Genomic DNA, 57,671 nt, shown 5'->3' on the forward strand with positions numbered 1-57,671 from the left:
GATCTTAAGATTCGATCCCAGCGCAAACTGGTTTCAAAAATGGTGGGTCGTGTGGGATTCGAACCTACGACCAATTGGTTAAAAGCCAACTGCTCTACCAACTGAGCTAACGACCCAAATATGGTCGGGGTAAGGGGATTCGAACTCCTGACATCCTGCTCCCAAAGCAGGCGCGCTACCGGACTGCGCTATACCCCGGTTTGAAATTGGCTCCGTGACCAGGACTCGAACCTGGGACCCAATGATTAACAGTCATTTGCTCTACCGACTGAGCTATCACGGAACTACATATTTCAATTTACAACGGTGAAGCTTTGTTGCATCTCGCCACCCGTTCGCATCGCTGCGTTCGTGTGTCTGAGGCGCGCTATTCTACAACCTAGAACACCTCTGTCAACCCCTAAATTGCTTTCAAGTTAATGATTTGCAACTTATTTCAGATTCCAACCCAGTGGATTGAAACGCTGCCGGTGACTGACTGCGGGGCGCACTTTACAAGCCTTTTCCTTTGAGTTCAACAGCCTGGCGAAAAAAGGCCTCGCATTGCGAGGCCTTCCCGGTTTCATTGCCGCTAAGGCTTAGCCGAAAACGATTTCGTCGTTCTCGACCTTGCCGGTGGCGGTGTCGCCAGGCATGAAATGACCCGACAGGATCAACTGCGCCAGCGGGTTTTCGATCCAGCGCTGGATCGCCCGTTTCAGAGGACGTGCGCCATACACCGGGTCGTAACCGACCGCGATCAGCTTGTCCATCGCTTCCGGGCTCAGCTCCAGCTTCAGCTCGCGCTCGGCCAGACGACTGCGCAGACGACCCAACTGGATCTCGGTAATCCCGGCGATCTGATCCCGCGCCAGCGGCTCGAAGATCACCACCTCGTCGACCCGGTTGATGAACTCCGGACGGAAGTGCGACGTCAGCGCGTCCATCACCGCAGCGCGCTGCGCCTCACGATCACCGACCAGTTCCTGGATCTGCATCGATCCCAGGTTGGACGTCATCACGATCACCGTGTTGCGGAAGTCCACCGTACGCCCGTGACTGTCGGTCAGCCGGCCATCCTCAAGCACTTGCAGCAGGATGTTGAACACATCCGGGTGCGCCTTCTCGACTTCGTCCATCAGGATCACGGAGTACGGCTTGCGACGCACCGCTTCGGTCAGATAACCGCCCTCTTCATAACCGACGTAGCCTGGTGGCGCGCCGATCAGACGAGCCACGGAATGTTTCTCCATGAACTCGGACATGTCGATCCGTACCATCGCCTCTTCGGTATCGAAGAGGAACTCGGCCAAGGCCTTGCACAGCTCGGTTTTACCGACACCGGTCGGGCCGAGGAACATGAACGAGCCGCTCGGACGATTCGGGTCGGACAACCCGGCGCGAGAACGCCGCACGGCGTTGGCCACGGCCACGACCGCTTCTTCCTGACCGATCACCCGCTTGTGCAACAGGCTTTCCATCTTCATCAGCTTGTCGCGCTCGCCTTCAAGCATTTTCGACACCGGGATACCGGTCCACTTCGACACGACTTCGGCAATCTCTTCCTCGGTCACCTTGCTGCGCAGCAACTGGTTTTCGCTCTTGCCGTGCTGGTCGACCATCTGCAGGCTGCGCTCCAGATCCGGGATCACCCCGTACTGCAACTCGGCCATGCGATTCAGGTCGCCTTTGCGGCGCGCAGCTTCCAGCTCCTGACGCGATTGCTCGATCTTCTGCTGAATCTGCGCAGAACCCTGCACCTCGGCTTTTTCCGAGTTCCAGATTTCTTCCAGATCGGAATACTCACGCTCGTGACGCTCGATTTCTTCCTGGAGTTTTTCCAGGCGTTTCTTCGCCGCGTCGTCGCTTTCTTTCTTCAGCGCCTGGGATTCCACCTTCAACTGAATCAGGCGCCGCTCCAGACGATCGAGCACTTCCGGCTTGGAGTCGATTTCCATGCGGATACGGCTGGCGGCCTCGTCGATCAAGTCGATGGCCTTGTCCGGCAACTGCCGATCCGTGATGTAGCGATGGCTGAGTTTCGCCGCGGCAATGATCGCGCCGTCGGTGATCGCCACCTTGTGGTGAACCTCGTAACGCTCTTTAAGGCCACGCAGGATTGCGATGGTATCTTCCTCGCTCGGCTCGTCCACCAGGACTTTCTGGAAACGCCGCTCGAGCGCCGCGTCCTTCTCTATATATTGGCGATACTCGTTAAGCGTGGTCGCGCCGACGCAGTGCAACTCGCCGCGAGCCAGCGCAGGCTTGAGCATGTTGCCGGCGTCCATCGAGCCTTCGCCCTTGCCGGCGCCGACCATGGTGTGCAGTTCGTCGATGAACAGAATGATCTGCCCTTCCTGCTTCGACAGTTCGTTGAGCAGGCCTTTGAGGCGCTCTTCGAACTCGCCGCGATACTTGGCGCCGGCAATCAACGCACCCATGTCCAGCGACAGCAGGCGCTTGCCTTTAAGGCCGTCCGGCACTTCGCCGTTGATGATGCGCTGCGCCAGCCCTTCGGCGATCGCGGTTTTACCCACGCCAGGCTCACCGATCAGCACCGGGTTGTTTTTGGTGCGACGCTGCAGAACCTGAATGGTGCGACGGATTTCGTCGTCACGGCCGATTACCGGATCAAGCTTGCCGTCTTCGGCGCGCTTGGTCAGATCGACGGTGTACTTGTCCAGCGCCTGCCGCGACTCTTCGTGGTTGGCGTCATTTACCGCTTCGCCACCACGCAGGTTGTTGATCGCGTTTTCCAGGGCTTTTTGCTCACGCCTTGGCCGAGCAGCAACTTGCCGAGCTTGCTGTTCTCGTCCATCGCGGCGAGCAGCACCAGTTCGCTGGAGATGAACTGGTCGCCCTTCTGCTGAGCCAGACGGTCGGCCTGATTGAGCAGGCGCGCCAGATCCTGCGACATGTTGACGTCGCCGGTCGGGTTCTGGATTTTCGGTAGTTGATCGAGCTCTTTGGTCAGCTCTTTACGCAAGCTGTTGACGTCGAAGCCTACTTGCATCAGCAGCGGCTTGATCGAGCCGCCCTGCTGTTCAAGCATGGCCTGCATCAAGTGCGCCGGCTCGATGGCCGGATGATCGTGGCCAACCGCCAACGACTGGGCGTCGGACAGGGCCAACTGTAATTTGCTGGTTAAACGGTCTATACGCATGGGTCACCTTCCTTTTGAGCAGGCCGGACCTAAGAAACCGTCCTGAATAAAGAAACCTGCCAGATACCGCTATAGATGCGGTCGATTCTGCAAGATTCAAGCGTCGGAGAGTTGATACAGGTCAGGCAAGTCTAGCGGGTGATCCAAACGAGAGAGGCGAAGCGCCCAGTGCGCGACGCACGGCGATAGGAGAAGAAGCGCGGATCGGTCACGGTGCAGAAACCGCCACCATAAACAGCGGTAACACCGCATTCAGCCAGACGCAGGCGCGCCAGTTGATAGATGTCGGCCATGAACTTGCCGGCATTGCTGCTCGGCACGAAGGCTGTCGCCGCTTCCGGCAACTGCTTGACGAAGACTTCGCGTACTTCCGCGCCGACTTCAAAGGCTTGCGGGCCAATCGCCGGACCGAGCCAGACCAGCACGTCTGCAGGTGCAGCATTGAGGCTGTCGAGCGTGGCTTCAAGCACACCCGCCGCCAGACCACGCCAACCGGCATGGGCCGCCGCTACACGGGTGCCCGCACGATTGCAGAACAACGCCGGCAAGCAATCCGCCGTCATCGCCGCGCAGGCGATACCCGGCGTTGCGGTCCAACTGGCATCTGCAGTCGCAACGACGCCCGGATCAGCATGCGCAACGGTGACCCCATGCACTTGCTGCAACCAGGCAGGCTGTATGGAAAAGTGATCGGTCAAACGACGACGGTTTTCGGCCACCGCTTGCGGGCAATCATCGACGTGATCGCCCAGATTCAGGCTGTCGAACGGCGCCTCGCTGACACCACCCTCACGGGTGGTGACGCAGGCCCTGACGCTGGCCGGCGCAGGCCAGTCCGGCGTCAGCCAGTTCATCCGACGAAGGCCTCGCGATCCTGCTTGAGCAGGGTCAGCAGCCAGACGAAATCTTCCGGCAGCGGCGATTCCCAGCTCATGCGCTCACCGCTCGTCGGGTGATCGAGTTCGAGGAAGCGCGCGTGCAGGGCCTGACGCGGGAAGTGCTTGAGCGACTCGACCATGGTCGGATTGGCCGCTGGCGGAATGCGGAAACGCCCGCCATACGCCGGATCGCCGACCAACGGGAAGTTGATGTGCGCCATGTGCACGCGGATCTGGTGGGTCCGACCGGTTTCCAATTTCACCCGCACGTGGGTGTGCGAACGGAAGCGTTCGAGCACGCGGTAGTGGCTGACGGCAGGCTTGCCGCCTTCCATCACCGCCATGCGCTGGCGTTGCTGACCGTGACGACCGATCGGTGCGTTGATCTTGCCACCGGCGGTGACCACGCCGATCACGATGCACTCATAGATGCGGCTAACGCTGCGGCTCTGCAACTGCGCGACCAGTTTGGTCTGCGCCTGAATGGTCTTGGCCACCACCATCAAACCAGTGGTGTCCTTGTCCAGACGATGCACGATACCGGCGCGCGGGACATTGATGATGTCCGGCACATGGTGCAACAAAGCGTTGAGCAGAGTGCCATCGGCGTGACCGGCAGCCGGGTGCACCACCAGGCCCGCAGGCTTGTTGATCACCAGGATGTCGTCGTCTTCATAGACGATGTCGAGCTCGATGTCCTGGGCGATCCACTCGCCCTGGGCTTCCTGCTCGGCAGTCAGCTCAAGGACGGCACCGCCATGCACAATGTCGCGCGGACGGATCACCGCCCCGTCCACAGTCAGGCGGCCTTCTTTGATCCAGGCGGAAAGGCGCGAGCGTGAGTGCTCAGCGAAGAGTTGGGCGGCGACTTGATCGAGGCGTTGGCCGCCCAATTCGGACGGCACCTCTGCGCGAAGTTCTATTTTATCGGACATGCTCGGACTGGGCGTCGGCACAGCCTTTGGTTTCGGCTGCGCGCTTGTGGTTAAATACGGCGTCTTTTGCCCCGAGGCTTTTCAACGGGGCGCTCATCATAACAGGACGGCCCCGCCCAAGACAGCGGCCGTCATAGGGACGCAAGCCGCCATGCAAGTGAAACACCTGCTGCTGATCGCCATCCTCGCATTGACCGCTGCTTGCTCATCGAAGGAAGTCGTAGACGAAAACCTCAGCGAAGCCGAGCTGTATCAGCAGGCTCAGACTGATCTGGACAACAACAGCTACACCAGCGCCACAGCCAAGCTGAAGGCTCTGGAGTCGCGTTATCCGTTCGGTCGCTACGCCGATCAGGCTCAGCTGGAGTTGATCTACGCCAACTACAAGAACGCCGAGCCGGAAGCTGCCAAGTCTGCCGCCGAGCGTTTCATTCGTTTGCATCCGCAGCATCCGAACGTGGATTACGCGTACTACCTCAAGGGTCTGACCTCGTTCGACCAGGACGTCGGCCTGCTGGCGCGCTTCCTGCCGCTGGACATGACCAAGCGTGACCCGGGCGCCGCCCGTGACTCGTACAACGAGTTCGCGCAGCTGACCAGCCGCTACCCGAACAGCCGCTACGCGCCGGACGCCAAGCAGCGCATGATCTACCTGCGCAACCTGCTGGCGGCCTACGAAATCCACGTCGCTGACTACTACCTGACCCGTCAGGCTTACGTAGCCGCTGCCAACCGTGGCAAGTACGTGGTCGAGAACTTTCAGGAAACCCCATCGGTCGGCGACGGCCTGGCGGTGATGACCGAGGCTTACCAGCGTCTGCATCTCGACGATCTGGCGGCCACCAGCCTGGAAACCCTCAAGCTCAACTACCCGGATCACCCGAGCCTACAGGACGGCCAGTTCGTGCCACGCGTGGCCGAGGCCGACAACCGTTCGTTCCTGAGCAAGGCGACTCTGGGCCTGATCGAATCGCGTCCACCGCTGCCGCCGGGCGAAACCCGCGCCAACCAGGACGTGCAGAAGCAGTTCCAGGACGCGAAAGACGCGATCCCGAACGAGCTCAAGCCTAAGGACGAAAACGGCGACGTGATCGAAGAGCCAGAGCCCGAGTCCAGCGACACCGACCGCTCGTGGTTCAGCTACATGACCTTCGGCGTGTTCGACTGATCACACCGGCGGTACGAAAAAGGAGATCTGCGGATCTCCCTTTTTATTGCCGCGCTTTAATTGGCTGTGCGCTGCTCGGGTCCTTGGCTAAACTGCCGGATCATCAGTCGAAAAGCCGCTCATCATGCTTCGTTTATTGTTCTGGATTGCCCTGATCTTCGCCGCCATCTGGCTCTGGCGCAAATTCAAGGCCCCCGCCTCGTCCACCCGCTCGCCGCGCGAACAGGACGCGCCGCCGATGGTGCGCTGCGCCCACTGCGGCGTGCATTTGCCACGCGACCGCGCGCTGGGCAACCAACAGCAGTGGTATTGCAGCCAGGCTCATCTTGAGCAAGGCCCGGGCGCCAGTGGTCGCTGAGACCGACCAAAAACAGGCTCAGCGTCTGCTGCGCCTTTATCATCTGTACCGTTTGAGTGTTGGCATCACCCTGGTGCTGCTGATCTCCAGCAACATGGACAATCGCCTGCTGACGTCGGCCAACGACGAATTGCTGCGCGGCGGCAGCTGGCTGTACCTGATCATCAACATGCTGCTGGTGGTGTTCCTCGAAAACACCCGGCGCCCGGCGCAACTGTTCACTTTAGCGTTGGTCGATGTGCTGCTGTTGTGCGGCCTGTTCTACGCGGCCGGCGGCGTGGCCAGTGCGCTGGGCAACTTGCTGGTCGTCTCGGTGGCGATCAGCAACACACTGCTGCGAAGGCGCATCGGCCTGGTGATTGCCGCGATCGCGGCAATCGGCATTGTCGGCCTGAGCTTTCTGCTGGGTCTCAGCCAGCCCCTCAGCGCCAACGCCTACCTGCAAGCCGGCACCCTCGGCGCACTGTGCTTTGCCGCCTCGTTGCTGGTGCAGGGGCTGATCCGCCGACTGGAAGTCAGTGAGACCCTGGCCGAACGGCGCGCCAGCGAAGTGGTCAGCCTGGAGGCGCTCAACGCGTTGATCCTGCAACGCATGCGCACCGGTATTCTGGTGCTCGATGAACAACGCCGAGTGCAACTGGCCAATCACAGTGCACAAAGCCTGCTCGCCCATAGCCACCTGCAAGGACATCTGATCGACGAGTATTCGCCCGCGCTAGTCGATCGCCTGCAGCTGTGGCGCAACAACCCGACCTTGCGCCCGCAGAGCCTGAAAATCCCCGGCAATGGGCTTGAGCTGCAACCCAGCTTCATCGCCCTTGAGCAGAGTCCGAACCAGCAGACGCTGGTGTTTCTCGAAGACCTGGCGCAAATCACCCAACAGGCGCAGCAACTCAAGCTCGCTGCGCTCGGGCGTTTGACCGCCGGCATCTCCCATGAAATTCGCAATCCGCTGGGCGCCATCAGTCACGCCGCGCAGTTGCTGGCCGAGTCCGAGGAACTCGATAGCGCCGATCGGCGTCTGACGCAGATTATTCAAGACCACTCCCAGCGCATGAACCGAGTCATCGAAAACGTCCTGCAACTGTCCCGGCGCCAGCAAAGCGCACCGCAACGCCTGGACCTCAAGCCGTGGCTGGAAAACTTCGTCGGCGAAACCCGCGAGCAGGCCAACGAGCGCCAGCACATTCATCTGCGGATCAATTCCGGCGATTTCACCACGCTGATGGACCCCAACCAGCTGCGGCAGATTCTCGACAATCTGATACGCAACGCCTGGCGTCACAGTGCCCAATTGCACGAGCAGGCCGACGTCTGGCTGGCACTGTTCGTCGACCCCGACAGCCAGTTGTCAGTCCTCGAAGTCCAGGACAACGGCCCCGGCGTGTCGGCCGACGAACAGGCACATCTCTTTGAGCCGTTCTTCACCACCAGCAGCCAAGGCACCGGTCTTGGCCTTTATCTGTCCCGTGAGCTGTGCGAAAGCAACCAGGCACGCCTAGACTTCAAAACACGCCAAGGCGGCGGCTGCTTTCGCATCACCTTTGCTCACGGACGGAAACAAAGTTGAATACAAGCCCACGGCAAAAATTCTTATCGTCGACGACGAACCGGATATCCGCGAGCTCCTGGAAATCACCCTGGGACGGATGAAACTCGAGACCTTCAGCGCACGCAATATGGGCGAGGCGCGGGCGCTGTTACAGCGCGAGCACTTTGATCTGTGCCTGACCGACATGCGCCTGCCCGACGGCACCGGGCTGGAACTGGTGCAGCACATCCAGCAACGCGATCCGCACCTTCCGGTGGCGATGATCACCGCGTATGGCAGCCTCGAAACCGCAATCAATGCGCTGAAAGCCGGCGCGTTCGATTTCCTCACCAAACCGGTGGAGCTGCCGCGATTGCGTGAATTGGTCAGTTCGGCGCTGCGCATGCCGACAGCGAGCGGGCTCAGCACCGCGATCGAGCGAAGGCTGCTGGGTGACTCGCCGCCGATGGCCAATCTGCGCAAGCAGATCGACAAGCTCGCACGCAGCCAGGCGCCGGTGTACATCAGCGGCGAATCCGGCAGCGGCAAAGAACTGGTCGCCCGTTTGATCCACGAACAAGGTCCGCGCGCCAGCCAGCCGTTTGTGCCGGTGAACTGCGGGGCGATTCCGTCAGAGCTGATGGAAAGCGAGTTTTTCGGCCACCGCAAAGGCAGTTTCACTGGAGCCGTCGAAGACAAGCCCGGGCTGTTTCAAGCGGCACACGGCGGCACGTTGTTTCTCGATGAGGTCGCCGACCTGCCACTGTCGATGCAGGTCAAGCTGCTGCGGGCGATTCAGGAAAAAGCCGTGCGTAGCGTCGGCGGCCAGCAGGAAACAGTGGTCGACGTACGTATCCTTTGTGCCACGCACAAAGACCTTGAAGCAGAAGTTTCGGCCGAACGCTTCCGCCAGGATCTGTATTACCGGCTCAACGTCATCGAACTGCGCGTGCCGTCCCTGCGCGAACGCCGCGACGACATCGAGGCGCTTGCCATGCACGTGCTCAAACGCTTGGCCAAAGACACCGGACAACCCGAAGCGCGCCTGCATCCGCAGGCGCTGGAGGCGCTGAAGAACTATCGCTTTCCCGGCAACGTGCGCGAACTGGAGAACGTCCTCGAGCGCGCGCACACCTTGTGTGAAAACCGCACGATCGAAGCGCAGGATCTGCGCTTGAGCGAAGGCAATTGCTCGGCGGATGGCGCATTGGCCGATCTGACGCAGATCGACAATCTCGAGGATTATCTGGAGAGCGTCGAGCGCAAACTGATTTTGCAGGCGCTGGAGGAAACCCGCTGGAACCGCACGGCGGCGGCGCAGCGGTTGAGTCTGTCGTTTCGGTCGATGCGCTATCGGCTCAAGAAGTTGGGCCTGGATTAAAGGCCCTTCGCGAGCAGGCTCGCTCCACATTTGGAATGAGTATTCCTGTGGGAGCGAGCCTGCTCGCAAAGGCGGTCTACCAGCCTCTGACTAAATCCGGCCCTCAGGCGCATACGACGCCGGATCAATAATCGGCGACCGCCCCAGCATCACGTCAGCAAACAACTGACACGACGCCGGCGCCAGCACCAGCCCGTTGCGGTAATGCCCGCAGTTCAGCCACAACCCCTCGAACCCCGGCACCCGGCCAATAGAGGAATGCCTTCCGGCGACCCCGGCCGAAGTCCGGCCCAGTGCCCGACCACTTCAGCATCCGCCAGCGCCGGCAACAATTCGATCGCCGAGGCCTTGAGGCTTTCCAGCGCTACATCGGTCGGGGTCTTGTCGTAACCTTCGTGCTCCAGCGTGCTGCCGATCAGAATGTGACCGTCGCGACGCGGGATCGCATAACGCCCCTTGGCCAGCACCATGCTCGGCAGGAAATCAGCCGCGCACTTGTAGAGAATCATCTGGCCTTTGACCGGCTCGACCGGCAGCGTCAGGTTCAGCGTCTTCAGTAGATCACCACTCCACGCTCCCGCCGTCAGGACAATCTGGTCGCCGTTGATCACGCCTGTCGGAGTCCGCACGCCGACCACGCGCTCGCCCTCGCGCACGAAGCCTCCAACTTCGCATTGCTCATGAATCGTGACATTGGGCAGCGCCAGCAACGCGGCTTTCAGCGATTTGACCAGCCGTGGATTGCGCACATTGGCGACATCGGCCATGTAGATCGCCCGGCTGAAACCGCTGCCGAGCACCGGCACCGCGTCATGCGCCGCCGAGATATCCACAGCCCGCAGCGGCCGGTTTTCCCGCTCGGCCCAGGCCAGTGCGTCGGCTTCATCGTCCAGGTCCAGCCAGTACAGGCCGGTGGTGTGCACTTCAGGATCGACGCCAGTACTGGCAAACAAACGCTCGCCGAGCTGTGGATAAAAATCCTGCGACCAATGCGCCAGTGCGGTGACCGCCGGGCTGTAGCGCCACGGGTACAACGGCGACACGATACCGCCGCCAGCCCAGGACGACTCCTGGCCGACATTCGAGCGATCCAGCAGCACCACGCTGCGCACTTCGGAGGCGAGATTGTAGGCGGTGAGCAGGCCAATCACTCCGCCACCGACAATCACCACTTGCTGTTGCCTGGTCATGTTTGATCCAACCGTAAAAAGACAGTGGGCGCAAAAGGCGCCCGAAAAGAATGCGTCAGCGGCCCCAGCAATCCTTGGCGGTCACTCCGGTGGTCGCGTTGTTCATGCTTCGCACGCCGGTGTTGGTCAGGGTGAAATCCCCGCACTTGTCGGTGGCCATGGCCGTACCGGTTTTACGAATCGCCGTCAGCACAAAGGTCTGGTCGGTCAGCGTTGGGGTGATGGTGTAGAAATCATTGCCCGCGCTCAGTCCGGTGACGCCGGTGTAGACATTGTTGCGGGTGTAGAAGCGTTCAAGAGTCTGCGCCTGCTCCGAGAGTAGCGAGACCACTTCGGCGCGACGGCCCTTCTTCACGTATTCGTTGTAGCTGGGGATGCTGATGGTGAGGATGATCCCGATAATCGCGATGACGATCATGATCTCGATCAGGGTAAAACCTCGGCTGGATCTGCGCATGCCTCAAATTCTCGCTTACTGGATTTGTCGCCACATGATACGACGGCTGCCGCCGCCACCTTTTTCCACAATGACCGTGACCGCGCCGCTGGTGTCAGTCGTGCCCTTGCGCTCGCCGTTAGCGGAGATGAAGTTCAGGGTCGGAATGCCGCCGGTAAAAATCACGCCGCTGGATATCGTATCGTTGCTGTCGACCAAACGGTCACCGTTGGTGTCGATCACGGCGTAGTTGAGCATCTTACCGTTGAACGCATCGAGTTCGACCAGTCGGCCCGTACCAAAGCTCGAACACGGGTCGGTGGTATCGACGCTGGCAGTGGTAAAAACAACTCGCCCCAACACGATACTGGCCTGATTGATCACGCGCTCGCCGGTCAGCACGTTGTTATACACGAGCGGCAGGTACCAGCCTTTTTCTCCCGGATACGTCGTTTCATTCTGGCTAGTGGTCAGGAACTGCCCGGAGCTGCCGGAGAACGAACCGGTGATCGTTTGCGACTGCAAACTGCTGACGGTGATTTGCCCGGCACCACCCTCTGCATCCCAGATCGAGTAGAACGCCTGCAGATCCTTGTTGGTCTTGTCGGCGGTCTCGTTGAACTTGCCGGTGCCAAAAAACACCTGTTTGCCGCCCTGTGGGTTATCCGCCAGCAGCGGTTGCGCGGTGATCGGCTGCGTTGCCCCGCCCGGCGCGGTGAACAATGGCTTGCCGGCAAACGCCACGCCCCAGCTTTCCGGCGCCGTCGCGCTCAAATCGAATTTCCACATGCGTCCTTTCAGGTCTCCCCGTACGCCGCCTGTACCACGTTCGAAGAGTTGACCCTGAGTTCGACCGATGACAGACCGTTGCTGGTTTCCGTGCTATCGATGACGATTTTCCTGATCAGCGAACCATCCATTGCATCCAGTACATACAAAGCCGCAACCCCGAATTGCTGCCGTAACCATTGGCGATGAATGTCGCCCAGCGACCATTGGCCAAGCGTGCCACTTCCGGACGCGCGTAGGCGTAACCCAGATCATTGAACGCGTTCGACGTGTTGGCGGTGACCGGCGCACTGATTTCCCACAGTGCTCTGATCACGTTACCCGCCGAGGCATCGAACAGTTGCAGCCCATAGAAGGTTTTGCCACCGGCCCCCGTCCCGCCAATGGCCAGAGTTTTCCAGGCAGTGCCGGCCTGCGCATCGAACACACCGACCTGACCGTCCACCAGGAATTTGTGGCTGACGCCGTTGACGTAGTTCGTATCCGCGATCAGCCGCAAGGAAGGCAGCACGCTGGAAGGCATGTAGGCATAACGGCGCGTGCCGTTCGCCGAATTGATCACATTGACGAAGCCGTCGTTGGCGTTCACCACCAGACTGGTATTCATGTTCGCAGCCTTGGTCGTCAGGTAGTTGGTGTAACTGCTATCGCCCGACAGATCCGACGCAGTCTTGTCTGCAGGCGAGGCAAGCACCAGCGGCGAATTGATGATGTCACCGAGCAACACACTGCGCACTTTGAGCCCGGCCTTGTTGGTGCCTTTGCTCCACTCCACCAGATCATTACCGTTGATCCCGGTAGGCAGGCCCTGATTCAGAGTGGTCTGCTGGGCCGGGGAAAAGTTGCCGAATGCCAGGGTTATCGGCGCATTGCTCACGGTGTTCCATGACTGGAAAGTCGGCGCGGTGGCGGCGGGCACGATGGTGGTGTCGGTCGACCATTGCGCCGCCGAGGTATTTACCGTGCCGGTCGAGGTAAAGCCAAACGACCTGATCGTGCCGCGCCAATCCTTGGGATCGTAAGTGGTCTGGTAGAAACTGCTGCCGCTGGTCAACGTACTGCTGCTGGCAACACCGGCACCACCGGAGCCGGCCTTGGAAGTGATATCGCTCAGTGCCGACGATAACGCCGCATTAAGCCCGGAGCTGTCGGTCGCCTGGTAATACCTGCCCTGCCCGTAACTGGCAGCGTCGGACAACATATCGTTATCCGCCGCGAAACCCACGGTGTAGGTGTTCATGTTCTGCCGGGGAAAATCCACCGCGTTCCAGCTCTTGCCGGCGGCATCGGTGCCGGTCGAGCGCATGTCGATGTCGAAGGCGAATTTGGCAATGTCATCCAGATAAAGGGTGTCGCCTTCTCCATCACCGTTGAGATTGTCACCGTCATTATTGACGCCATCCCAGTTCGGCAAGCGGCTGCCCCCAGCGGGTCGTTGGTCGGGAAGGTACGGTCATAGGTCGGCAAGCCATCGGTAATCACCACGCCGTAGTTTTTCTGGCAGCGGTATTGAATCGGACTGGTATAGGTCGCCGGTGTGCCGTTGTAGTAAGGCGCCAAGCCACGCATGTAGCGCGTGACTTCGTAATAGCTCTCGGCCAATGGCGTGTTGGCCACGGCGTTCAATCCGTTGATCGATGAAATCAGCGCGTTGTAGTTGGTATCTGCCTGGGCCTGGGTCACGCTGCCGGAGACCGGCGACAGATCGGTGATCGAGCGGGCGATGAAGCCGCCGTTGCCGGGGTTGCTGCTGGTGGCCGGATTGAATGTCGACAGGCCCATGCGCAAGGTGCGGTTGCTGCTCACCAACGCAGTGGAAACGTTGCGCGCCACGTTCATCCGGTAATCGTTGGGGATCGCCCCAGTTGTGAAATCACGGGTGCCGTTGCTGTTGGCGAGGCTGACGATGTAGGAAATGTAATCGGCGGAATACCGAGTGTTCTCGTTGCCTACGGGGTCGGGGAGCTTGAGGCACAACGGCGCCACGCTGTTGTTGTAGAACGCGTAGGCGCCTCCCGAGCAGCCGGAGGTTGGCAGGCTCGATAGAAACACCGTGTCGCCAGTAATCTGCGGCGCATTGAGTGCAGAGCACAAGCCGAGGAAGGCATTGCACTGCCGGGCCGGTGTACGGTTGACGGTCGGGTCGAATCCGGCGGCGTAAATGATGCTGTTCATGCTTCCTGAATCGTCGATCAGCAGCATCACGTTTGGCGCCACCGCAGCCGCGCTCAACAATGGCGAATCGGACGGCGTGAACGCCCAGGCCGGCGCCGCCAGATAGAAACTCAGGAGCATGCCGATCAGCAGCGACAGGCCGCGCTCAATACTTCGCATAGACACTCTCCACCACGCTACGCGAATTGCCGGCGATGCCGACCGCAGTCACTCGATACAACGTCGCCGAAGTGTTGCTCGGCACGTTCACCGCCGTCAGGGTCGTGCCGATGTTCTGCACGCCATAAAAGCCATTACCGGCAGCGATCCAGGTCACCCCAGAGGCCGAATTGAAACCTGCCGAGCTGACCGATGACGATTCCGCCGGCGGCAGACATTGGGTCGTGCCGCTGCACACCGCCAAAGAGTAACTGTCCAGTTGTACTGCGCTTTCACCGACACGCAATGCCGCTTCGGCCGCCTGAAAGGATTGATTGCGCAGGCTTACGCTGCCGGCCATTTTTTCTTGCAGGTTGGCGCTCTGCATCGACGACAAGCCAATCAACGTGAGCAACAGCAGAAACACCAGACTGACCAGCAAGACCATGCCGCGCTGGGCCTGACGTTGCTGCAAGGAAATCCTCATCGACGCGCCCTCATGGCAAGCGGTTGCGCAATGCCGCAACCACGTTGAAGGTTTGATTGCGTACCCGATTGTTCGGGTCGGTGAGGGTCAGGCTCAGGCGTACGCTGCGGATGCGTGCTGGATCGCCGGGGTTGCTGCTGTAAGTGGAGGCCGCCACGTCGGTGGCCGAGCTGGCGATACCAAAGGTGACGTTGAAGGCGCTGACGTTGTTCACCAGCACTTGCTGCGCCGGATTGCCGCTACCTGTGCCCATGAGGATCTGGTTATTGCTAAAGCTGTAGATCAGGCGCCGGATCGGGAAAGCGATCTGGCCCGTGGTCGGGCTGCGCAATCCACTGTAAGCGATCGCGCTGTTACGGCAATCGGAAACCACCGTCCAGGTTGGCGTCCCTCCCCGCTGCCGACATCGGCAGTGACCAGGGTCAGTTTCAGGTTGGCGTTATCCCAACTGATCGGGGCGATCTGCGCGGCGTTGAAATCCCCGCTGAGCTGGAGTCGACGATGGTGCCGAGGCAGCCGAACATGCCGACCATACGGATTTCCTGAATCATTTTGCTGAGGACGAAGCGCGCGTCTTCCTGCATCGCTGCGGCGCTGTTCTGACTGACGTAGGTGTTTTTCGCGGCGATGAAAATCTGCACCACGCCGAGCACGACGATCAGCCCCAAAGCCAGAGCTATGAGCAATTCGATCAGGCCGAAACCCCGGCTGGAGCGCCTCATGGCGTCGCCACCGGATCGACCGCCGCACGGCTGGTCAGGACGAAACTGCGCTGAGCGCTGGCAGCGTTGGCCGCGCGGGCATCGCTCCAGGTGATCGTGATGGTGTAGACCCGCTGGTTGAGGGTGATGCTGCCCGTCGCGGTCGGGCCGCCAAAGTTGGCGATATTGGTGGTGAAGTCGTAGAGATCCTGATCCCGAGCAACATTGAGATTGCCCGAGGTCGGCGGCGTGACGGTGTAGTCGGCGCCAGAATTGGCGCGAATGCGATCCATCATGTCATAGGCAATGAAACTGGCCTGACTGGTCATCCGCGAACTGTCGGTGTACTTCAGCGCATTGAGCTGCACCGCCGCTGCGCCCAACAGCCCGACGGTCAGAATCAGCAACGCGACCAGCACTTCGATCAGCGTCATGCCCTCCTGTGCGTTTTTGCTCCCTGCCCTCATCCGCAATTTCCACCCAGTTGAATGCGTCCGTTCAAACACACGTTCAGCGTCCTGCTTTGCGTGCCCAGCGTGTAACCGATGGCCACCGCCGTCGACGGTGCCGCCAGACCACCAAGATTGTTGAAATCCAGTGCGGTCACTCCTGAGGGTAGCGTCAGAGTTGCGCCACTGCTCATCGCTGGAACAACCCGCAACACATTGGCCGGATTGCCAGTACTGTCGTAGACCGCCAGCTCACCGGTCCAGACACTGCCGCCAGCGGTCGGACGCAGACGCGTGGTCACGCCGCGATTGATTGCCTCGAGGCGAGCGAAATTGATCGCCCGCTGCAAGTCGCCGACTTCGGTATCCGCCTTGCTGCTCTGGATCGTACGGGTAAAGGCCGGCACCGCCAGCGTGATCAGTACCAGGAACACCGCGATCGCGACCAGCAACTCGACCAGCGTGAAACCTTTTGTACGAAGATCCATCGATGCCCTCCGTTGCTGTCGGCTATACCTGCCTTTACACGCTAGAACATTCGCTCGGCACGTGCCGACTGATTTGCCCTGCGCGGCGCACGGATCGCGCCGCTCATACCATTCCAAGGAGGGATTTTTCATGCCGCAACACGGTTTCAGCCTGATTGAACTGCTTATGGGACTGGCGATTGGCGCAATTGTTCTGCTGCTGGTCAGTCCGGCGTTCGCCGCACTCAAACAGGCGACGCAACGCGACGACGCGGCGCAGTCGCTGCTCGAAGGCATCCGCCACGCTCGCACACTGGCCATCACGCACAATCAGAGCGTGGTGATCCATGGCATCGATGGGGACTGGAGTCAGGGTTGGCGGATCATTCTGGATCGGAGCGGCAAGGGGCCGGAGGACAGCAGCAATCCACTGTTGCTTGAACGCGCCAGTGAGGCAAAGGTGCCGATCGTCGGCAATTGGTGGGTGAGCCGCTACGTGCGGTTCAGTCATTTGGGGCAACCGCTGATGCCGGGACGGCGGTTTCAGGCGGGGACATTACATATCTGTTCGCCACGCGAACCGGTCAGCCAGCGCCAGATCGTGCTGGCGGCGACCGGTCGCGTGCGCCTGAGCAGTCAGGAAACCAAGCAGGCGCTGTGCGACAAAAGCAGAAACGTCAGATCGAGCGGACGCGCAGCTCTTTCGGCATCGAGAACGTGATGTTCTCCTCACGGCCAGCCAGCTCGTCGGCACCGGTCGCGCCCCAGGCCTGCAATTGCTGAATGACACCACGGACCAGCACTTCCGGTGCCGAGGCGCCAGCGGTAATGCCAATGTGCTCGACGCCGTCGAACCAGCTCTGTTGCAGGTCCTCGGCACCGTCGATCAGGTACGCCGGAGTCGCCATACGTTCAGCCAGTTCACGCAGACGATTGGAGTTGGAACTGTTCGGGCTGCCGACCACCAGCACCACGTCGCACTCGTCGGCCAGTTGCTTGACGGCGTCCTGGCGGTTTTGTGTGGCGTAGCAGATGTCGTCCTTGCGCGGGCCACCGATGGCCGGGAAGCGCGTGCGCAGGGCATCGATAACGCGGCTGGTGTCGTCCATCGACAAGGTTGTCTGGGTGACGAAAGCGAGTCTTTCCGGATCGCGGACCTGCAATGCTGCCACGTCCTTTTCGTCTTCGACGAGGTAGATCGCGCCGCCGTTGCTGGCATCGTACTGGCCCATGGTGCCTTCAACTTCCGGGTGACCGGCGTGGCCGATCAGGATGCACTCGCGACCGTCGCGGCTGTATTTGGCGACTTCGATGTGCACCTTGGTCACCAGCGGGCAGGTTGCATCGAAGACTTTCAGGCCACGACCGGCGGCTTCGTTGCGTACGGCTTGGGAAACCCCGTGGGCACTGAAGATGACGATGACGTCATCGGGCACCTGATCGAGCTCTTCGACGAATATCGCGCCACGGCTGCGCAGGTCTTCGACGACGAATTTGTTGTGCACCACTTCATGGCGCACGTAGATCGGTGGCCCGAAGACTTCCAGGGCGCGGTTGACGATTTCGATCGCCCGGTCCACACCGGCGCAGAAGCCACGGGGGTTGGCGAGTTTGATTTGCATGCTGTGCCTCGTGTCTTGCGCGCGAAAACAATGGAAAACAGACTGTGGAGACCTGCTTGTTGTGGCGAGGGGATTCATCCCCGCTCGGCTGCGTAGCAGTCGTAGACCGTCAACGGACTTATCTCAGAATCCGTTGACTGGTCTGGGAGCGCTTCGCTCCCCAGCGGGGATAAATCCCCTCGCCACAGAGGCTCACTCCTGCATTTTTAGATCGCTTTGACGGAAATGATTTCCACGTCAAAGGTCAGCGTCTTGCCCGCCAGCGGGTGGTTGAAGTCGACGGTCACTTGCGTGTCATCGAATTCCTTCACCACGCCTGGCAATTCAGTATTGGCCGCATCATTGAAGATCACCAGCAGCCCCGGCGACAACTCCATGTCGGTGAACTGCGAACGCGGGATAGTCTGCACGTTCTGCGGGTTCGGCTGACCGAAAGCGTTTTCCGGCTCGACGGTCAGGGTGCGCTTGTCGCCGGCCTTGAAACCGAACAGTGCGGCTTCGAAACCCGGCAGCAGGTTGCCGTCGCCGACCTTGAAGGTCGCCGGGGCCTTGTCGAAGGTACTGTCGACGGTGTCACCGTTTTCCAGGCGCAAGGCAAAGTGCAGCGTGACTTCGGTGTTCTGGCCGATGCGTTGCTCAGGCGATAGCTGTTCAGTCATGAGCGGCCTCTTCGGTTTTCTTCGATTTGAACATGTCCAGTGCCAGCATGATCGCGCCTACGGTGATCGCGCTGTCGGCAATGTTGAACGCCGGGAAATACCAGCGGTTCTGCCAGTGCACCAGGATGAAGTCGATCACATGGCCCAGGGCAACGCGGTCATACAGGTTGCCCAGCGCGCCACCCAGCACCAGTGCCAGGGCGACGGCCAGCCAGGTGTCGTTGCGGCCCAGGCGCTTGAGCCAGACCACCAGCACGGCACTGACCACAATCGCGATCAGGGCAAACAGCCAGCGCTGCCAGCCGGAGCTGTCGGCGAGGAAGCTGAAGGCAGCGCCAGTGTTGTAGGCCAAGGTCCAGCTGAACAGATCGGGAATGATCACGATCTGCTGAAACATTTCAAGCTTGGCTTCGAAGTAGAACTTGCTGGCCTGGTCAATGACCAGGACCAGCAGGCTCAACCACAGCCAGCTCAGCCGTCCGAAACGGCCAATGGCATCAGGCATAGTGACGAACCTCGCCCGCGCCGCTGATGTTGTCGACGCAACGCCCGCAGATTTCCGGATGCTCCGGGTTCACGCCGACGTCTTCGCGGCAATGCCAGCAACGCGCGCATTTCGGGAACGTCGATTTGACGATCTTCAATTTCAGACCGCTGACTTCGGTGGCCACTGCATCGGCGGGAGCCTGCACGAACGGCGCAACGCTGGCAGTCGAGGTGATCAGGACAAAGCGCAGCTCGTTGCTCAGCCTGGCCAGATCGGCGCTCAGCGCCTCTTCGGCAAACAGCGTCACTTCGGCCTGCAGGTTGCCACCGACGGCTTTCGCCGCACGCTGGATTTCCATCTCTTTGTTGACCGCGACTTTCACTTCCATGATGCGATCCCAGTAGGCGCGACCCAGCTCGAAGCCTTCCGGCAGCTCGGTCAGCCCTTCGTACCAGGTGTTGAGCATGACCGACTCATTACGCTCGCCCGGCAGGTATTGCCACAGCTCGTCGGCAGTGAAGGCGAGGATCGGCGCGATCCAGCGCACCAGCGCCTCGGAGATGTGGAACAGCGCGGTCTGGCACGAGCGACGGGCCTTGCTGTCGGCGCCGGTGGTGTACTGGCGGTCCTTGATGATGTCGAGGTAGAAACCACCCAGCTCCTGCACGCAGAAGTTGTGGATCTTCGAGTACACGTTCCAGAAACGGTATTCGCCGTAGTGCTCTTGCAACTCGCGTTGCAGCAGCAGCGTACGATCCACGGCCCAGCGATCCAGCGCCAGCATGTCTTCGGCCGGCAGCAGGTCGGTGGCCGGGTTGAAACCGGTCAGGTTGGAAAGCAGGAAGCGCGCGGTGTTACGGATACGACGGTAGGCATCGGCGCTGCGCTGCAGGATCTGCTCGGACACGGCCATTTCGCCGGAGTAGTCGGTCGAAGCGACCCACAGACGCATGATGTCGGCGCCCAGGGTGTCGTTGACCTTCTGCGGCGCGATCACGTTGCCCAGCGACTTGGACATCTTGCGGCCGGACTCGTCGACGGTGAAGCCGTGAGTCAGCAGTTCGCGGTACGGCGCGTGGTTGTCGATGGCGCAACCGGTGAGCAAGGATGAGTGGAACCAGCCACGGTGCTGGTCGGAACCTTCCAGGTAGAGGTCGGCACGCGGACCGCTTTCGTGGCCCATCGGGTGCGAACCGCGCAGGACGTGCCAGTGCGTGGTGCCCGAGTCGAACCAGACGTCGAGGGTGTCGCTGATCTTGTCGTACTGCGGCGCTTCATCGCCCAGCAGTTCGACTGCGTCGAGTTTGAACCAGGCTTCGATGCCTTCGACTTCAACGCGTTTGGCGACTTCTTCCATCAGCTCGACGGTACGCGGGTGCAGCTCGCCGCTTTCCTTGTTGAGGAAGAACGGGATTGGCACGCCCCAGTTGCGCTGACGCGAAATGCACCAGTCCGGACGATTGGCGATCATCGAGTGCAGACGCGCCTGGCCCCAGGCCGGAACGAACTTGGTGTCTTCGATGGCTTTGAGCGAGCGCACGCGCAAGGTGTCGCCGCTGGTTGGCTCCTTGTCCATGCCGATGAACCACTGCGCAGTGGCGCGGTAGATCAGCGGGGTCTTGTGGCGCCAGCAGTGCATGTAGCTGTGTTCGATGACGGTGGTGTGCATCAGCGCACCGACTTCGGTCAGTTTTTCGACGATGGCCGGGTTGGCCTTCCAGATGAACTGGCCGCCGAAGAATTCCAGCGAAGGCACGTATACGCCGTTGCTCTGCACCGGGTTGAGGATGTCGTCGTTGACCATGCCGTATTTCTTGCAGGTCACGAAGTCGTCCACGCCGTAGGCCGGGGCGGAGTGAACCACGCCGGTGCCAGCGCCCAGTTCGACGTAGTCAGCCAGGTACACCGGCGACAGACGATCGTAGAACGGGTGACGGAAGTTGATCAGCTCAAGTTCTTTACCGGTGGTGGTGGCGATGACCGAACCTTCCACGCCGTAGCGCGCCAGGCAGGCTTCGACCAGCTCTTCAGCCAGCACCAGCAGCTTGTCGCCGATATCGACCAGGGCGTAGTTGAATTCCGGGTGCACGTTCAGCGCCTGGTTGGCCGGGATGGTCCACGGGGTGGTGGTCCAGATCACGATCGCAGCAGGTTTGCTCAGCGAAGCCAGACCGAACGCGGCAGCCAGTTTGGCTTCATCAGCGATCGGGAACGCAACGTCGATGGTCGACGACTTCTTGTTCTCGTATTCGACTTCCGCTTCAGCCAGCGCCGAACCGCAATCGAAGCACCAGTTCACGGGCTTCAAGCCCTTGAAGACGAAACCGCCCTTGACGATTTCGGCGAGGGCACGGATTTCACCGGCCTCGTTCTTGAAATCCATGGTCTTGTACGGGTTGGCGAAGTCGCCCAGCACACCGAGACGGATGAACTCGGACTTCTGCCCTTCGATCTGCTCGGTGGCGTAGGCACGGCACAGCTCGCGGGTTTTATCCGCGCCGAGATTCTTGCCGTGGGTCACTTCAACCTTGTGCTCGATCGGCAGGCCGTGGCAGTCCCAGCCCGGGACGTACGGCGCGTCGAAACCCGACAGGGTTTTCGAGCGGATGATCATGTCCTTGAGAATCTTGTTCAGTGCGTGACCGATGTGGATCGTGCCGTTGGCGTACGGAGGGCCGTCGTGCAGGACGAACTTCGGACGATCCTTGCCAATCTCGCGCAACTTTCCGTACAGGCCAATACTGTCCCAGCGCTGCAGGATCTGCGGTTCGCGCTGTGGCAGGCCGGCCTTCATTGGGAAGGCGGTGTCCGGAAGGTTTAGCGTGGCTTTATAGTCGGTCATTTAAGGCTCTTCATTAGCGATGGGCGCTAGGTGCGGCTAGTGCACGGGCGGTGGCGACATCCGCATTGATCGCCGTTTTCAATGCCTCCAGAGAGGCGAAGCGCTGCTCTTCACGCAGCTTTTGGTGGAAAACCACCGTCAAACGCCGGTCATACAGATCGCCGGCAAAATCTAACAGATGGACCTCGAGGTGGGCTTTGCCATCCCCTTGCACCGTAGGGCGCACGCCGATATTGGCGACGCCGGGCCAGGTCTTGCCGTCGATGTCGACGTTCACCAGATACACCCCGGTGAACGGCACGCGACGGCGTTTGAGTTGAATATTGGCAGTGGGCGTGCCCAGTTGCCGGGCCAGTTTCTGGCCATGCAGCACGCGACCGGCGATGCGGTACGGACGCCCGAGCAAGCGTTCGGCCAAGGCAAAATCGGCCGCCGCCAAAGCGTTGCGCACTTGCGTGCTGCTGACGCGAATGCCGTCCAGCTCGACGGTTTGCGCAGCTTCGACGGTGAATCCGTGAACCTGCCCGGCCTGCATCAGAAAATCGAAATCGCCGAGGCGGTCACAACCGAAACGGAAATCGTCACCGACCTCCAGATGCTGTACACCGAGACCATCGACCAGAATGGTGTCGACGAACTCGCTGGCACTGAGCTTGCTCAAGCGCTGATTGAAGGCCAGGCACAAGACCCGGTCAACGCCTTCAGCGGCCAGCAATTGCAGCTTGTCGCGCAACCGCGCCAGACGTGCCGGTGCGGTGTCGGGAGCAAAGAACTCCCGTGGCTGCGGCTCGAAAATCACCACGCAGCTGGGTACGCCCAACTCGAGCGCACGCTCACGCAGTCGGGCCAGGATAGCCTGGTGACCACGGTGAACACCGTCAAAGTTGCCAATAGTGGCGACGCAGCCCCGATGCTGGGGGCGCAAGTTGTGGAGGCCTCGAACCAGCTGCATAACGCGCTTCTTGCTCATAAAGTGGTCGATTATAACCACACCCGGCGGCCGACGACAGGCAACACCGTAACGCAAAGTGAACGAGCCGACAAAACCGCCGGCCCATGCCTGTCGATAAAGACTGAAACCTCAGCTCAAGGCCTTGCGATTGAAGTCGCGCAGACGGAAACCCAACAGCAACAACATACCGAAATACGCCACCACGCCAGCAATCACCAGCGCGCCCAGGCGCAGGAAGCGCTCAAGCATATGGCCCTCATCCCACGCGGGCATGAAATGCATGCCGGCCAATAACACCGCCGACATCACCGTCACTGCAACGACCAGCTTGAAGCCGAATTTGCCCCAGCCCGGCTGCGGTTGATACATCTTTGCTTGCGCAGTTGATAGAACAGCAGCCCGGCGTTCAGGCAAGCACCGGCACTGATCGCCAATGCCAGACCGGCGTGCGCCAGCGGGCCGATCAGCGCCAGGTTGAACAGCTGCGTGCAGACCAGGGTGAAAATTGCGATTTTCACCGGTGTACGGATGTTCTGTTGCGCATAAAAGCCCGGAGCCAGCACTTTGATCACGATGATTCCGAGCAGCCCGACCGAATAGGCAATCAGCGCACGCTGGGTCATCTCGGCATCGAAGCCACTGAACTGGCCGTACTGAAACAACGAAACGGTCAGCGGCTCGGCAAGAATCCCCAACGCCAGCGCGCACGGCAGCACCAGCACAAAGCACAGGCGCAGCCCCAATCGAGGATCCGCGAGTATTCGTGGCGATCCTTGCTGGCATAGGTCTTGGCCAGCGTGGGTAGCAGAATCGTCCCGAGTGCCACACCCAGTACACCCGAAGGCAACTCCATCAAGCGGTCGGCGTAATACATCCACGACACCGAACCTGCGACCAGAAACGAGGCGAAGATGGTGTTGATGATCAGCGAAATCTGACTGACCGACACGCCGAGAATCGCTGGCAGCATCTGCTTCATCACCCGCCACACGCCGCTGTCGCGCAGGTTCAGGCGTGGCAGCACGAGCATGCCGATCTTTTTCAGATGCGGCAGCTGGTACAGCAACTGCGCCAGACCGCCGACCAGCACCGCCCAGCCAAGGGCCATGACCGGTGGATCGAAGTACGGCGTGAGGAACAGCGAAAACACGATCATGCTGACGTTGAGCAGAGTCGGTACGAAGGCCGGCACCGAGAAGCGGTTCCAGGTATTCAGAATCGCGCCGGCCAGCGACGACAGCGAGATCAGCAATATATAAGGAAAGGTCACCCGCAACAGATCGGAGGTGAGCTGGAATTTCTCCGGGGTATCGGTAAAACCGGGCGCCGTGGCCCAGATAACCCAGGGCGCGGCGATCATGCCCAGCGCCGTCACTACCGCCAGCACCAGCGTCAGCAGGCCCGATACATAGGCAATAAAGGTGCGCGTCGCCTCCTCGCCCTGCTGGCTTTTATATTCGGCCAGAATCGGCACGAACGCCTGGGAGAAAGCCCCTTCGGCAAATATCCGCCGCAGCAGGTTGGGCAGTTTGAACGCAATAAAGAAGGCATCCGTGGCCATCCCGGCGCCGAATGTCCGCGCGATCAGCGTGTCACGAACAAAACCCAGAATCCGGGAAAGCATCGTGATAGAGCTGACGGCGGCCAACGATTTGAGCAGATTCATTGAGAGAGTTTGTGCCTGTCGATAAACAGCAGGCGAACAATGCGCCCACTTGTGCGATACTCCGCGCCGCAACAGCACAGAGCCAAAGCTCGCGAGTTTACAGGTCAAGCGCCGGAAATAAATATCCCGCCTCTTTATACCTACCACTTAGCGGAACGATTCAAGTGCCCTTGACAAGACCAGTCTTCATCGGCATGATTCGCGGCCTATTTTGTTTGCTATTTCCTAAAAAGTCTTTCGAGGAGCTCGACGGTGGCCAACTCACCTTCCGCCAAAAACGTGCAAAACAGGCTGAGAAGCGTCGCAGCCACAACGCCAGCCTGCGTTCCATGGTTCGTACCTACATCAAGAATGTAGTTAAGGCCATCGACGCAAAAGACGCTGAAAAAGCTCAAGCTGCATACGTTATGGCTGTGCCAGTTATCGACCGTATGGCCGATAAAGGCATCATCCATAAGAACAAGGCTGCTCGTCATAAGAGCCGTCTGAATGGCCACGTCAAAGCGCTGAAAGAAGCTGCTTAATCGACGTAGTCATTAAAAAACCGACCTCAGGGTCGGTTTTTTATTGCCTGTGATTTAACGAATCCAGCGCAAAAAATGTAGGAGTGAGCCTGCTCGCGAAGACGTCATGTCAGTCGATACAAATATCAACTGACAGATCGAATTCGCGAGCAGGCTCGCTCCCACAGTTCGGATTGGTGGGGCTTATTGCTGGACCGGCACCCACGGCAGGATCGGGATGGCCGTGACCGCATTCTGCGGACTGCCCTCGATCAAGCGATCGCTGTAGACCAGGTACACCAGCGTGTTGCGCTTCTTGTCGAGGAAACGCACCACTTGCATGGTCTTGAACACCAGCGAAGTGCGCTCCTTGAACACCTCATCGCCATCCTTCAGCTCACCCTTGAATTTGATCGGCCCGACCTGGCGACAAGCGATCGACGCTTCTGCGCGATCCTCGGCCAGACCGAGACCACCCTTCACTCCACCAGTCTTGGCGCGTGACAGGTAGCAGGTCACGCCCTCGACTTTCGGATCGTCGAAGGCCTCGACCACGATCCGGTCATTCGGCCCGACAAACTTGAATACGGTCGACACCTTACCGATTTCCTCGGCCGAGGCCAGCAATGGCATGGCCATCAGCAGACCCAATAATCCTTTCGCTACACGCATCGAATTTTCCTTAGACCAGAATCAGATTGTCACGGTGAACCAGTTCCGGCTCTGCCATGTAACCGAGCAAACCGACAATCGCATCCGACGACTGACCGATGATTTTTTGCGCCTCCAGGGCGCTGTAATTGGCCAAGCCCCGAGCGATCTCCCGACCATCCGGCGCTACGCAGACGACCATCTCACCACGACGGAAGCTGCCTTGAACCAGTTTCACCCCCACCGGCAGCAGACTTTTGTTGCCCTTGGACAACGCCGACACCGCTCCTCATCCAGCACCAGAGTGCCACGGGTTTGCAGATGACCGGCCAGCCACTGCTTGCGCGCCGCGAGCATGCCGCGCTCCGGCGATAGCAGCGTACCGATGCGCTCGCCCGCCTTGAGACGATCAAGCACGCGCTCAAGCCGCCCGCCGACGATGATCGTGTGCGCACCGGAACGCGCCGCAAGACGCGCCGCACGCAACTTGGTCTGCATGCCGCCGCGCCCCAGCGCACCGCCGGTACCACCTGCAACCGCATCGAGCGTCGGATCATCGGCGCGCGCTTCATAAATCAACTGCGCATCGGGGTTGTTGCGCGGATCGGCGTCGAACATGCCGTCGCGATCAGTGAGAATCACCAGCAGATCGGCCTCGACCAGATTGGCCACCAGCGCCGCCAGCGTGTCGTTGTCGCCGAAACGGATTTCGTCAGTGACCACGGTATCGTTTTCGTTGATCACCGGAATGACTTTCAGCTCGACCAGCGCACGCAAGGTACTGCGGGCGTTGAGGTAGCGCTTGCGGTCGGACAGGTCGTCGTGGGTGAGGAGAATCTGCGCGGTGTGCCGGCCATGTTCGGCGAAGCTTGATTCCCAGGCCTGCACCAGCCCCATCTGACCGATCGCAGCGGCCGCCTGCAGCTCGTGCATGGCACTGGGTCGTGCGGTCCAGCCCAAGCGACTCATGCCGGCCGCCACCGCCCCGGAGGACACCAGCACCAGCTCGACGCCCGCTTCATGCAGCGCCACCATCTGCTCGACCCAGACACTCATTGCCGCGCGATCCAGCCCTTTGCCGTCAGCTGTCAGCAAAGCGCTGCCGATCTTCACGACCCAACGCTGCGCACCTGTCACCTTGCTCCGCATCATCTTCAACCTTAGCTTGAGGGCAGCGCGACCTGGCACTGCCCGTGACGTTAATCGTGGCGATTGCTGACCAACGATCGATTTCCGGATACTAAAACGCCGCTCGATTGAGCGGCGTTCAAGTTTATCGCAACGGATCAGTCACGCACGTAAATGATTTCCGGACCGTCTTCGTCATCCACATCTTCTTCGTCCCAGTCATCGTCGCCGATGTCATGGACCGACTTCACGCCACTGCGACGCAGGGCACGCTTGTCGTCCAGCGCCTGCAACTGCGCACGGGCTTCGTCTTCGATGCGCTGATCGAGATCGGCCAGCTCTTCCTTGTACGCAGGATCTGCGGCGAGGCGATCGGCACGATCTTCCATGTAGCGCATGATGTCGTGGCACAGACGCTCGGTACCGATCTTGGCGATGGCCGAGATCACGTACACCGGACCAGTCCACTCCAGGCGATCGACGATTTCCTTGACGCGAGCATCGTGCTCTTCCTCAAGAATCTGGTCGCACTTGTTCAGCACCAGCCAGCGATCACGCTCGGCCAGCGACGGGCTGAACTTGATCAGCTCGTTGACGATCACTTCAGCCGCGTCCGGCGCACTGGAATCATCCAGTGGCGCCATGTCGACGAGATGCAGCAGCAGACGCGTACGCGCCAGGTGCTTGAGGAAGCGAATGCCCAGGCCGGCACCGTCGGAAGCGCCTTCGATCAGACCCGGAATGTCGGCAATGACGAAGCTCTTCCAGCGATCGACGCTGACCACACCCAGGTTCGGCACCAGCGTGGTGAACGGGTAGTCGGCGACTTTCGGCTTGGCGGCCGAGACCGAACGGATAAAGGTACTTTTACCGGCGTTCGGCAAGCCCAGCAGACCGACGTCGGCCAGCACTTTCATTTCCAGTTTCAGGTCGCGCTGCTCGCCCGGCTTGCCTGGCGTGGTCTGACGCGGTGCACGGTTGGTACTGGATTTGAAACGGGTGTTGCCCAGACCGTGCCAGCCGCCCTGCACGACCATCAGCTTCTGGCCAGCCTTGGTCAGGTCGCCGATGACTTCCTGAGTGGCAGAGTCGATCACGGTGGTGCCGACCGGCACGCGCAGGATCAGGTCTTCGCCCTTCTTGCCGGTGCAGTCGGTGCTGCCACCGTTGGAGCCACGCTCGGCATCGAAGTGACGGGTGTAACGGTAGTCGACCAGGGTGTTGAGGTTTTCGTCGGCCATCATGTAGATGGAACCGCCGTCACCGCCATCACCGCCGTTCGGGCCGCCGTTTTCAATGAATTTTTCCCGGCGGAAACTCATGGCACCGTTGCCACCGTCACCGGCCTTTACGCGAATCGATACTTCATCAACAAACTTCATAACCAACGCCTCTCGCCGTACGGACGAGCCGAAAAACAATCAAGACATAAGACTCTTGCAAAAATGAGCGCAGCGACCCCAAGACACGACCTGCATCGCACGCCGACAGCCCATACAAACAGCTTTGCAAGAGACTCACCCCACAAACGAAAAAGCCCCGTCGCAAGACAGGGCTTCTCCAGCGATCTCGCGATTAAGCCGCGATTACGCTCACGTAACGACGACCGAAGGCGCCCTTTACTTCGAACTTGATCACGCCTTCGATTTTAGCGAAGAGAGTGTGATCCTTGCCCATGCCAACGCCGTAGCCAGCGTGGAATTGGGTGCCGCGCTGACGCACGATGATGTTGCCGGCCTTGATGACCTGGCCGCCATACATCTTCACGCCAAGGCGTTTGGCTTCTGAGTCGCGACCGTTACGGGTACTACCACCAGCTTTTTTGTGTGCCATGAGTTCAATTCTCCTAGTGAGGAATTAGGCTGTAATTAAGCCTGAATACCGGTGATTTTGATCTCGGTGAACCACTGGCGGTGGCCCATACGCTTCATGTGGTGCTTACGACGACGGAACTTGATGATGCGGACTTTATCGTGACGACCTTGGGAGATCACTTCAGCCTTGACGGTTGCGCCAGCAACAACTGGTGCGCCGATGTTCACGTCGTCGCCATTGGCGACCAGCAGAACGCGATCAAAAGTCACGGATTCGCCGGTAGCGATTTCCAGTTTTTCGATCTTCAGGTATTCACCTTCAGCGACCTTGTATTGCTTACCGCCGGTAACGATTACTGCGTACATGGTATTTCTCCGATAATCCTGCTCACCCAGCTCTTTATAAGAAGAGGTATTGGCTGGCATGGCTGCATGGGGCTGGAACGGCCCAAGTGCAATTGCGTAAGGCAGGTGCTGCCCAGGAAGTTCAGGGTGCGCGATTGTACGCAAGCAATCTGCCTCGCGCAAGTGGCCGTCCATCGCGCCTTGACAGGTCTGGACGGGGGTCCTAGCATGCCGCGCAACCCTTCTGGAGCGACTCTCGCTGATGCAACCCTAAGCTTTCTACCGCGCGGTGGCGGACGATTTTAGCGCCGTCGACGGCATCATCAAGAAGCAGCTGACGTCTCGAGTGCCGCTGGTATCGAAAATCGGCGATTACATCACGTCGGCCGGCGGCAAACGCCTGCGTCCTTTATTAGTGTTGCTGTGTGGCAAGGCCCTGGGTCGCGAAGGCGACGACATGCGCCTGCTGGCCGCCACCATCGAATTCCTGCACACCGCCACCCTGCTGCATGACGACGTCGTCGACATGTCCGGCATGCGTCGTGGCCGCTCGACCGCCAACGCCATGTGGGGCAATGCCCCGAGCGTGCTGGTCGGCGACTTCCTGTACTCGCGCTCGTTCGAAATGATGGTCGAACTGGGCTCGATGCCGGTGATGAAGATTCTCTCCCAGGCCACACGCATCATCGCTGAAGGCGAAGTGTTGCAGCTGTCCAAGGTGCGTGACGCCAGCACCAGCGAAGAAACCTACATGGAAGTCATCCGCGGCAAGACCGCGATGCTCTTCGAAGCCTCGACCCACAGCGCCGCCGCCCTGGCTGGCGCGACCGCCGAGCAGAGCGAAGCCCTGCGCACCTTCGGCGATCACCTGGGTGTGGCGTTCCAGCTGGTTGATGACCTGCTCGACTATAAAGGCGACGCGGAAACTCTGGGCAAGAACGTCGGTGACGATCTGGCCGAAGGCAAGCCGACCCTGCCGTTGATCTACACCATGCGCGAAGGCACCGCCGAACAGGCAGCACTGGTGCGTCAGGCGATCCAGAAAGGCGGGATCGAAGACCTGGAAAGCATCCGCATCGCCGTCGAAGCGTCCGGCTCGCTGGAGTACACCGCGCAACTGGCCCGCGATTACGTAGCCCGCGCGATCAAGTGCCTCGAGGCGCTGCCGGCCAGCGAATATCGCGATGCACTGGTTGAACTGAGCGAGTTCGCGGTAGCCCGCACGCACTGATATTGCTGAAACAAGATCAAAAGATCGCAGCCTTCGGCAGCTCCTGCACATCACCGTAGGAGCTGCCGAAGGCTGCGATCTTTTGCTTTTGACTGTCTGAAAAGATAAAACCCTATACAATGTGCGCCCTTTAGCCCTCCTGATACCCAAGGAACCTTAGTGAGCACGTTGCCACCCTGCCCGAAATGCAATTCCGAATACACCTACGAAGACGGTACCCAACTGGTCTGCCCCGAGTGTGCCCACGAGTGGTCTGCCAGCGGCGAAGCCGAAGTGGCGGCCGATGATGCCGTGAAGAAAGATTCGGTCGGCAACGTCCTGCAGGACGGCGACACCATCACCGTGATCAAGGATCTGAAGGTCAAGGGCACATCGCTGGTGGTCAAGGTCGGCACCAAGGTCAAGAACATCCGTCTGTGCGATGGCGATCACGACATCGACTGCAAGATCGACGGCATCGGCCCGATGAAGCTCAAATCCGAGTTCGTCAGAAAAGTCTGAGCCTTGCGTCAGCCATCCCGCGCCAGCCGTGGGATGGAGCTTTGCCTTCCCCGCTTCAGCTCAATGAATCCGCGCATGGCCATCAGCCAGCCATTTTGACCTGACACAACCTTTACCCGGAAAAATCCACGATCCGCCAATAGGCACTTGCTATTTGATGAATAAGAATTATTCTCATTGAAACCTTTCAAGGAGATGAGACCCATGACTTATTTGATCGACGCCTGGCTGGATCGCCCACACCCTTACCTCAGGATCCTCCATCGGGAAACCGGCGAAGTCTGTGCGGTACTTGAAGAAGAAGCCTTGCATGAGTTGCAGGATCAAGGTGATCTGGACGTCAGCAGCCTCAATTCCAGCGAGCCGCTAGTGCTCAAGGAGCTGGTGCGCAATCTGTTCCTGTTCTGCTATGCCCGGGCGTTGCGCCCGACCAGTGAGCTGCACAACAAGATCGAAATATGAGCAGCATTAAAAACCTGTGGGAGCGAGCTTGCTCGCGAAAGCGGTAAATCAGTCAACGAATGAGTCGACTGAAAAACCGCCTTCGCGAGCGAGCTCGCTCCACATTTTTCAGCCCGCCACCAAGGCAGGCTCGGTATTACAGAACGTCGAGCAGCTCGACGTCGAACACCAGAACGCTGTGCGGCGGGATGCTGCCGACGCCTTGGGCGCCGTAAGCCAGTTCGCTCGGCACGTACAGGCGCCATTTGCTGCCGGCATTCATCAGTTGCAGGGCTTCGGTCCAGCCAGCGATCACGCCGCCAACCGGGAATTCTGCAGGCTGGCCGCGCTCGTAGGAGCTGTCGAACACCGTGCCGTCGATCAGGGTGCCGTGGTAGTGCGTACGCACCTGGTCTTCACGGGTCGGCTTGGCGCCGTCGCCCTGAGTCAGTACTTCGAATTGCAGGCCGGAAGCCAGGGTGGTGATGCCGTCACGCTTGGCGTTTTCGGCGAGGAAGGCCAGGCCTTCGCCAGCCGCGGCTTCAGCCTTGGCAGCGGCTTCGGCTTGCATGATTTCGCGGATAACCTTGAAGCTGGCGGACATCTCTTCCTGGCCAACACGGCTTGGCTTGCCGGCGAAAGCGTCGGTCAGACCGGCCAGGATCGCGTCCAGGCTGACACCCGGTGGCGGGTTGTCGCGCAGCTGGTCGCCGAGTTGACGGCCGATACCGTAGCTGACGCGGGTTTCGTCGGTGGACAGATTTACTTCGGACATGACACTGCTCCGCTGTGCGGACGGCCTCAGGACTTGCCGTGCGTGCACAGCGCGTCCCGGCGCGCCCGGAACCAAAAGGGCGAGCAGACTAGCACAGATACCCGGGGTTGGGGCCGGGCCTACAGGGCCGAACGCCAGGCCAGCGGCACTTTCAGGCTTTCATTGATGCCACCGCCCAGCCCGCACATTTCATCGTGCACCGAGGTGTGGACCAGATTGAACGGCAGCACCGGAAACGCGTGTAGCACGTCCCGCGCGTGCTCGACCGAGCGCAGAGTCAGGGTTTTCCCCAGCGGATCATGCAGCGGATGAGCCGCGCCGTGCATGCGTGCTTCCAGCAAATAGATCCCGCCCTCCATGGAAATCAGATTCAACTCATCGACCTTGCCGGCGATGGCAAACGCATTCAACTCTTGTAGGTTCATGGGAGCACCTCACACCGTGGCGAATCGCACCGTTACAGGGATAGGCCGGTGCGCTTGAAAGCACAAGCCACAAACAAAACCGCCCGTCCGTTTCGCAACAGACGGGCGGCTCTTTTGCAGAGATCGGCTGATCAGTGCTTGGTGACCTTGTCCAGGTAACCCATGGCAAACGCGGACACCACAAAAGTCATGTGAATGATCACGTACCACATCAGGTGCTCGGGATCGACATTCTTGGCGTCCATGAAGATACGCAACAGGTGGATCGAGGAGATCGCCACGATCGACGCCGCGACTTTCATCTTCAACGACGACGAGTCCATGGTGCCCAGCCAGCTGAGCTTCTCTTTGCCTTCGTCGATGTCCAGTTGCGAGACGAAGTTCTCGTAGCCGGAAATCATCACCATCACCAGCAGACCGCCCACCAGCGCCATGTCGATCAGCGACAGCAGCACCAAGATCAGATCCGATTCAGCCATGGCGAAGACATTGGGCAGGATATGGATGATTTCCTGGAAGAACTTCAATGCCAGCGCCAGCAGACCGAGGGACAGGCCGATGTAGATCGGCGCCAGCAGCCAGCGGGTGGCGTACATTGCATTTTCGATAAAGCGTTCCATTGACTCTCACACAAGGGGCTGGAAATGGCGGCGAGTATAACAGCCCGCTGTGACAGCCAGAAACCGCCGGAAAATCCGCTACCTGCGTGTGTGTGACAAATTTTTTCTGCTAGTGTCCAAAGCATTGACAGCCCAATGACAGTGGACAGGACGCGTGGAAATGGATGTGCGATCAGCCTTGACGACTGCCGGATTCTGCATTGCTTTACTCATCGGCGGTTGCTCGCCGAGCGATGAAAAGCACGTCGCCAACCTCGACGAAAAGACCGCCACCTTCGAACAGTCACTGGACGCGATCAGCGACCCGAAGCTCAAGGACGCCATCACCGAACTCGGCGGTTCGCTGCTGTTGCTCGAAAGGGCCCGACTCAAGCTCGACGACATCACCCCGCACACCGAATACGGCGCCGACGCCCTCGCCGTGCTCAAGCACTACCCTACCCCGCAAGCGCTGGTCGATACCTTTATCAATGGCCTGTTCGTGCTGCACAAGGACGCCAGCTCCGATTACCTCACCGATCTGCAGCCGGTATTCCCGTTCAACCTGAACATTCCCGGCGGTTTCCTGTTTCCGCACGGCATCGAGTGGCACTCGGTGACGCTGAGCAACAAACGCGTGATCGCCTGGCAGCCGGAGTGGTCGGAAACCGATCCGGGCATTCAGCTCAGCCCGTCCAGTTCCAACGTGACCAATCCCGATGACCTGACGGTGACCTACCCGTTTATCGATGGCCTCAACGTCGAGAAGAAAAGCCTGCCGCAACCGGTCAGCCTGCAAGGCCAGATCGAAGTCATTGCGCCGCGTCGCTTGTACAGTTTCGACCTGACACAGAAAGACGTCGGCCAGACTCGCACCAACGATAACCTCAGCGTCAAACTGCTCAAACTGGAAAAGAACTATGCCGAGGTCGAAGTCAGCAACAGCCTGCCGCTGGCCGCAGAAGTCGCCGAAACCCGGATCAATCCGCTGATCGTTCAGGCCCGCGATGCCAGCGGCCAATACCTGGTGCGCGCCGGTTCGATCAACGAAAGCCCGGAGCAGGTGGAGTTTTATCAGCAACAACTGGCTCAGCTACAGAAGCAAACGAGCTGGAGCGACACCTTGGAAAAACAGCTCAGCGACGACCAGCAAGCCTTCGAGAAAGAACACCCGCGTCGCTATAACAAGGTGTATTTCCACGGCCCGATCGACACGCTGGAAGTCAGCGTGCTGGATTTCTCCTCGGCAACGGTGACGCGCAAACCGCTGGACCTGCCGGTGCGCACCTTCAATCCGCACACCACGGCCAAAGCCGTGCAGCCGCTGGACCTGCCAGTTGTGGTGTATGACGATCTCGCCGCCAACTGGCTCAAAGGCGCGGACCTGACCGAGGAACAATTGAAGGCCGGCGTGCGCATTCATCAATCGGTGGAAGAGCCGAGCGCGGCGCGGATCGAGTTTTCCCACCGCCGCACCTTCAATGACGAACTGCTCGGCGACGAACTCAATCCCGGCGTCAGCCCGGTGACTTTCTTCACGGAAAAGCGCGGCGGCAAACTCGACGAGCCGATCGAACTGCCGCCCGAGGCGTACCAGGTCGATCCGCTGCAAGCGACGATTACTTATGATCTGACTCTGTTTCCGGAAACCCCGGCGATTGCCGTAGGTTCGATGCCGTTGTTCCTGGCGACAGTGGCGAAGCAATCCTACGACGCGCACGCATTGCCCAAAGGCCTGGCGATCAAGGACAACACGCTGGTGGTCGACCTGAAAACCTTCCCGGCCAACGAATGGCGTTTCTTCGTCAAGGACGACAGTGGCCACTACCTCAAGCAGATTCTTTCGGTCAGCCACGACGCCAGCACCGAAGGCCCGGCGCTGCTTGGCGTGCACTACTTTTATGGTCGCCCGACTCGCGTGGAAACCTATCAGCGCACCGACCTCGCGACCGTGCAATACGGCTTTGAGGTCAAGCTCGACAAGGCGCCGGCGGACCAGACGGCGCCTTAACCGTTGAGACTGCGACCCCGGCCGCCGTTGATCTGCCGCAACTGAGCTTGCAGGTGCAGGCTCCAGATCTGCGGATCATCGGCCAGTTCGTAGCCGTGCAAGGTCAGGCTTTCAACAATCGTGTCGAGAATCGACTCGGCCGCCACCGGGCCGTGGAACGGGCCTTGGGCTTTGATCGCGGAAGGTTGTTCGCCGGCCATGCCGGCCGCGAAGAGCAGCGTCCACATGCCGTTGTCGCCGGCCAGCGGCTTGACGGCGCATTCGATCCGGGTCACCAGACCCAGGCATTGACGGGTGAGACAGAGGTTGCGCGACATGGCGGCGACCCTCGGTAAAGCCGGTATTCAGCCCCCACGGGAGGACTGGCTCGATCCAGTGATACTGTCGATATCCTTGACCTGAGAATAGAAGAAAAGCGTCCTGCGCAAGCCAAATGGAACCAGAAGGCGCCGAATGGTCATTGTGTGAAGTTTGGCGTCAGAGTCGTGACACATTCCACGAAGATCCCCGCAGAGATCAATCTGGAAAAGCATTGTGGGAGCGAGCCTGCTCGCGAAGACGATGGATCAGCCAGCTCATTCGTCGACTGATACAGCGCTTTCGCGAGCAGGCTCGCTCCCACAGGGTCTGGCGTGAACTGATCAGGCCGGTTTGGCTTCGGCGAGAGCCTCCTGCGCCAGTTCCTTTTCGGCCTCTTTCAAGTCCTCTTCGCTGACCATCTCGGCGATGTCGCGCAGGCGTTCGACCACTCGCGCATTGATGCTGCCTTCGGGGAATTCGCCGTCGGCATCCGGCTCACCGGCAGGTTCGCCCGCCAGCAGGCTCAACGCTTCATCGGCCTGACGCACCGCATACACATGGAACTGCCCGGCGCGCACGGCGGCCAGGACTTTCTCATCGAGCATCAGCGTGGCGACGTTGGCCTGGGGAATGATCGCGCCCTGTTCGCCGGTCAGGCCACGCGCTTCGCAGAGACGGAAGAAACCTTCGATCTTCTCGTTGACCCCACCGACCGCCTGCACTTCGCCGAACTGGTTGATCGAACCGGTGATAGCGAAACATTGCTTGAGCGGGGTTTTCGACAGCGCCGAAATCAGCGTGCATGCCTCGCCCAGCGACGCACTGTCGCCATCGACGTAACCGTACGACTGCTCCAGCGCAATGCTCGCCGAGATCGCCAGCGGGAATTCCTGCGCGTAACGGCTGCCCAGATAACCGGTGAGGATCATCACGCCTTTGGAGTGGATCGGCTGACCAAGGTTGACCTCACGTTCGATGTCGACGATACCGCTGCCACCCGGGTACACCGTGGCGGAAATCCGCGCCGGCACGCCGAACGCCGAATCACCGACCTCCAGCACCGTCAGCCCGTTGCACTTGCCGACTGCCGCGCCATCGGTGTCGATGAGGATGATCCCGGCGAGCATGTCGTCGAGAATCCGCGCCGAGACCCGCCCGGTGCGGGTAGCCTTGGCTTTCAGCGCACGTTCGATGTGCCCGGCATCGGTCATTTCATCGCCGGCCAGATGACGGATGAAATCCGCCTCGCTGACCAGTTGAAACAGATCGCCAATGCGCGCCGACAAGCGCCCCTGATGTTCGGCCAGCCGTGCACTGTAAGTGGCCAGACGCGCCACCGCATCGGCGGTCAACGGCGCCATGCCTTCTTCCGAAGTGCGGGTTTTCAATAGCTGGGCGAATTGCTCGAGGCTTTCGTCGACCATCGGAATGTCTTCGTCGAAATCGACAAGTACACGGAACATTTCCTGGAAGTCCGGATCGAGGTCCTGCAGCGTGTAATACAGCTGCCGCGCGCCGATGATGATGACTTTGACCTGAAGCGGAATGTGCTGCGGATTCAAGGTCACGGTGGCGAAGCGGCCCATCTCGCCCAGCGGCGATTCCATTTTCAGCTTGCGCGATTGCAGGGCGCGTTTCAGCGCGTCCCACACGAACGGCTCGCTGAGCATTTTTTCCGCTTCAAGTATCAGGAAACCGCCATTGGCGCGATGCAGCGCGCCCGGGCGCAACTGTCGATAGGTCGTATAGAGCGCGCCCTGATCGGTGGTGTACTCGATGCGGCCAAACAGGTTTTCGTAGGTCGGATGCGGCTCGAACACCACTGGCGCACCGCCGCTGGCCGGATGCCCGACCACCAGACTCGGTGCGTATTGCTCTTCGAGCAGTTTGCGCGCCACGGCGTCGGTCTTGCTGTCATCGACCAGTTGCTCGACCACGGTTTTCAGCAGGTAGACCTGCATGGCCTGCAAGTAACCGCAGACCGCAGCGTTCTCTGCGTACTTTTCCGACAGTGGCGCGAGCAATGGCTGCAACGCCAACGTGATGGTTTCCTCGTTGAGCGAGCGCAGTTGATTGTTCGACTCGCGTTTCCACTGCGGCAGGCTGGCGAGCTCTTCGTTCAGGCGCTCTTCGAGGCCGGAAATGTCATTGTGAAAACGCTCGCGCTCGGCTTCCGGCAACTGGGCGAATTCGGCTTCGTCCAGGGCCTTGCCGTCGAGCATCGGGGTGAAGGCGATGTTGCTGCTGTCGCGGTACAGGGCGACGTCTTTTTCCAGGGCCAGGCGCTCGATGATGTCCAGCGCCTTGTCGTAGCGCTGATTGAACGCGCGGTCGATGGCGCTTTTTCTGCTGGTAGGACGGGTGCTCGAAGACTGCCGGGAAGGTCGCCAGCAGGTTGTCGATCAAGCCGTTGATGTCGCCGATGAACGAGGCCGCCGTGCCCGATGGCAGCTCCAGTGCGCGCGGTTCGCGCGGCTCATCGAAGTTGTTGACGTAGACCCAGTCCGCCGGGGTCTGCAGGCGCTTGCCTTCGGCCTTCAGGTAGCGTTTGACGAACGAGAAACGGCCGGTGCCGGGCTCGCCCATGACGAATACGTTGTAACCGGGGCGTGGCATGGCCACACCGAACTGCAAGGCTTCGACCGCGCGTTCCTGGCCGAGCACACCGCGAAAGGGCTCCAGATCATTGGTGGTAGTGAAGCTGAACTGTTCAGCGGAAAACGGACGAGTCAGCGCTTCGGGCGCAAGACGCAGGCTGGCAGCAACAGGATCAGGCATCGGGCTTCCTTAACAATCAGGCGGGGCAGGTAGCGGCATTCTGGCGCTGCCCGTGCCCCACTGGCAAGGCGCGCCACATGACAAAGCATAGACAAGCGCGCGGCCGGCCGACGCGTCCCGATAAATCAGAGGTTTATTCCAAATATTTTGCAAAAAGTCACGGAACCGCTGGAACGTGCCTAAACTCCAAACTGCGCGGCTGGAACTAATACCGGCCCACTGACACTTTCGGCGCTGTCCTCGGGCAGAGTACGAAAGGCCAGAACCCTGTCCATTGGTATGCACATAAAGAGAACAAAGCTATGAAACGGATTCTTCTCGGTACTCTCTTCACCGCTGTATCCATCAACGCAATGGCGCAAGCCCCGGGCGGCCCGGATTGCGGTTGGGGCAACATGCTGTTCGAAGGTCAGCGTGGCACCCCGGCGCACTTCCTTGCTTCCACCACCAACGGCACTTCCGGTAACGCTACCTTCGGTATGACCTCCGGCACCAACGGCTGCTCGACCAACGCGTCCCTGACTTATGGCGGCAAATCCTGGTTCGCCATGAATGGCATGATGAACGAGCTGTCCGAAGACATGGCCAAAGGCAACGGCGAAGCGCTGACCACCTATGCCGTGGTACTGGGCGTAGCACCGGAAGACCGCGCACACTTCGCCCAAGTGACCCACGAGCACTTCCAGCAGATCTTCAGCAAAGCTGACGTGACCGCTGAAGACGTGCATACCAACACCCTGGCAGTACTGAAATCGGACCCACGTCTGGCCAAGTACGCAACTCAGGCTTAAGCTCGATCCCACCCGCTTCCTTCGGGAAGCGGGTTTTATTTTGAATACAGTCTGTAGCGAGGGGATTTATCCCCGTTCGGCTGCGAAGCAGTCGTAAAACCTATGCATGCGATGTATCCGATGCATTGGTGACACAGCTTATGGGGCCGCTTCGCAGCCCAGCGGGGATAAATCCCTCGCCACAGGGTGTGTGATTACCCCCGATCCGGGATTTGTTTTCTTTCGACTTAAGTTGCCACCTATGCTCAAACGCCTTGCCTGGCTGGCGCTCTGTGTCTGCGCCCCGCTGTCCGCCGCGCCTCACATCGATCCTCAACGTTTGCAGCAACTGGCCAACGACCGCTTCTGGATTTCCCTCGGTCATTACGAAACCGCCAAACTCGGCGGCTGGCGCAGCTATGTCAGCGACAAGAAGTTCTTTCTCGCCCCCGACGGCAACGAGCATCCGGACCGCGAACTGGCCGCCACCGTGCAGGCGCTGTACGCCCCGGCCAGCCTCGGCGAGCAACACGCACAATGCGTATACCCGGCGCGTACCCGCTGGCTGAAAGCGCAGCTCACCCTCTCCGACCTGCCAACGCCGGAATGCGCCGAATACAAGAAATGGTTCAAGGATGTCTCGCCGCACAGCGCGGTGATGATTTTCCCGGCGGCGTATCTCAACAGTCCTTCGTCGATGTTCGGCCACACTTTGCTGCGCATCGATCAGGCGGATGTGCAGGCCGACAAGACCTCGCTGCTCAGCTATGCGATCAATTTCGGTGCCTACATCGAAGGCTCGGACAACAGCATTCTGTATGCCTGGAAAGGCTTGATGGGCGGCTACCCGGGGCTGTTCGCGCTGGTGCCGTATCAGGAAAAACTCTCGGAATACCGCAGCCTGGAAAACCGCGATCTGTGGGAATACCGGCTCAATCTGACTCAGGAAGAAACCGCACGCATGGTCGAACATGTGTGGGAGCTCAAGCAGATCCAGTTCGACTACTTCTTCTTCGACGAAAATTGCTCGTATCGTTTGCTGGAACTGCTGCAAGTGGCGCGGCCGAGCCTGCGCCTGACCGAACAATTCCCGCTCACCGCGATCCCGACCGACACCGTCAAAGCGGTGAAAGAGGCCGGGCTGGTCGAGCACATCGAATATCGCCCGTCCCGCGAACGTGAACTGCTCAGCCGCGCCGAGCCGTTGAGCGATGACGAACAGCAATGGGTGCTCAAGGTCAGCGCCGATCAGAAGGTGTTGCAGGAGCCGACGTTCAAGGCGCTGCCTCGCGCGCGTCAGGCGTTGATCGTCGATGCCGCCTATCGTCTGGAGCGCTACCGCGCCAATGGCCAGGAACGCGACCCACAGCGGGCGCAGCGCAGTTTCGAACTGCTGCGGGCGATCAACAAGAACCCGGCGCCGGAGCTGGAAATACCGCAACCCGGTCTGCCCGAAGATGGCCACGAGTCCCGCACCTGGCAGGCCGGCCTCGGTACGCGCGGCGATCGTGCATTTGGCGAATACGGCTTGCGCATGGCCTATCACGACCTTAACGACAACGCAGAGAGCTTTCCCTCGGCGCACAGATCGAGATCCTGCAACTGAAGCTGCGCCAATACGAAGGCAATGACTGGCAGTTGCAGCAACTGGATCTGGCGACCATTCGTTCGCTGACCCCGCGCAACGAGCTGCTGCAACCGCTGTCGTGGCAAGTCACCGGTGGCCTGGAGCGGGTGCCGGGCAAGCATGACGACGAAACACTGGTCAGCCATGTCAACGGTGGCGGTGGTGGTACCTGGCAATTGGGCGAAGACGTGCTCGGCTTTGCCCTCGGCACGGTGCGCGTGGAACATAACAATGACTTCGCCGAGTTTGTTTCCCGGCCGGTGGCTTCAACACCGGTGTGCTGTGGAAAAACCCGCTGGGCAATCTGAGCCTGGAAGCCAAGGGCGACTACTTCTTCAACGGTGAAGTGCGCCGCAGCCTGAGCCTGAATCAGCAGTGGGAGCTGTCGCGCAACCTCGGTTTGCGCCTGACTGCACAGCGTGAATTCAGCCAGCTCGCCAGCCCGGAAACGGAAGTCATGCTGGAAGTGAAGTGGTATCACTACTGACTTCGAACACAACACAGAACCAATGTGGGAGCGAGCTTGCTCGCGAAAGCGGTGGGTCAGTCGATATTAGAATCGCCTGACAGGACGCCTTCGCGAGCAAGCTCGCTCCACAGGGCTTTGTGGTGTGCAATGGATTTTTCACAGGCCTTCGACAGCCGCCTCATGGATCCCCTTCTAGACTTTCCTTATGAGCCGAGTATCGGCGCGGGAGAGTGCGATGTGGCGGTGCGTGGGGTTGTTGGGCGTTGTATTGGCGCTGGGCGGTTGCCAGACCACCCATGAAGACTTGATCGCCAAGGGTTATCCACCGGCCTTCGCCGACGGTTTCGATGACGGTTGCGTCAGCGGCCGGCAAGCGGCGGGCTCGATCAGCGGCGAGTTTCGCAAGAACGTGCCGCGCTATCTCAAGGACCAGCAATACGCCGACGGCTGGGTCGACGGCTTCCGCCAATGTCAGGCGATGCTCGAAAACAAGGATCGCGAACAGTATCGCAACGAGCATTGGGACGAACGCGAGCGCGCCTGGCAGCAGCAGAAGGACCAGGGCGCCGGGCGGGCTTATCGCTCGCAATAGGTCGCCTGCAGACATCCATTGAAACCAAATGCCGGCAATGATGGCCCAAATCCTTTAACAGGAGGACTTCATGAGTCGCGCATTCGTCAACGAAGACAACGCCGCCGCACAGGCCGATCAGCCGGTCGAACGTCAGGTCAGCACGCAGCCCAACTACGTCACCCCGCAAGGTCTGGCGCAGTTGCAGGCGAAGGTCACCGAGTTGCAGAGCCTGCACGCCGAGCAAACGGCCAAGGGCGAGCAGGCCGACAAGCAACGCTTGGCCGATCTGCAACGGGATCTGCGCTATTTCACTCAACGCCTGAGCAGCGCCCAAGTTGCAGTCGCTGCGACCTCCACCGACAAGGTCCAAATCGGTAGCTGGGTGACCTTCGCCGACGAACACGACACTGAACACCGCGTGCAACTGGTTGGCGAAGATCAGGCCGACGCCAGTCAGGGCCTGATCAACTGGGCCTCACCGCTGGGCCGGGCCTTACTCGGCGCCCGGCTCAACGATGAGGTGCTGTGGCAGCGACCTGCCGGCGATCAACTGATCGAAGTGATCCGCATCGAACCGGCTTAAACCACGCCTTGCGCCAACATCGCATCGGCGACTTTGACGAAGCCGGCAATGTTCGCGCCCTTGACGTAATTGACCTGACCGTTGTCTTCGCCGTAATGCACGCAGGCGTGGTGGATCGACTGCATGATCGCGTGCAGCTTGCTGTCGACCTCGCCCGCCGTCCACAGCAGGCGCATGGCGTTCTGCGACATCTCCAGACCACTCACGGCCACGCCGCCGGCATTCGACGCTTTGCCCGGCGCAAAGAGAATGCCGGCCTCGATAAAGATATCCACAGCCTCCAGCGTAGTCGGCATGTTCGCGCCTTCGGCCACACAGACGCAGCCATTGCGCAGCAGCGTGCGTGCGGCTTCGGCGTCGAGTTCGTTCTGTGTTGCGCAGGGCAATGCGATATCGCACGCCAACGACCACGGATGTTGGCCGGCGCGGAATTCCAGAGCATGGGCGCTCGCCAGTTCGCTGATGCGCCCGCGTTTGACGTTCTTCAGCTCCAGCAGCGCCAGCCACTGTTCTTCGCTCAAACCGGCTTCGCAATACAGCGTGCCTTCGGAGTCGGACAGCGAGATCACTTTGCCGCCCAGATCCATGACCTTGCGCGCCGCATATTGCGCAACGTTGCCAGAACCGGAAATTGCCACACGCTTGCCTTCGACGGTCTGCCCACGGCGCTTGAGCATTTCTTCGGCGAAGTACACGCAGCCGAAACCGGTCGCTTCCGGGCGAATCAGGCTACCGCCGTAGGTCATGCCCTTGCCGGTGAGGACGCTGGTGAACTGATTGCTCAGGCGCTTGTACTGGCCAAAGAGGAAACCGATCTCCCGCGCACCGACGCCGATGTCACCGGCCGGCACGTCGACGTCGGCGCCAATGTGGCGGTACAGCTCGCTCATGAACGCCTGGCAGAAACGCATGACTTCGGCGTCGCTCTTGCCCTTGGGATCGAAATCCGAACCGCCCTTGCCGCCGCCCATGGGCAGCGAGGTCAGCGAGTTCTTGAAGGTCTGCTCGAAGGCGAGGAATTTCAGCACGCCGAGGTTCACCGACGGATGAAAACGCAAGCCGCCCTTGTACGGGCCGATGGCGCTGTTCATCTGGATACGGAAGCCGCGATTGACCTGGACCTTGCCCTGATCGTCGACCCACGACACCCGAAACACCAACGCACGCTCCGGCTCGCAGATGCGCTCGAGAATCCCCGAAGTCAGGTAATGCGGATTGGCTTCAAGAAATGGCCACAGACTGCGCAGGACTTCTTCGACAGCCTGGTGAAATTCGGGCTGGTCGGGGTCGCGTTTTTTCAGGCGCGCAAGGAAGGATTCGACGGTTTCGATCATGGGCAAAGTCTCGGCAAATTTATTGTCGTTGGAGGAGATTGGGCCGGACTGTAACAAACGAATTACGCACAGGAACAGAGCAAAATGTCGCAGTTATGAAATTAAATGGTGCACAGGATATAAATCAGCCTTGTTTTTTGACCAGTTTTGCACCTGAATGGTGAGATCGGATTCAGATCACGCACCAGCAGTTATATCGCCATCGCTGGCAAGCCAGCTCCCACAGTTTTAGCGGCGTCACAAAATCCCTGTGGGAGCTGGCTTGCCAGCGATGAATCCACCTCGGTCCCGCTAAAAAAACCGGGGCAAAAAAACGGAGCCCGAAGGCTCCGCTCTTTCTGTAACCAACCCGACATCAGGCCAGTTTCTTGTGACGTACCCGGTGAGGCTGGGCCGCTGCTTCGCCGAGGCGCTTTTTGCGGTCAGCTTCGTACTCGGTGTAGTTGCCTTCGAAGAACACCGCTTGCGAGTCGTCTTCGTACGCCAGGATGTGCGTGGCGACACGGTCAAGGAACCACCGATCGTGGGAGATCACAATGGCGGCGCCCGGGAAGTCCAGCAGGGCTTCTTCCAGCGAACGCAGGGTTTCCACGTCGAGGTCGTTGGACGGTTCGTCGAGCAGCAGGACGTTGCCGCCCTCCTTCAGGGTCAGCGCCAGGTGCAGACGACCGCGCTCACCGCCGGACAGATCCTTGACGAACTTCTGCTGGTCGCCGCCCTTGAAGTTGAAGCGACCGACGTAGGTGCGCGACGGGATCTCGTAGTTGCCGATGCGGATCTGGTCGGAACCGTCGGAAATCTGCTGGAACACGGTCTTGCTGCCGTCGAGGTCTTCGCGGCTCTGGTCGACGCAGGCCAGCTGCACGGTTTCACCGATTTCGATGCTGCCCGAATCCGGGGTTTCCTTGCCCATCAGCATGCGGAACAGCGTCGATTTACCGGCACCGTTACCGCCGATCACGCCGACGATGGCGCCCTTCGGCATGGAGAACGAAAGGTTGTCGATCAGCACGCGATCGCCGTAGCCCTTGGTGACGTTCTTGAACTCGATGACCTTGTCGCCCAGGCGTGGACCGGCCGGGATGTAGATCTCGTTGGTTTCGCTGCGCTTCTGGAATTCCTGCGATTGCATTTCTTCGAAGCGTTGCAAACGTGCCTTGGATTTCGACTGGCGGGCCTTGGCGCCTTTGCGCACCCATTCCAGTTCTTCTTTCATGGCTTTTTCATGAGCCGACTGCTGCTTGGATTCCTGGGCCAGACGATCGGACTTGGCTTCGAGCCAGCCCGAATAGTTGCCCTCGTAAGGAATGCCCGCGCCGCGGTCGAGTTCCAGAATCCAGCCGGCGACGTTGTCGAGGAAGTAGCGGTCGTGCGTGATCGCAACCACGGTGCCCGGGAAATCGTGGAGGAAATGCTCCAGCCACGCCACCGAATCGGCGTCCAGGTGGTTGGTCGGTTCGTCGAGCAGCAACATGTCCGGAGCGGACAGCAGCAGACGGCACAGGGCGACACGGCGCTTTTCACCACCGGACAGGTGTTCTACTTTCGCGTCCCAGGCCGGCAGACGCAGCGCGTCGGCGGCGACTTCCAGTTGGCGCTCGAGGTTATGGCCGTCGCTGGCCTGCAGGATCGCTTCGAGCTTGGCCTGTTCAGCGGCGAGCTTATCGAAGTCGGCGTCCGGGTCAGCGTAGGCTGCGTAGACTTCGTCCAGACGCGCTTGTGCATCCTTGATCACGCTGACCGCTTCCTCGACCACTTCACGCACGGTCTTGGCAGGATCGAGTTGCGGCTCTTGCGGCAGGTAACCGATGTTCAAATCTGGCATCGGACGTGCTTCACCTTCGAACTCGGTATCGACGCCGGCCATGATTTTCAGCAGCGTGGATTTACCCGAACCGTTGAGGCCGAGCACGCCGATCTTGGCGCCGGGGAAGAAGGACAGCGAAATGTTTTTGAGAATTTCCCGCTTCGGCGGAACAACTTTGCCCAGCCGATGCATGGTGAAGACGTATTGAGCCATGGAAAACCTTGGGTCAGTGACAGATGAATGATTGGAGCGCAGGCGACGCCTGGCCAGACTGTGCGCGTCGTTCACTTGATCACGATCAATGCGTGCGCGCTGGAAAAAGTCTGATTGTAGGGGCTGGAACGCCCCGTCTAACCGGCAAAGCTACCTGAATGACCGATGGCAGTCCAGCCGAGAGGGCTGGCACTTAGCCACGAGTCAAGGCATGCTAGCCGCCCTTCGGGCGTCCGGCTTATAGTGCACGTCGCGCCAGTCCAGCCAAATCGCAGGATCACAGCTTGACCAATGTCACTCCGCCAGCCTCTGTGAGCAGCACCCCACCGGCGCCCGGCTCGCCCCTGCGCGGAACATTAAAGGGTGCGCTGGCCACCCTCGTGCTGTTATTGCTCGCGTTGCTGTTCTGGCAACTGCTCGATCAATTGCGCGAAACCCAGAAGAATCAGCGTCAGTACACCATCGATTACACCGCCGACCTTGCCGCCCAGGTCAGCCTGAACATGGCGCTGAACGCGCAAATCGCCCTCAACCTGCTACCGATCGTCGAACAACCGCAAACCGCCGACGAACAGCAGATGCTCCTGCGCAAGTTGCAACGCTCGCTGCCCGACCTGCGCAGCATGGCCCTGCTCTCGCCCTCCGGCCGGATCATCAGCGACAGCGCCACTGACAGCTCCGACGCCGATTACCTGTCCGAACTGGTGCGCCGCAGCCGCGCCCAGGCGCACTACTTCAGCAATGCCGATGACGGCTCGGTGGTGCATCTGCTGCTGCATCAGGCCAGCGGCAGCAGTCGTGGTTACTGGGCGTTGCGCTTGACGCCGACCTTCTTCGATTCGCTGACCAAACAGGACGCCACCGCCCTGCGCCCGCTGTGGCTGGTGGAAAACCGCCTCAACCACCAGATCATCAGCCGCGAGGCCGGGCTGCCGTCAAACAAGGCTGGCGGGTTGACGCCCGACGATGTCGCCAACACCGTGCTGACCGTGCCGCTGAGCAGTAGCGACTGGCAACTGCGCGGGCTGTTCGACCGCCAGCGCGTACTGGAAGAATTGCTGCCGGCGTTCATCGGCAAATGCCTGCTCGGCCTGGCGTTCTCGATGTTGCCAGTGATCGCGCTGCTGAACATGCGTCGGCGCCAGCGCCAAGTGCATGAAGGTCGGCGGCGCTATCAGGATATTTTCGAAGGCACCGGTGTGGCCTTGTGCGTACTCGACCTTTCCGGCCTCAAGCAGATGTTCGACAAGGCGCAGATCCAGACCAGCGACCAGCTCAAGGCCTGGCTCGACCAGCCGCAGCAGCGCCAGCAGTTGCTTGCGGAAATGCGCGTCACCGAGGTCAATCAGGTCGCCCTGCAACTGCTCGACGTGCATTCCTGCGACGATGCCTGGCAACTGCTGATCGATGGCCAGCGTCATCCGCAATGCGCGATCGGTCAGCAGATCCTCGACGCCGTCCTGCAGCAGCAGAAGCAGCTGGAACTGGAAATCAAACTGCCCAACAGCAACGGTCGCGACCAGCACCTGTGGATGGTCCTGCGCCTGCCGAGCGAGCAGCACGACTATAAAGCCGTAATCCTCAGCATCAATGACATCACCAGCCGCAAGCTGATCGAGCTGTCGCTGCTGGAGCGTGAAGGTTTCTGGTCGGACGTGGTGCGCACCGTTCCGGATCATCTGTATGTGCAGGACGTGATCAGCCAGCGGATGATTTTCAGCAACCACCACCTCGGCCAGACCCTGGGCTACAACCGCACCGAACTGCATCAGATGGGCGAGTACTTCTGGGAAATCCTCCTGCACCCGGAAGACGCCGACTATTACCATCGTTCGCGGCAGTTGCAGCGCCACGCCGGTTACAGCCAGTTGTTGCAATGCCAGTTGCGCTTCCGCCATCGCGACGGCAAGTGGCGGCGCTTCGACATCCGTGAACAGGCGCTGGCGCGGGACAAGCACGATCAGGTCACGCGTATCATCGGTGTGGCCAAGGACATCACCGAACAGATCGAGGCCAGCGAATCGCTGCGTGACAGCGAGCAGCGCTACCGCATGCTCGCCGAAAGCATCAGCGACGTGATTTTCTCCACTGACAGCAAGCTCTCGCTGAACTATGTCAGCCCCTCGGTGCAAGCCGTGCTCGGTTACAACGCCGAGTGGATTTTCCAGAACGGCTGGCAATCGACCATCGCCAACCCCGGGCAATTGAACGGCATCTACGCGCTGATGGACCGCGTCAGCAAAGCGCTGGACAAGCCCGAGCAACTGGCATTGTTGCGCAATCAGGTGCAAACGCAGTTGTTCCTCTTCGATTGCCTGCGCGCCGACGGCCGCAAGATTCCGATCGAGCTGCGCCTGGTGCTGGTGTGGGACGAACACGGCGCGTTCGAAGGCGTGCTCGGCGTCGGCCGCGATATCAGTCAACAGCGCCGTGCCGAAAAGATTTGCGCATGGCCGCCACGGTATTCGAGCACTCGACCTCGGCGATCCTGATCACCGACCCGGCCGGCTACATCGTCCAGGCCAACGAAGCCTTCAGTCGGGTCAGCGGCTACAGCGTCGGCGAAGTCCTCGACCAGTTGCCAAACATGCTCACCGTCGACGAGCAGCAGGATGCCCACCTGCGCTATGTGCTCAAGCAGTTGCACGAGCACAGCACCTGGGAAGGCGAGGTGTGGATGAAGCGCCGCAACGGCGAGCATTACCCGGCGTGGGTCGGCATCACTGCCGTACTCGACGACGAGGGCGATCTGGCCAGTTACGTGTGCTTCTTCAGCGACATCAGCGAGCGCAAGGCCAGCGAGCAGCGCATCCACCGCCTCGCCTATTACGACGCTCTCACCCACCTGCCGAACCGCACGCTGTTCCAGGATCGGCTGCATACCGCGCTGCAAGCGGCCGAACGGCAGAAGTCGTGGGTGGTGCTGATGTTCCTCGACCTCGACCGTTTCAAACCGATCAACGACTCCTTGGGCCACGCCGCCGGCGACCGCATGCTCAAGGATATGGCCACGCGCCTGCTGGCCTGCGTCGATGACGACGACACCGTGGCGCGCATGGGCGGCGACGAATTCACCTTGCTGCTGCAGCATCGCTCCAACCGCGAACTGGCGCTGAACCGGGCGATTCATGTCGCCGAGCAGATTCTCGCCAGCCTGGTGCGGCCGTTCGTGCTCGAGGGTCGTGAGTTCTTCGTCACCGCAAGTATCGGCATCGCGTTGAGCCCGCAGGACGGCAACGAACTCAGCCAGTTGATGAAGAACGCCGACACGGCGATGTACCACGCCAAGGAACGCGGCAAGAACAACTTCCAGTTCTATCAGGCCGACATGAACGCCAGTGCGCTGGAGCGTCTGGAGCTGGAAAGCGATTTGCGCCATGCGCTGGAGCAGAACGAATTCGTCCTGTATTACCAACCGCAGTTCAGCGGCGACGGCAAACGTCTGACCGGCGCCGAAGCACTGCTGCGCTGGCGCCATCCCCGTCGCGGACTGGTACCGCCGGGGATTTCATTCCGGTGCTGGAAGAGCTCGGCCTGGTGGTGGATGTTGGCGACTGGGTCATCAGCGAGGCCTGTCGACAGCTGAAAACCTGGCACCAGCAACGGGTGCGGGTGCCGAAGGTGTCGGTGAACATTTCCGCACGGCAGTTCTCCGACGGCCAGTTGGGCACGCGAATCGCTACGATCCTGCGCGAAACCGGCCTGCCCCCGGCGTGTCTGGAACTGGAGCTGACCGAAAGTATCCTGATGCGCGAAGTCAGCGAGGCAATGCAGATTCTCGCCGGATTGAAAAACCTCGGCCTGAGTATCGCGGTCGACGACTTCGGCACCGGTTATTCATCGCTGAACTACCTCAAACAATTCCCGATCGACGTGCTGAAGATCGACCGCACCTTCGTCGATGGCCTGCCGTCCGGCGAACAGGACGCGCAGATCGCCCGCGCGATTATCGCCATGGCCCACAGCCTGAATCTGGCGGTGATCGCCGAGGGCGTGGAAACCCACGAGCAACTGGACTTCCTGCGTGAGCACGGTTGCGATGAAGTGCAGGGATATCTGTTCGGCCGGCCGATGCCGGCGGGACGGTTCGAGGCGCAGTTCAGCAATGATGCGCTCTTCATGTTCGACTGACCTGAGCCGCTTCGGGCGGCTCAGGTCAGTCGAACATGAAGAGGAGCTGCAAGAGGTTAGCTACAAGCTGCAAGTGGAAGCCGAAGCGCTTTTGACTTGCAGCTTGCAGCTTGAAGCCCGCTTATCCACAACCTGACTGTGTTTCATAGCCCTTCTAAAAGCGGTTGGGTTAGAATGCCCCCTTTTCTGCCCCCGATCCTTGAGGACCGCCATGTTCAGCCGTGATTTGACTATTGCCAAGTACGACGCCGACCTTTTTGCCGCCATGGAGCAAGAAGCTCAGCGTCAGGAAGAACACATTGAGCTGATCGCTTCGGAAAACTACACCAGCCCAGCGGTGATGGAAGCTCAAGGCTCGGTCCTGACCAACAAGTACGCCGAAGGCTATCCGGGCAAGCGCTACTACGGTGGTTGCGAGTACGTTGACGTGGTTGAACAACTGGCCATCGACCGCGCCAAGGAACTGTTCGGCGCCGATTACGCCAACGTTCAGCCGCACGCCGGTTCGCAAGCCAACGCTGCGGTGTACCTGGCGCTGCTGTCGGCTGGCGACACCATTCTGGGCATGAGCCTGGCCCACGGCGGTCACCTGACCCACGGCGCCAGTGTTTCCTCCTCGGGCAAGCTGTACAACGCCATCCAGTACGGCATCGACGCCAACGGCCTGATCGACTACGACGAAGTCGAGCGCCTGGCGGTCGAGCACAAGCCGAAAATGATCGTTGCCGGTTTCTCGGCCTACTCGCAGATCCTCGACTTCCCGCGCTTCCGCGAAATCGCTGACAAGGTCGGCGCTTACCTGTTCGTCGACATGGCTCACGTCGCCGGTCTGGTTGCCGCGGGCGTCTACCCGAACCCGGTGCCGTTCGCCGACGTCGTGACCACCACCACCCACAAGACCCTGCGCGGTCCACGTGGCGGTCTGATCCTGGCCAAAGCGAACGCCGAGATCGAGAAGAAGCTCAATTCCGCAGTATTCCCGGGCGCCCAGGGTGGCCCGCTGGAACACGTGATCGCGGCCAAGGCGATCTGCTTCAAGGAAGCGCTGCAGCCTGAATTCAAGGCTTACCAGCAACAAGTGGTGAAGAACGCCAAGGCCATGGCCGAAGTGTTCATCGCGCGCGGTTTTGACGTGGTTTCGGGCGGTACTGAAAACCACCTGTTCCTGCTGTCGCTGATCAAGCAGGACATCTCCGGTAAAGACGCCGACGCCGCATTGGGCAAAGCGTTCATCACCGTGAACAAGAACTCCGTGCCTAATGATCCACGCTCGCCGTTCGTGACTTCCGGCCTGCGCTTCGGTACTCCGGCTGTGACCACCCGTGGCTTCAAAGAGGCCGAGTGCAAAGAGTTGGCCGGCTGGATCTGCGACATCCTGGCTGACCTGAACAACGAAGCGGTGATCGACGCCGTTCGTGAGAAAGTCAAAGCCATCTGCAAGAAACTGCCAGTGTACGGTGCTTGATAAGCCCCGTTAACCTGCATAAAAGAACCGGCCAACATTGGCCGGTTTTTTTATGGCCAGTCATCCGATAACTCAATACCACCCGAAGAAAACTGCAATCTGCTAATCCCGTCCCGCGGGGCTTTTCATCCCTTTTTTCAAACCAAACTCTTGCAACACACATGCAAACCGCCACAAATGAAAACCGCTTAGTCTGAAACCCGACTTGATAAAAGGGTTTCGTCATGACGAGCAATATCGAAAAATCTTTCATTGCAACATTGAGAATGTTCGACCACAGAGTCGGCTTTCTTGAACACCTGTACGGCAAACCGGCGATGGCTACCATCAGTCTGTTCAGCGGCGGTTTTTATACCGGACGTCCGCAAATACGGGATCAATCCCACCTGCTCGGCATCCGGATCAACGAGCAGAGCGACAGGATAAAGCCGTTGAAGCTGCACTTCGGTCATACCCCTGACGGCTATATCCTTACCGTAAAAAACCAGGGGCCCTATTTCAATCAGGTGATCAGCAATCACTGGCTGGACACTGTCGAGGCCGTTAAGCCAGACACTGACAGCCCGAGCAAGTTTGTCCTCCTCGACCGTTATGGCACCGCTATTACCCGGGACAACTTACAGGCCGAACACACACCCGTTTGTTTGAAACTGGAAAGCCACGACTACTTGGGCGGCATAAAAATCAGAAGTTTGCCGTACGTCTATCTGGGCAAAACCGAAGAGCGCTCGAAAATCACCTTCATCCTGAGCGTTGTCGAAAAAAATGTACCTGACATCAAAAGATGAGCCACTTCCCATCCGGCAACAGACAGCCTTACCGTTTTTCGCGAATGCTCAAGACCGGGCCTTTCGGCAACTGGTAAGACCGGTCATGCCAATTGTCTAAATTTCTCCTTGCGAACCTGGAAAACCTGCGCCTAGACTGCGCCTGCACTGGACATACCGGTAAGACCACAATAATTAAGTCCTGAATCCGCTGCGCCACGCGTACGGCAGCCAGGACACCGACCCAGGATTCCTCCCATGCTCAGATGGTGCTCGCGTTCAATTTTCCTCCAAGTGGTTCTCGGACTGATGCTCGGCATCGTCTGCGGGCTGACCCTTCCGGAATACTCGGCCCAGCTCAAACCGCTTGGCGATGGCTTCATCAAATTGATCAAGATGCTGATCGGCCTGATCGTGTTCTGCGTGGTCGTCAGCGGTATCAGCGGCGCGGGCGATCTGAAGAAGGTCGGGCGCATCGGCCTCAAGTCGGTGATCTACTTTGAAGTGCTGACCACCATCGCTCTGGTGATCGGTCTGGTGTTCGCCTTCAGCACCGGCATTGGCAGCGGCGCGAACATTCATCTGGAGCAGCTCTCCAGCGCCGACATGGACGACCTCGCCGAGCGCGGCCAGCACATGCACACCACCACGCAGTTTCTGATGGATCTGATCCCGACCTCGGTGATCGGCGCCTTCGCCGACAACAACATTCTGCAGGTACTGCTGTTCTCGGTGCTGTTCGGCAGTGCACTGAATCTGGTCGGCGAAGCCGCTTCCGGGATTTCGCGGCTGATCAATGAACTCAGCCATGTGATCTTCCGCATCATGGGCATGATCGTGCGGCTGGCGCCGATCGGCGTGTTCGGCGCCATCGCCTTCACTACCAGCAAATACGGCCTCGATTCGCTGCAGCACTTGGGCAGTCTGGTCGGCTTGTTCTACCTGACCTGCGTTGCTTTTGTCAGTGTGATTCTCGGCCTGGTCATGCGCGCGTCTGGTCTGCGCATGTGGCCGCTGCTCAAATACCTGCGTGAAGAACTGCTGATTGTCATGGGCACCGCCTCCTCCGACGCTGTGCTGCCACAGATCATGCGCAAGCTCGAACACCTCGGCATCGGCAGCTCGACCGTCGGCCTGGTGATCCCGACCGGGTATTCGTTCAACCTCGACGGTTTCTCGATCTACCTGACCCTGGCCATCGTGTTCATCGCCAATGCCACCGGCACGCCACTGGCGATGACCGACTTGCTGACGATTCTGCTGGTGTCGCTGATTACCTCCAAAGGCGCCCACGGCATTCCCGGTTCGGCGCTGGTGATTCTCGCGGCGACACTGACGGCGATCCCGGCGATTCCCGTAGTCGGTCTGGTGCTGGTACTGGCCGTGGACTGGTTCATGGGCATCGGCCGCGCGCTGACCAATCTGATCGGCAACTGCGTCGCCACCGTGGCCATCGCCCGCTGGGAAAAGGACATCGACGTGCAGCGCGCGAACAAGGTGCTCAACGGCGAGCAGGGCTATAACTTTCAACCGCGAAAAACCGTCGCTCAGGCGGCGGCCAAAGAATTTTGAATGAGTGCCGTGCCTGCCAATGCGCAGGCACGGCGCAGGGAGCCAGTACGTGATTACAACTTCAACCGTCGTCAACTCAGTGGTGGAAAAACTCCGCGCCGCGTTGGCCCGAGGGCAGTGGCGCTCCGGCGACATGCTGCCGGGCCAGCGCGAACTGGCCGAGCAACTGGGCATCAGCCGGCCGAGCCTGCGCGAAGCGGTGATCGTCCTCGAAACCCTCGGTCTGGTGCGTTCGATGCCGGGCAAAGGCGTGGTCGTACTCGACGCGCAACTCAGCGACACTCAGAGCCACGACAGCGCGGTGGCCGGCGCCAGTCTCGAAGATGTGCTGCAACTGCGCTACACCCTCGAGCCGTTCATCGTTGGCCTGGTCGCGCAATCGATCAGCAGCAAGGAAGTCGGACAGTTGCGCCTGACCCTGATGGACATGCGCGAAGCCCTCGAGGCCGGTGACAGTGAAGCCGGGGTCAGCGCCTACATCGCGTTCCACGAAGAACTCTTCACCCTGACCTCGAACCCGATTTTCCAGAGCGTGGTGCAGCAGACCAGCAATGCCCTCAAGCAAAGCGCCGAAGTGTTGCGCAATTCCCGGAGCATCTGGCCGAACGCCTGGAAGAAAACGAAGCCGTGGTCCGCGCGATCCGCAGCAAGAACAGCGCCCAGGCCAGCGCCGAAATGCGCCGGCACATTCTGCGCGAAGGCCAGCGCATGGGCGTTGAGCTGAATATTCCGGATGACAACCTGCCCACCTGATCAGCCAGGAGAACGGCCATGAACAGTTTTGCTTCAGCGTCCCACGCGCAATCGACCGCCCTGCCCTTTTCTCGCTTGCACACGCCGGTGGAGGATCTGTATCCGCGACTGTTCGACGCGATCCTCGAGCGGCGAATCGATGAAGGCAGCCGGTTCACCGAGGACAGCCTGAAGGCGATGTTCAGCGCCAGCCGTGCCGAAGTGCGCCGCGTGCTGACGCAGTTATCCCATGAGCAGATCGTGGTGCTGCGCGCCAATCATCGACCGCGAGTGGCCGCGCCTGATCGGGAACTGATCCGGCAGACCTTGCATGCGCGACGGCTGGCCGAGAACACGTTGGTGCGGTTGGCGTGTCAGCGTCCGCAGCCAGACGATTTGAAATGCTTGCGCACGTTGGTAGAGCGCGAGAAGCGCGCCGTCGAGCAGGATCGGCGCGGGGCGGCGATTCGCTTGTCGGGAGAGTTTCATCTACGGTTGGCGCGGATGGCGGGAAATCTGCCGCTGGCGCATTTTCTGCGCAGTCTGGTGCCGTTGACGTCGCTGGCGATTGCGCGGAGTCACGGTTCGACGCGAAGCTGTTGCGCATGGCAGGAGCATTTGGCGTTGGTTGAGGTTGTGGAGCGAGGCGATGTTTCCAAGGCCGGCATGTTGATGAATCGGCATCTGGATCATCTTGAGCTGACACTGCTGGGCACAACCTTTCAACATTGTGTTGTGAGTTAAATCGCCATCGCGGGCAAGCCCGCTCCCACAGGGTTATTTGTCGCTCACAGATTGTGGGTACACCAATAAACCTGTGGGAGCGGGCTTGCCCGCGATGGCGTCAGTGCTGACACCGAAAAAATCATCAGTCAGAAGCTACCCTGGCAAACCCCTCCCGAATCTTCTCTTCCGGCAAATCATCGGCAATAAACACGATCACACTCTCGCGCGCCTCGCCCTCGGCCCATTCGGTGTCCCAGTCGAAACCATAGAGTTTCAGCACGCCCTGAAACACCAACCGCCGGTCTTCGCCGGCAATGTTCAGCACGCCTTTGTAACGCAGCAATTGCTTGCCGTGCTCTTCCAGCAGTTCCTTCATGAACTCGCTCAGCTGATCGATATCCAGCGCCTGATCGGTGCGCAGCACCAGGCTGGAGATGCGATCGATCGACGGCGCCTTGCTCACCGGACGCAGGCTCAAACCGCCGCCCAGGTCAGCATTGAGGTTGAAACCACGCACATCCAGCAATTCAGCCAGATTGATATTGCCATGCTCGACCACACGGATCGGCGCGCGGCGGTTGATTCGCGTAAGGCGTTCGCTCAACGCGGTGAACGTCGGCTCATCGACCAGATCAGTCTTGCTCACCAGCAAGCGATCAGCGAAACCGATTTGCGCCTGGGCGATGGTCTGGGTCAGGTGCACATCGGCGTGGGCAGCGTCGACCAGGGTGATGATGCCGTCGAGCAAGTAACGCTCGCGCAGCTCTTCATCGATGAAAAAGGTCTGCGCCACCGGTGCCGGATCGGCCAGACCGGTGCATTCGATTACCAGACGGTCAAAGGCAATTTCGCCGCTGTCCAGGCGTTCGAGCAGCAAGTACAGCGCCTTGGTCAGGTCGGTGTGAATGGTGCAGCAGACGCAGCCGTTGGCCAGAGTCATGACTTGCACCGGCTCGTCACCCAACAGCTGGGTGTCGATGCCGGCGTCGCTGAATTCGTTTTCGATCACGGCGATTTTCAGACCGTGCTCGGCTTTCAATAAATGGCGCAGCAAGGTGGTCTTGCCGGCGCCGAGGAAACCGCTGAGAACCGTTACCGGAATGGGAGAAGACAAAACCCGATCTCCTGAAAAGAACACAAAAACAAATGTGGGAGCGAGCCTGCTCGCGAAAGCGGTGTGTCAGTCAAATCATTCATCAACTGACACTCCGTATTCGCGAGCAGGCTCGCTCCCACAGGGATCACCTCAACCTGATGCTGTCAGTTCAACAGCACTTCGGCCCACCCTTGCCACCGTAACGGGCTTCCTGACGTTCGCGAAAGAACATCTCGTAGCTCATCACCGGTTTGTCCGGGTGTTTGGTTTGCATATGCTCGACGTAGGTGTCGTAGTCGGGCATGCCGACCATCAGGCGCGCGGCCTGACCGAGGTATTTACCGAGGCGACTCAGGTCATTGAACATGCTGCAATCCTCTGGTTACGCATCCGGCAGGGCCTGGAATGGCGATTCTTTATCCGTACGCTCTTTCTTGCCCCAGGCGGCGATGCCGACCTTGAGCGCATAGAACAGGATGCTGAACACCACGAACAGGAACAGCGCGGTGAGTGTGGCGTTGGTGTAGGCGTTGAAGATCACGTGCTGCATCTGCTCGACGCTCTTCGCCGGTGCCAGCACCTGACCGTTGGCCAGCGCATCGCTGTACTTCTTGGCCAGGGACAGGAAGCCGATCGCCGGGTTGGCGTCGAACAGCTTGATGAAGCCAGCCGTGGTCGTGCAGATCAACAGCCAGGTGGCCGGCAACAGGGTGACCCAGATGTAGCGCTGGCGCTTCATCTTGATCAGGACCACGGTGCCGAGCATCAGCGCGATACCGGCGAGCATCTGGTTGGAGATGCCGAACAGCGGCCACAAGGTGTTGATGCCGCCCAGTGGATCGATCACGCCCTGATACAGCAACCAGCCCCACATCGCCACACAACCGGCAGTGGCGATCAGGTTGGCGCCCCACGATTCGGTGCGTTTGAGCGCCGGTACGAAGGAGCCGAGCAGGTCCTGCAGCATGAAGCGCCCGGCACGCGTGCCGGCGTCCACAGCGGTGAGGATGAACAGCGCTTCGAACAGGATCGCGAAGTGGTACCAGAACGCCATGGTGTTTTCACCCGGCAGAACACTGTGCAGGATCTGCGCAATACCCACCGCCAGGGTCGGCGCACCACCGGCGCGAGCCAGAATGGTGGTTTCGCCGATGTCATGGGCAACCGCTTGCAGCGCTTCCGGGGTAATCGCAAAGCCCCAGCTGGTGACAACTTGCGCCACCGAAGCGACGTCACTGCCGACGACTGCAGCCGGGCTGTTCATGGCGAAGTACACGCCCGGCTCGATCACCGAAGCGGCAACCATGGCCATGATCGCCACGAACGATTCCATCAGCATGCCGCCGTAACCGATGTAGCGGGCGTTGGTTTCGTTATCCAAAAGCTTCGGCGTGGTGCCCGACGAGATCAGTGCGTGGAAACCCGATACCGCGCCGCAGGCGATGGTGATGAACAGGAACGGGAACAGACCACCCTTCCACACCGGGCCGGTGCCGTCGACGAACTGGGTCAACGCCGGCATTTTCAGCTCCGGCATGGTGATCAGGATGCCGATCGCCAGGGCGACGATAGTGCCGATCTTGAGGAAGGTCGACAGGTAGTCACGTGGCGCGAGGATCAGCCAGACCGGCAGCGATGCAGCGACGAAACCATAGCCGACCAGCATCCAGGTAATCTGCACACCAGTGAAGGTGAAGGCTTTGGCCCATACCGGATCGGCAGCGATCTGCCCGCCCAGCCAGATCGAACCGAGCAGCAGCAACACACCGACCACGGAGATTTCGCCGATGCGGCCGGGGCGGATGTAGCGCATGTAGATGCCCATGAACATCGCGATCGGGATGGTCGCC

The 57,671-nt window shown here is 60.0% G+C and carries 40 protein-coding genes, 3 tRNA genes and 11 pseudogenes (1 of these 54 only partly in view); 20 read left to right on the forward strand and 34 right to left on the reverse strand.

Annotated features, from left to right (window positions below; genetic code table 11):
* Nucleotides 1–40: 40 nt before the first annotated feature.
* The 6 genes and pseudogenes from LJU32_00275 to rluD all read right to left on the reverse strand — a co-directional run bounded on the left by LJU32_00275 (nt 41) and on the right by rluD (nt 4,955).
* Nucleotides 41–116, reverse strand: a tRNA-Lys gene (locus LJU32_00275).
* 5 nt (nt 117–121) lie between these two features.
* Nucleotides 122–198: transfer RNA gene (locus tag LJU32_00280), tRNA-Pro, on the reverse strand.
* A gap of 9 nt (nt 199–207) precedes the next feature.
* Nucleotides 208–283: transfer RNA gene (locus tag LJU32_00285), tRNA-Asn, on the reverse strand.
* Between the two features lie 295 nt (nt 284–578).
* Nucleotides 579–3,142, reverse strand: a pseudogene (clpB, locus tag LJU32_00290) (ATP-dependent chaperone ClpB).
* 131 nt (nt 3,143–3,273) lie between these two features.
* Nucleotides 3,274–3,996 carry a peptidoglycan editing factor PgeF gene (gene pgeF / locus LJU32_00295; GenBank protein WKV89012.1) on the reverse strand — a complete coding sequence of 241 codons (723 nt, stop codon included), beginning with the start codon at nt 3,994–3,996 and terminating at the stop codon, nt 3,274–3,276.
* Nucleotides 3,993–4,955: a 23S rRNA pseudouridine(1911/1915/1917) synthase RluD gene (gene rluD / locus LJU32_00300; protein ID WKV89013.1), complete on the reverse strand. Its 963-nt coding sequence runs from the start codon at nt 4,953–4,955 to the stop codon at nt 3,993–3,995. Before rluD ends, pgeF begins: the two co-directional genes overlap by 4 nt.
* Nucleotides 4,956–5,106: 151 nt before the next feature.
* Between rluD and LJU32_00305 the strand changes: the two genes are divergently transcribed.
* From LJU32_00305 to LJU32_00320, 4 genes are all read left to right on the forward strand, one after another.
* The gene (locus LJU32_00305; protein WKV89014.1) at nt 5,107–6,123 is read left to right on the forward strand and encodes an outer membrane protein assembly factor BamD; all 1,017 of its coding nucleotides are present in this window, start codon (nt 5,107–5,109) and stop codon (nt 6,121–6,123) included.
* A gap of 124 nt (nt 6,124–6,247) precedes the next feature.
* The gene (locus LJU32_00310; protein ID WKV89015.1) at nt 6,248–6,481 is read left to right on the forward strand and encodes a hypothetical protein; all 234 of its coding nucleotides are present in this window, start codon (nt 6,248–6,250) and stop codon (nt 6,479–6,481) included.
* Nucleotides 6,471–8,051, forward strand: a complete 1,581-nt coding sequence (locus tag LJU32_00315) for a PAS domain-containing sensor histidine kinase (GenBank protein WKV91010.1) — start codon at nt 6,471–6,473, stop codon at nt 8,049–8,051. The genes LJU32_00310 and LJU32_00315 overlap by 11 nt, the downstream gene beginning before the upstream one ends.
* 19 nt (nt 8,052–8,070) lie before the next feature.
* Nucleotides 8,071–9,393, forward strand: coding sequence for a sigma-54 dependent transcriptional regulator (locus LJU32_00320; protein ID WKV91011.1), 1,323 nt, complete (start codon nt 8,071–8,073; stop codon nt 9,391–9,393).
* 90 nt (nt 9,394–9,483) lie between these two features.
* Here the strand turns inward: LJU32_00320 and thiO are convergent.
* The 7 genes and pseudogenes from thiO to LJU32_00355 form a co-directional block, all read right to left on the reverse strand.
* Nucleotides 9,484–10,583 (reverse strand): annotated as a pseudogene (gene thiO / locus LJU32_00325) (glycine oxidase ThiO).
* A 55-nt stretch (nt 10,584–10,638) separates the two neighbouring features.
* Entirely contained in the window at nt 10,639–11,040 is a 402-nt protein-coding gene (locus LJU32_00330) for a prepilin-type N-terminal cleavage/methylation domain-containing protein (GenBank protein ID WKV89016.1), read from the reverse strand.
* A 15-nt stretch (nt 11,041–11,055) separates the two neighbouring features.
* Nucleotides 11,056–14,142, reverse strand: a pseudogene (locus tag LJU32_00335) (pilus assembly protein).
* Nucleotides 14,129–14,608, reverse strand: a complete 480-nt coding sequence (locus LJU32_00340; protein WKV89017.1) for a pilus assembly protein PilX — start codon at nt 14,606–14,608, stop codon at nt 14,129–14,131. The pseudogene LJU32_00335 and the gene LJU32_00340 overlap by 14 nt, the downstream one beginning before the upstream one ends.
* A gap of 10 nt (nt 14,609–14,618) precedes the next feature.
* A pseudogene (locus LJU32_00345) lies at nt 14,619–15,330 on the reverse strand (prepilin-type N-terminal cleavage/methylation domain-containing protein).
* Nucleotides 15,327–15,776 (reverse strand): type IV pilus modification protein PilV, encoded by a 450-nt coding sequence (pilV, locus tag LJU32_00350; GenBank protein ID WKV89018.1) that lies wholly within the window; start codon nt 15,774–15,776, stop codon nt 15,327–15,329. Before pilV ends, LJU32_00345 begins: the two are co-directional and overlap by 4 nt.
* Nucleotides 15,773–16,246 (reverse strand): GspH/FimT family pseudopilin, encoded by a 474-nt coding sequence (locus LJU32_00355; GenBank protein ID WKV89019.1) that lies wholly within the window; start codon nt 16,244–16,246, stop codon nt 15,773–15,775. Before LJU32_00355 ends, pilV begins: the two co-directional genes overlap by 4 nt.
* 130 nt (nt 16,247–16,376) lie before the next feature.
* Between LJU32_00355 and LJU32_00360 the strand changes: the two genes are divergently transcribed.
* The gene (locus tag LJU32_00360; GenBank protein WKV89020.1) at nt 16,377–16,946 is read left to right on the forward strand and encodes a GspH/FimT family pseudopilin; all 570 of its coding nucleotides are present in this window, start codon (nt 16,377–16,379) and stop codon (nt 16,944–16,946) included.
* On the opposite strand, the gene ispH is transcribed toward LJU32_00360, so the two are convergent.
* From ispH to murJ, 6 genes and pseudogenes are all read right to left on the reverse strand, one after another.
* Nucleotides 16,903–17,847 (reverse strand): 4-hydroxy-3-methylbut-2-enyl diphosphate reductase, encoded by a 945-nt coding sequence (gene ispH / locus LJU32_00365; protein WKV89021.1) that lies wholly within the window; start codon nt 17,845–17,847, stop codon nt 16,903–16,905. The genes LJU32_00360 and ispH overlap by 44 nt on opposite strands.
* A gap of 206 nt (nt 17,848–18,053) precedes the next feature.
* Nucleotides 18,054–18,506, reverse strand: a complete 453-nt coding sequence (gene fkpB, locus LJU32_00370; protein WKV89022.1) for an FKBP-type peptidyl-prolyl cis-trans isomerase — start codon at nt 18,504–18,506, stop codon at nt 18,054–18,056.
* Nucleotides 18,499–19,011 carry a signal peptidase II gene (lspA, locus tag LJU32_00375; protein WKV89023.1) on the reverse strand — a complete coding sequence of 171 codons (513 nt, stop codon included), beginning with the start codon at nt 19,009–19,011 and terminating at the stop codon, nt 18,499–18,501. Before lspA ends, fkpB begins: the two co-directional genes overlap by 8 nt.
* Entirely contained in the window at nt 19,004–21,835 is a 2,832-nt protein-coding gene (ileS, locus tag LJU32_00380) for an isoleucine--tRNA ligase (protein WKV89024.1), read from the reverse strand. Before ileS ends, lspA begins: the two co-directional genes overlap by 8 nt.
* Before the next feature lie 13 nt (nt 21,836–21,848).
* The gene (gene ribF / locus LJU32_00385; GenBank protein WKV89025.1) at nt 21,849–22,787 is read right to left on the reverse strand and encodes a bifunctional riboflavin kinase/FAD synthetase; all 939 of its coding nucleotides are present in this window, start codon (nt 22,785–22,787) and stop codon (nt 21,849–21,851) included.
* A 129-nt stretch (nt 22,788–22,916) separates the two neighbouring features.
* A pseudogene (gene murJ, locus LJU32_00390) lies at nt 22,917–24,453 on the reverse strand (murein biosynthesis integral membrane protein MurJ).
* Between the two features lie 252 nt (nt 24,454–24,705).
* On the opposite strand from murJ, the pseudogene rpsT reads away from it, so the two are divergent.
* A pseudogene (rpsT, locus tag LJU32_00395) lies at nt 24,706–24,977 on the forward strand (30S ribosomal protein S20).
* A 183-nt stretch (nt 24,978–25,160) separates the two neighbouring features.
* Here the strand turns inward: rpsT and LJU32_00400 are convergent.
* The 5 genes and pseudogenes from LJU32_00400 to rplU form a co-directional block, all read right to left on the reverse strand.
* Complete coding sequence (locus LJU32_00400) at nt 25,161–25,628, reverse strand: CreA family protein (protein ID WKV89026.1); 468 nt, start codon at nt 25,626–25,628, stop codon at nt 25,161–25,163.
* A gap of 10 nt (nt 25,629–25,638) precedes the next feature.
* Nucleotides 25,639–26,756 (reverse strand): annotated as a pseudogene (proB, locus tag LJU32_00405) (glutamate 5-kinase).
* A gap of 137 nt (nt 26,757–26,893) precedes the next feature.
* Nucleotides 26,894–28,117: an Obg family GTPase CgtA gene (gene cgtA, locus LJU32_00410; GenBank protein ID WKV89027.1), complete on the reverse strand. Its 1,224-nt coding sequence runs from the start codon at nt 28,115–28,117 to the stop codon at nt 26,894–26,896.
* 193 nt (nt 28,118–28,310) lie between these two features.
* Nucleotides 28,311–28,568 carry a 50S ribosomal protein L27 gene (gene rpmA, locus LJU32_00415; GenBank protein WKV89028.1) on the reverse strand — a complete coding sequence of 86 codons (258 nt, stop codon included), beginning with the start codon at nt 28,566–28,568 and terminating at the stop codon, nt 28,311–28,313.
* Nucleotides 28,569–28,603: 35 nt separating this feature from the next.
* Nucleotides 28,604–28,915, reverse strand: coding sequence for a 50S ribosomal protein L21 (gene rplU, locus LJU32_00420; GenBank protein ID WKV91012.1), 312 nt, complete (start codon nt 28,913–28,915; stop codon nt 28,604–28,606).
* 268 nt (nt 28,916–29,183) lie between these two features.
* Here rplU and LJU32_00425 point away from each other — a divergent pair, with 268 nt between their 5' ends.
* From LJU32_00425 to LJU32_00435, 3 genes are all read left to right on the forward strand, one after another.
* Nucleotides 29,184–30,125 (forward strand): polyprenyl synthetase family protein, encoded by a 942-nt coding sequence (locus LJU32_00425; protein WKV89029.1) that lies wholly within the window; start codon nt 29,184–29,186, stop codon nt 30,123–30,125.
* 159 nt (nt 30,126–30,284) lie between these two features.
* Nucleotides 30,285–30,626, forward strand: coding sequence for an alkylphosphonate utilization protein (locus LJU32_00430; protein ID WKV89030.1), 342 nt, complete (start codon nt 30,285–30,287; stop codon nt 30,624–30,626).
* A gap of 204 nt (nt 30,627–30,830) precedes the next feature.
* Complete coding sequence (locus tag LJU32_00435) at nt 30,831–31,088, forward strand: hypothetical protein (protein WKV89031.1); 258 nt, start codon at nt 30,831–30,833, stop codon at nt 31,086–31,088.
* A 136-nt stretch (nt 31,089–31,224) separates the two neighbouring features.
* Here LJU32_00435 and LJU32_00440 read toward each other — a convergent pair whose 3' ends face one another.
* The 3 genes from LJU32_00440 to LJU32_00450 form a co-directional block, all read right to left on the reverse strand.
* On the reverse strand, nt 31,225–31,842 hold the full coding sequence (locus LJU32_00440) for an FKBP-type peptidyl-prolyl cis-trans isomerase (protein WKV89032.1): 618 nt from the start codon (nt 31,840–31,842) through the stop codon (nt 31,225–31,227).
* Between the two features lie 119 nt (nt 31,843–31,961).
* Nucleotides 31,962–32,267, reverse strand: a complete 306-nt coding sequence (locus LJU32_00445; protein ID WKV89033.1) for a DUF6482 family protein — start codon at nt 32,265–32,267, stop codon at nt 31,962–31,964.
* Nucleotides 32,268–32,398: 131 nt separating this feature from the next.
* Nucleotides 32,399–32,887: a TIGR00645 family protein gene (locus LJU32_00450; protein ID WKV89034.1), complete on the reverse strand. Its 489-nt coding sequence runs from the start codon at nt 32,885–32,887 to the stop codon at nt 32,399–32,401.
* A 160-nt stretch (nt 32,888–33,047) separates the two neighbouring features.
* Here LJU32_00450 and LJU32_00455 point away from each other — a divergent pair, with 160 nt between their 5' ends.
* Nucleotides 33,048–34,877, forward strand: a complete 1,830-nt coding sequence (locus LJU32_00455; GenBank protein WKV89035.1) for a hypothetical protein — start codon at nt 33,048–33,050, stop codon at nt 34,875–34,877.
* Here LJU32_00455 and LJU32_00460 read toward each other — a convergent pair.
* Nucleotides 34,874–35,194 carry a hypothetical protein gene (locus LJU32_00460; protein ID WKV89036.1) on the reverse strand — a complete coding sequence of 107 codons (321 nt, stop codon included), beginning with the start codon at nt 35,192–35,194 and terminating at the stop codon, nt 34,874–34,876. The two genes, LJU32_00455 and LJU32_00460, sit on opposite strands and share 4 nt — an antisense overlap.
* A 324-nt stretch (nt 35,195–35,518) precedes the next feature.
* Nucleotides 35,519–37,955, reverse strand: a pseudogene (locus LJU32_00465) (AAA family ATPase).
* Nucleotides 37,956–38,257: 302 nt separating this feature from the next.
* Between LJU32_00465 and LJU32_00470 the strand changes: the two are divergent.
* From LJU32_00470 to LJU32_00485, 4 genes and pseudogenes are all read left to right on the forward strand, one after another.
* Nucleotides 38,258–38,746 carry a DUF3015 domain-containing protein gene (locus tag LJU32_00470; protein ID WKV89037.1) on the forward strand — a complete coding sequence of 163 codons (489 nt, stop codon included), beginning with the start codon at nt 38,258–38,260 and terminating at the stop codon, nt 38,744–38,746.
* A gap of 241 nt (nt 38,747–38,987) precedes the next feature.
* A pseudogene (locus tag LJU32_00475) lies at nt 38,988–40,839 on the forward strand (DUF4105 domain-containing protein).
* A gap of 217 nt (nt 40,840–41,056) precedes the next feature.
* Entirely contained in the window at nt 41,057–41,413 is a 357-nt protein-coding gene (locus LJU32_00480; GenBank protein WKV89038.1) for a hypothetical protein, read from the forward strand.
* A gap of 70 nt (nt 41,414–41,483) precedes the next feature.
* On the forward strand, nt 41,484–41,978 hold the full coding sequence (locus LJU32_00485; protein ID WKV89039.1) for a GreA/GreB family elongation factor: 495 nt from the start codon (nt 41,484–41,486) through the stop codon (nt 41,976–41,978).
* On the opposite strand, the gene gdhA is transcribed toward LJU32_00485, so the two are convergent.
* Together gdhA and ettA are read right to left on the reverse strand one after the other, a co-directional pair.
* Nucleotides 41,975–43,312: an NADP-specific glutamate dehydrogenase gene (gene gdhA / locus LJU32_00490; protein ID WKV89040.1), complete on the reverse strand. Its 1,338-nt coding sequence runs from the start codon at nt 43,310–43,312 to the stop codon at nt 41,975–41,977. The two genes, LJU32_00485 and gdhA, sit on opposite strands and share 4 nt — an antisense overlap.
* Before the next feature lie 355 nt (nt 43,313–43,667).
* On the reverse strand, nt 43,668–45,332 hold the full coding sequence (ettA, locus tag LJU32_00495) for an energy-dependent translational throttle protein EttA (GenBank protein ID WKV89041.1): 1,665 nt from the start codon (nt 45,330–45,332) through the stop codon (nt 43,668–43,670).
* Nucleotides 45,333–45,616: 284 nt separating this feature from the next.
* On the opposite strand from ettA, the pseudogene morA reads away from it, so the two are divergent.
* The 6 genes and pseudogenes from morA to LJU32_00525 all read left to right on the forward strand — a co-directional run bounded on the left by morA (nt 45,617) and on the right by LJU32_00525 (nt 54,743).
* Nucleotides 45,617–49,463: pseudogene (morA, locus tag LJU32_00500) on the forward strand (cyclic di-GMP receptor MorA).
* A 211-nt stretch (nt 49,464–49,674) separates the two neighbouring features.
* A complete protein-coding gene (locus LJU32_00505; GenBank protein ID WKV89042.1) occupies nt 49,675–50,928 on the forward strand; it encodes a serine hydroxymethyltransferase in 1,254 nt (417 codons plus the stop codon).
* A gap of 224 nt (nt 50,929–51,152) precedes the next feature.
* Nucleotides 51,153–51,716: a hypothetical protein gene (locus tag LJU32_00510; GenBank protein WKV89043.1), complete on the forward strand. Its 564-nt coding sequence runs from the start codon at nt 51,153–51,155 to the stop codon at nt 51,714–51,716.
* Between the two features lie 237 nt (nt 51,717–51,953).
* Nucleotides 51,954–53,267 (forward strand): C4-dicarboxylate transporter DctA, encoded by a 1,314-nt coding sequence (locus tag LJU32_00515; GenBank protein ID WKV89044.1) that lies wholly within the window; start codon nt 51,954–51,956, stop codon nt 53,265–53,267.
* A gap of 49 nt (nt 53,268–53,316) precedes the next feature.
* Nucleotides 53,317–54,020, forward strand: a pseudogene (locus tag LJU32_00520) (FadR family transcriptional regulator).
* An 18-nt stretch (nt 54,021–54,038) separates the two neighbouring features.
* Nucleotides 54,039–54,743, forward strand: a complete 705-nt coding sequence (locus tag LJU32_00525; GenBank protein ID WKV89045.1) for a GntR family transcriptional regulator — start codon at nt 54,039–54,041, stop codon at nt 54,741–54,743.
* Nucleotides 54,744–54,867: 124 nt separating this feature from the next.
* Here LJU32_00525 and yjiA read toward each other — a convergent pair whose 3' ends face one another.
* From yjiA to LJU32_00540, 3 genes are all read right to left on the reverse strand, one after another.
* Complete coding sequence (gene yjiA / locus LJU32_00530) at nt 54,868–55,839, reverse strand: GTPase (GenBank protein WKV89046.1); 972 nt, start codon at nt 55,837–55,839, stop codon at nt 54,868–54,870.
* A gap of 151 nt (nt 55,840–55,990) precedes the next feature.
* Complete coding sequence (locus tag LJU32_00535; protein ID WKV89047.1) at nt 55,991–56,188, reverse strand: YbdD/YjiX family protein; 198 nt, start codon at nt 56,186–56,188, stop codon at nt 55,991–55,993.
* Nucleotides 56,189–56,203: 15 nt separating this feature from the next.
* Nucleotides 56,204–57,671, reverse strand: the 3' portion of a protein-coding gene (locus LJU32_00540; GenBank protein WKV89048.1) for a carbon starvation protein A. Its footprint extends 599 nt past the window's final position; 1,468 of the gene's 2,067 nt are visible here — the last part of the coding sequence; the start codon falls outside the window, past its right edge; its stop codon occupies nt 56,204–56,206.

The sequence above is a fragment of the Pseudomonas sp. B21_DOA genome, from assembly GCA_030544685.1.
Taxonomy (GTDB): Bacteria; Pseudomonadota; Gammaproteobacteria; order Pseudomonadales; family Pseudomonadaceae; genus Aquipseudomonas; species Aquipseudomonas fluorescens_AO.

What these genes read in the sequence shown, in the direction of transcription:
- rplU (WKV91012.1), bottom strand. Translation starts at nt 28,915, where the DNA reads ATGTACGCAGTAATCGTTACCGGCGGTAAGCAATACAAGGTCGCTGAA.
- LJU32_00435 (WKV89031.1), top strand. Translation starts at nt 30,831, where the DNA reads ATGACTTATTTGATCGACGCCTGGCTGGATCGCCCACACCCTTACCTC.
- ispH (WKV89021.1), bottom strand. Translation starts at nt 17,847, where the DNA reads ATGCAAATCAAACTCGCCAACCCCCGTGGCTTCTGCGCCGGTGTGGAC.
- pilV (WKV89018.1), bottom strand. Translation starts at nt 15,776, where the DNA reads ATGAGGGCAGGGAGCAAAAACGCACAGGAGGGCATGACGCTGATCGAA.
- LJU32_00480 (WKV89038.1), top strand. Translation starts at nt 41,057, where the DNA reads ATGTGGCGGTGCGTGGGGTTGTTGGGCGTTGTATTGGCGCTGGGCGGT.
- LJU32_00355 (WKV89019.1), bottom strand. Translation starts at nt 16,246, where the DNA reads ATGGATCTTCGTACAAAAGGTTTCACGCTGGTCGAGTTGCTGGTCGCG.
- LJU32_00340 (WKV89017.1), bottom strand. Translation starts at nt 14,608, where the DNA reads ATGAGGATTTCCTTGCAGCAACGTCAGGCCCAGCGCGGCATGGTCTTG.
- LJU32_00470 (WKV89037.1), top strand. Translation starts at nt 38,258, where the DNA reads ATGAAACGGATTCTTCTCGGTACTCTCTTCACCGCTGTATCCATCAAC.
- lspA (WKV89023.1), bottom strand. Translation starts at nt 19,011, where the DNA reads ATGCCTGATGCCATTGGCCGTTTCGGACGGCTGAGCTGGCTGTGGTTG.
- LJU32_00485 (WKV89039.1), top strand. Translation starts at nt 41,484, where the DNA reads ATGAGTCGCGCATTCGTCAACGAAGACAACGCCGCCGCACAGGCCGAT.
- rpmA (WKV89028.1), bottom strand. Translation starts at nt 28,568, where the DNA reads ATGGCACACAAAAAAGCTGGTGGTAGTACCCGTAACGGTCGCGACTCA.
- ribF (WKV89025.1), bottom strand. Translation starts at nt 22,787, where the DNA reads ATGCAGCTGGTTCGAGGCCTCCACAACTTGCGCCCCCAGCATCGGGGC.
- LJU32_00515 (WKV89044.1), top strand. Translation starts at nt 51,954, where the DNA reads ATGCTCAGATGGTGCTCGCGTTCAATTTTCCTCCAAGTGGTTCTCGGA.
- LJU32_00505 (WKV89042.1), top strand. Translation starts at nt 49,675, where the DNA reads ATGTTCAGCCGTGATTTGACTATTGCCAAGTACGACGCCGACCTTTTT.
- cgtA (WKV89027.1), bottom strand. Translation starts at nt 28,117, where the DNA reads ATGAAGTTTGTTGATGAAGTATCGATTCGCGTAAAGGCCGGTGACGGT.
- LJU32_00440 (WKV89032.1), bottom strand. Translation starts at nt 31,842, where the DNA reads ATGTCCGAAGTAAATCTGTCCACCGACGAAACCCGCGTCAGCTACGGT.
- LJU32_00510 (WKV89043.1), top strand. Translation starts at nt 51,153, where the DNA reads ATGACGAGCAATATCGAAAAATCTTTCATTGCAACATTGAGAATGTTC.
- LJU32_00400 (WKV89026.1), bottom strand. Translation starts at nt 25,628, where the DNA reads ATGCGTGTAGCGAAAGGATTATTGGGTCTGCTGATGGCCATGCCATTG.
- gdhA (WKV89040.1), bottom strand. Translation starts at nt 43,312, where the DNA reads ATGATCGAAACCGTCGAATCCTTCCTTGCGCGCCTGAAAAAACGCGAC.
- LJU32_00330 (WKV89016.1), bottom strand. Translation starts at nt 11,040, where the DNA reads ATGCGCAGATCCAGCCGAGGTTTTACCCTGATCGAGATCATGATCGTC.
- LJU32_00445 (WKV89033.1), bottom strand. Translation starts at nt 32,267, where the DNA reads ATGAACCTACAAGAGTTGAATGCGTTTGCCATCGCCGGCAAGGTCGAT.
- pgeF (WKV89012.1), bottom strand. Translation starts at nt 3,996, where the DNA reads ATGAACTGGCTGACGCCGGACTGGCCTGCGCCGGCCAGCGTCAGGGCC.
- LJU32_00360 (WKV89020.1), top strand. Translation starts at nt 16,377, where the DNA reads ATGCCGCAACACGGTTTCAGCCTGATTGAACTGCTTATGGGACTGGCG.
- LJU32_00455 (WKV89035.1), top strand. Translation starts at nt 33,048, where the DNA reads ATGGATGTGCGATCAGCCTTGACGACTGCCGGATTCTGCATTGCTTTA.
- LJU32_00450 (WKV89034.1), bottom strand. Translation starts at nt 32,887, where the DNA reads ATGGAACGCTTTATCGAAAATGCAATGTACGCCACCCGCTGGCTGCTG.
- LJU32_00310 (WKV89015.1), top strand. Translation starts at nt 6,248, where the DNA reads ATGCTTCGTTTATTGTTCTGGATTGCCCTGATCTTCGCCGCCATCTGG.
- LJU32_00535 (WKV89047.1), bottom strand. Translation starts at nt 56,188, where the DNA reads ATGTTCAATGACCTGAGTCGCCTCGGTAAATACCTCGGTCAGGCCGCG.
- ettA (WKV89041.1), bottom strand. Translation starts at nt 45,332, where the DNA reads ATGGCTCAATACGTCTTCACCATGCATCGGCTGGGCAAAGTTGTTCCG.
- LJU32_00525 (WKV89045.1), top strand. Translation starts at nt 54,039, where the DNA reads ATGAACAGTTTTGCTTCAGCGTCCCACGCGCAATCGACCGCCCTGCCC.
- LJU32_00305 (WKV89014.1), top strand. Translation starts at nt 5,107, where the DNA reads ATGCAAGTGAAACACCTGCTGCTGATCGCCATCCTCGCATTGACCGCT.
- fkpB (WKV89022.1), bottom strand. Translation starts at nt 18,506, where the DNA reads ATGACTGAACAGCTATCGCCTGAGCAACGCATCGGCCAGAACACCGAA.
- LJU32_00460 (WKV89036.1), bottom strand. Translation starts at nt 35,194, where the DNA reads ATGTCGCGCAACCTCTGTCTCACCCGTCAATGCCTGGGTCTGGTGACC.
- rluD (WKV89013.1), bottom strand. Translation starts at nt 4,955, where the DNA reads ATGTCCGATAAAATAGAACTTCGCGCAGAGGTGCCGTCCGAATTGGGC.
- ileS (WKV89024.1), bottom strand. Translation starts at nt 21,835, where the DNA reads ATGACCGACTATAAAGCCACGCTAAACCTTCCGGACACCGCCTTCCCA.